The sequence below is a fragment of the Delftia sp. WY8 genome, assembly GCF_018437695.1.
Classification (GTDB): domain Bacteria; phylum Pseudomonadota; class Gammaproteobacteria; order Burkholderiales; family Burkholderiaceae_C; genus Comamonas; species Comamonas tsuruhatensis.
Window position 1 is genome coordinate 2,609,514 of the sequence record NZ_CP049795.1, and the last position, 56,577, is coordinate 2,666,090.

The window sequence follows — 56,577 nt, forward strand, 5'->3', positions numbered from 1 at the left end:
TATGGCGGTAATCGATGTCGATGGTGGAGTAGCGCAGGTTCTGCGTGAGCTGCCAGCCGCTGTCGGTCTGGTGCGAGAACTCGTAGCCCAGCGATCGCGTGTCGCGGTCGAAGCGGTCGAAGGACGGGTCGCCGGCCGTCAGGTGCGCAGGCAGGTCCTTGATCTGCGGGTAGGTGAACAGGCTGGGCCACCAGGACTTGGGCGTGCCGCGCTCGCGCGAGTAGCTGCCCAGCACGGTCAGGTGGGTGCGGCCGGAGAGGTTCCAGCGCAGCGAGGGCGCGATGGAGATGCGGTCATCGCGCGAGCCCACGGTGCGTCCGTCGCTGTCACGCGCCTTGAGGTTGAGCCGGTACAGCAGGTCGCCCGAGGCATCCAGCGCGCCGCCCAGATCGGCCGTGGCCTGGGCGCGCTGGTAGCGGCCATAGGACAGGCCCACGCTGTTCACATGGTCGGCCTCGGGTTTCTTGGAGACCACGTTGATCACGCCGCCCGGCCGCCCCTGGCCAAAGAGCACGGAGGCCGGGCCCTTGATGACCTCGATGCTGTCCAGCTCGTCGATCTCGTCGTTCCACGAACCATAGGTGCCGGCCGAGAACTGCCGCAGGCCGTCCTTGTAGTAGGAGCTGCCATCGCTGAAACCCCGGATGATGGCGCCCGTCATGCGCAGGTCCGCGCCCGTGACTTCGGTGGACACGCCGGCCGTGTACGACAGGGCCTGCTCGATGCTCTTGGGCGCCTGGTTCTGCAGCTGTTCCTGGGTGACGATGGAGATGGAGCGCGGCGTCTCGATCAGCGGCGTGTCCAGCTTGGTGCTGGCGCTCCTGCCGCTGCCCACGTAGCTGCCCGGCGCGGCCATGCGCTGCGATGTCACGTTGACCGTGGACAGCGTGGTGCTCGCCGACGCCTGCGGCGCAGGCTCAGGCGCAGGCGCCTTTCGCAGCGTGAACGTGCCCTGCTCGGTGCTGTGCGCGGTCACGCCGGTGCCGGCCAACAGCCGGTCCATGGCCTCCTGCGGCGTGAAGCTGCCCCGGAGGGCCGGCGCCTGGCGGCCGCCCAGCACGGCTTCGTCGTACAGCACCTGGAACTGGGTCTGGCGGCCAAAGGCGCGCAGCGCGTTGATCAGCGGCTGGGCCGGCTGGTCAAAGGCCAGCCGCTGTCCGGATGACGGCATCGGTGAAGAGGCGGCCGGCTGCTGAAGCTGTTGCGCACGGGCGGACGGCGCGGCGCCCATGCCGGCCACGGCACCGGCCACCAGCCACGCCAGCAGGCGCGGACTGGCCTGCGGGCCGGCGCCCTGCTCCTTCATGTTCCTGCGTCGGGCATGTGTGCCCCTGCCTGCGAATTCCCTGCCTGCTGCTTCTTGCGCTCTCATTGCCACTCCGTTGCTGTGCCGTTGCACGGGCACGCGACGGGCAGGCCGCAGGCAGCCGTCGCGGGCGATCAGGAACCGCGCCGGACAAGCCATGCCAGCCCACCCGCGCATGCGCGTCAGGTGTTGCGGCCGTTGGCTGGGGCGTGAGGGACGAGCGCCCTCGGTGGTCCTTGGCTGGCAGCCGTGCGGGCCTGGAAAATCCACGCCCCTGCCCCTATAGAAGCCAAAACCGGTGCAAAGCTGGAACCTGGGGTTGTCCACCAATTTGAAACAAATTGTTTCCCATCCTTCGATTCATCCCCGCACGATCAGCCAACCTCCGCCGCTGCGCGGCTGCACGCGCACCGCAATCAAGGCCGGCAGCGCGCGCACAAAGCGCTCGGGCGCGGCCGTGGCCAGCAGGCCCGAGACACGCAGGCGGCCCAGCGACTCGTCGCCCAGCTCCACGGGCGCACCCAGATAGCGCGACAGCTCCTGCGCCACCTCCGCCAGCGGCGTGCCGCTAAAGCGCACCTGGCCCGTGCGCCAGTCGCCCACGCTGTCCGCATCGGCCACCACGGTGCTGTGCCGGCCGGCGCCGTCCACAGCCACGCCCGCGCCTGCCGCCAGCAGCAGGACATCGCCCCCGGCCCGGTCACGCTCGGGCCGCAGCTGCACCTTGCCCTCCAGCACCTTCACCACCAGCCGGGGCGGCCCGGCGCGCACATTGAACGCGGTGCCCACCACCCGGACGCGGCTGGCGCCGGAGTCCACGGTGAAGGGCCTGTCCGGGCCGGGCGTGACCTCGAAGAAGGCCTCGCCCCGATCCAGCACCACCTCGCGGCGGCGCGGGTAGTAGCGCACCTGGAGTTCGCTGTCCACGTTGAGGGCCACGCGCGAGCCATCGGGCAGCTCGATGCTCTGCGTCTGCCCGGGCGCCGTGCGGGCCTGCAGCGTATAGCCTGGCGTGTGGTCCCAACGGTACCAGCCACCCCAGGCCAGCAGCGAGACCACCGCCAGCACGGACAGGGCCGCCGCAGGGCGGCCGGGCCAGCGGGCAAGAACGCGCTGGCGCGGCGGCGCGGCCGCTGGTGCAGCGCAGACGGCAGGCGCGGCGGGCGGCACCGCTGCGCCGAACTCATCGGGAAACAATTCCCTGAGCTGTGGCGCGCCATGCCAGTGGCGCGACATGCCTTCGAAGATGCTGCGGTGCAGCGGGTGGGCGCCCAGCCACGCATCCAGCGCGCGCTCATCGGCGCCCGTCCAGTCCGGCTGCTGGCGGCGCACGAACCAGTCGGCCGCCCTGTCATGCAGCCCCACCAGCTCCTGCGGCGAAACGCCCGGGGGAAGTTCGTTGCTCATCGTGTGTTCTCTGCGGCGCCCGGCCGCTGCTCGTCTGCGCGCAGCAGGGCACGCATTTGCTCGGCGCTGGCGTAGCGTACGCGGATCTCGCAATAGGACAGTGCCCGGCTCAGGTGGCGCGAGACCATGCGCACGGTGATGTCCATGCGCTCGGCCGTCTGCTCCAGCGTCAGTTCCTGCACGCGGTGCAGCACGAAGGCCTGGCGCTGGCGCTCGGGCAGCTCGTTCAGGGCATCGCGCAGCCGGGCCAGGCGCTGGCGGCGCTCATCGTCCAGCGCATGGTCGGCTCCGTCGCGGGCCGGCAGGGCCTCGACCTCGTCGCGGCAATCCTCCACGGACACCAGCCGCACACCGGCCTGCTGCGGCGCCGTGCGGTGCGCGAAGGCCGCCACGCTGCGCACGACCTGATGCAGATAGGGCCGCTCTTCGTCCACGGGCAGGCGCTTGTCGGCCGACAGCATGCGCACGAAGACTTCCTGGGAGGCATCCTCGATATCGGCCGGGCTCTTGAAGTACCGCGCCAGCATGCGCTGCAGCGGCTTGCGCCAGCGGGTGTAGAGACTGCGGGAATGGCCACCGGGCTCTCCCGGGGCGTCGTCGCGCTTCATGGCAGGCATGGCACGGCGGACGTGGAAGTTGTCCGGTGGCGGGGAAATGGGGGCGGGATCTGGAGCACGGTGCAAACAGCTGAGCCGGCGATTGTATCGAGAACGATTCTCATCATCGTCTCGCCGCGGCCACAAAAAAAGGGGCGCCGAAGCGCCCCTTGATTGCCGTGCCCGCAAGGGCCGTACCGGTTCAGTGCTGCAGGATCTTGTTGAGGAATTCCTTGGTCCGGGGCTGGCGCGCTTCCGGGTTGCCGAAGAATTCGTCCTTGGAGCAGTCCTCCAGGATCTTGCCGCCCACGTCCATGAAGATCACGCGGCTGGCCACCTTGCGCGCAAAGCCCATTTCGTGGGTCACGCACATCATGGTCATGCCTTCGTTGGCCAGGCCGATCATCACGTCCAGCACTTCGCCGACCATTTCGGGGTCCAGCGCGGAGGTGGGTTCGTCGAACAGCATCACGATGGGGTCCATGGACAGCGCGCGCGCAATGGCCACGCGCTGCTGCTGGCCGCCCGACAGCTGGCCCGGGAACTTGTCCTTGTGCGCCGTCAGGCCCACGCGGTCCAGCATCTTGAGGCCGCGCTTCCTGGCGTCGTCCGCGCTGCGGCCCAGCACCTTGACCTGGGCAATGGTCAGGTTCTCGGTCACCGACAGGTGCGGGAACAGCTCGAAGTGCTGGAACACCATGCCCACGCGGCTGCGCAGCTTGGGCAGGTTGGTCTTGGGATCGTGCACGGCCACGCCGTCCACGAAGATCTCGCCCTTCTGGAAGGGCTCCAGCGCGTTGATGGTCTTGATCAGCGTGGACTTGCCCGAGCCCGACGGGCCGCAGACCACCACGACCTCACCCTTCTGGATGTTGGTGGAGCAGTCGGTCAGCACTTGAAAGCTGCCGTACCACTTGGAAACGTTCTTGAGTTCAATCATTGCAATTCCTCAATGGGGTGCTGGCTCATCGAATGATGGCAATCTTTTTGTGCAGGCGCTTCACTGCCCAGGACAGCGAATAGCACAGCACGAAGTAGGTCACGCCAGCGGCCAGATAGGATTCGATGGGACGGCCGTAGTTCTTGCCGGCCACTTCGAAGCCCTTGAGCATGTCGTAGGCACCGATGGCATAGACCAGCGAGGTGTCCTGGAACAGGATGATGGTCTGCGTCAGCAGCACGGGCAGCATGTTGCGGAAGGCCTGGGGCAGCACCACGAGGCGCATGTTCTGCCCATAGGTCATGCCCATGGCCTGGCCCGCGAAGACCTGGCCGCGCGGAATGGACTGGATGCCCGCGCGCATGATCTCGCTGAAGTAGGCCGCCTCGAAGGCGATGAAGGTGATGATGGCCGAGACCTCGGCGCCGATGGGCCGACCGATGATCAGCGGCATCAGCAGGAAGAACCACAGGATCACCATCACCAGCGGCACGGAGCGCATGCCGTTGACGTAGAGCGTGGCGGGCACATCGAGCCATTTCTTGCCCGACAGGCGCATCAGCGCCAGCAGCGTGCCGAAGAGCACACCGCCGATGGTGGCGATGACGGTCAGCGTCAGGCTGAAGTACAGGCCCTTCAGCACGAAGTTGCTGAACAGGTCCCAGGTGAAGAACGACCAGTCGATTTGCAGGTTCATGTCAGTGTCCTCCGCCGCTGGCAGCGATCAGGCCCGGGACGCGCGAGCGCTTCTCGATGAAGGCCATGATGCGGTTGATGGCAAAGGCGGAGACCACGTACAGGCCGGTGACGGCCAGGTAGATCTCGATGCCGCGCGAAGTCTCTTCCTGCGCCTGCATGGCGAACATGGTCAGTTCGGCCACGGACACGGCAAACGCCACGGACGAGTTCTTGAACACGTTCATGGTCTCGCTGGTCAGCGGCGGAATGATGATGCGAAACGCCATGGGCAGCAGCACGTAGCGGTAGTACTGGAACGTGGTGAAACCCAGCGCCATGCCCGCATAGCGCTGGCCGCGCGGCAGCGCCTGGATGCCGGAGCGCACCTGCTCGGCGATACGCGCCGAGGTGAAGAAGCCCAGCGCCAGCACCACGAGCACGAAGCCCGGCAGGGACTTCAGCGCGGGGAAGATGGACGGCACCACGTGGTACCACATGAAGATGTGGACCAGCAGCGGAATATTGCGGAACAGTTCGACCCAGGCATTGCCCAGCCGCACGATCCACGGCCGGTCGGGCAGCGTGCGCAGCGTGCCGATCAGCGAGCCGACGATCAATGCGATCAACAGCGACAGCAGCGACACGGAAATGGTCCAGCCCCAGGCCGACAGCATCCAGTCGAGGTAGGTGATGTCGCCGTTCTTGCCGAAGCAGCTTTGACCGACCTCTTGGGTAATGGTGTCCTGGCAGAACACCTGCCAATCCCAACTCATAGGAGCACCTCTTTATTCAGATTCTTGATAAATGCACTACCGGCAAAAACGGCGCCGCAACAAAAAACGCCCCTTCCAACCGCATGGCAGAAGGGGCGGCATTCAGCTGGTGCTTACTTGACTTCGTACGACTCCATGGGCTTGTCGTTGGGGTTGGCCCATGCGTCCTTGGTGGCGTCGGACAGCGGCAGGCCGACCTTCACGTTGGCCGGGGGAATCGGCTGCATGAACCACTTGTCATAGAGCTTGGCCAGCGAGCCGTCGGCGATCTGGCGCTTGATGGAGTCGTCCACGGCCTTCTTGAAGGCGGGGTCGTCCTTGCGCAGCATGCAGGCGATGGGCTCGACCGACAGGGTTTCGCCGACGATCTTGTAGTCGGCAGGTGCCTTGGACTTGGAGATGTTGGCGGCCAGGATGGAGCCGTCCATGATGAAGGCGTCGGCACGGCCGGTTTCCAGCATCAGGAAGCTGTCGGCGTGGTCCTTGCCCATGACTTCCTTGAAGGTCAGGCCGTCGGCGCGCTTGTTCTTGCGCAGGGTCTGCACCGAGGTGGTGCCCGTCGTCGTGACGATGGTCTTGCCGTTCAGGTCCTTGATGCCGGTGATGCCGGAGTTGCCCTTGACGGCGATGCGCACTTCTTCCACATAGGTGGTCACGGCGAAGGCCACATCCTTTTGGCGGGCCTGGCTGTTGGTGGTGGAGCCGCACTCGATGTCCACGGTGCCATTGGTCACCAGGGGGATGCGGTTCTGCGAGGTGACGGGCTGGTACTTGATGTCCAGCTTGGCCAGGCCCAGCTGCTTCTGGATGTCGGCCAGCACGCGCTCGCCCATCTCGGTGTGGAAGCCCACGTACTTGCCATTGCCCAGCGTGTAGCCCAGGCCGGAGGATTCACGCACGCCCAGCGTCACGGCGCCGGAGGACTTGATCTTGGCCAGGGTGTCGCCAGCCTGCGCAAAAGCGCTGCCTGCAGCCAGGGCGGTCACGGCGATGGCCAACAAATGCTTCTTCATACGGGTCTCCTGAGATGAGAACGAAAACGGTCTTGATGAGAACGGTCGAGTCGCCTTGTGGGCTGGCTCGAACTATCAACGATGTGACACATATTGTGCAATCACGCACGGTGCTGGAGCACCGACACGTGCTAGGGCTTTCCAGCACGTCAGCCAGATTCAGGTAAGCAACTGCCGTGCCATGGCACGCGTTTTTTGCCCGATCCAGCGCGCCTGCGGGCCTGCACACGGCGTGGCTGCTGTGCGCGCACTCTAATGCCATGCGTGGCAGCACAGCCAATGCCGTTTGCAGAAACCCTTATGCATGCCATGCATAATAGGTGTTTACCCTAGGCATAACCCATGCACCAAGTCGGTCTCTTGACGGGCTTTGCTATGCACCAGCGTGCAGCAAAAAGGGGCTCGAGAGCCCCTTTGTCTTCATGTGTGCCGCCTGGCGTGTCAGCCGATGGTCTCGCCCTGCTCCAGCAGGAAGTTCCACAGCGCGCCGGCCACGCCCTGGGGCGCATCCTTGCTGGTGGGTTTTTCGCGGTAGGCACGCACTTCCATGTCCATGCGGAAACCGTCGTCACCGGCAGGTGCGGCGCTGACCAGGCGGCCGGCCTCCAACTCGTTGCGCACGGCGCTGAATGGCAAAAAGGCCACGCCATGGCCTTCCAGCGCCATGGCCTTGAGGCCTTCGGCCATGTCGGTCTCGTAGACGCGCTCCAGGTGCACGGCCTCGGCCGCTTCCTTGAGGATGAGCTCCGTCACGCGGCCCAGGTAGGCGCCGGGCGCATAGCCCAGGTAGGGCAGTGGCTGGCCCTGGCGGCCCGGCAGCTGGTGCAGCGGCAGGCCGTCGGCGTCGGGCTTGGCGTAGGGGGCGAGCACCTCATGGCCCAGGCTGACCATCTCGTAGCGCGCCGGGTCAAGCTGGAAGGGCTGGGACGGATGGAAGTAGGCGATCAGCAGGTCGCAGCCGCCTTCGACCAGGCGCATCACGGCGTCGTGCACGTTGAGCGCGAATAGCCGGCTGCGGAACGGCCCGAACTTGGCCTGCACGCTGGAGACCCAGTTAGGGAAGAAGGTGAAGGCCAGCGTGTGCGGCACGGCAAACCCCACCATGCCCTTGCCCGCGCTGACATGGGCCCGCAGCATGGTGCGCGTGCTCTGCAGCGACTGCAGCATCTCCAGCGCCTGGTCATACATGGTCTTGCCGGCCGGCGTGAGCCGGGTCGGGTAGGAGCTGCGGTCCACAAGGTCGGTGCCGGCCCAGGCCTCCAGTGCCTGGATGCGGCGCGAGAACGCAGGTTGCGTCACATGCCGCAGTTGGGCGGAGCGGCTGAAACTGCGTGTTTCAGCCAGGCTGACGAAATCTTCTAGCCATTTGGTTTCCATGCCCGCCATTATCCGCTGTGATGGAAGGCACCCCCTGAGCGGCTACGCCGCTTCCCCCTCTCTCTCCGGGAGGGGGACGGCACCCTCGGTGCGGGGCGACCCTTCCTCGGTGCCTCCACGCCGGGGCATGCCCGTATCAACGTCCCGCATGGGCCGCCACACTGAGGAAACCGCCATCTGATGCGGCGCTCGTATGCGCACATAATGGCGCTGCGCCGCATTTACCCAATGTGACATTTTTTCCTCACGGCCCCCGGCACACGACGCCGAGGAAGCTCAGTGACTGCATCTGCCCCGCCATGTGTAATTTTCTGACTCCCCGCGTCCATGTCATCCCCTCCCACCGAAAACGGCGCCGCTGAGACGCCTTCCCAGCCGGACGAGCCGCGTTCGCTGCGCATCGAGGACTGGCTCACCGTGGTCATCATGGCCCTGCTGGCCCTGATCACCTTCGCCAATGTGCTGGTGCGCTACTTCACCTCCTCTTCCTTCGCGTGGACCGAGGAAATCTCGGTCTTCCTGATGATCCTGCTGGCCATGGTCGCGGGCTCGGCGGCCGTGGCGCGCAACGCCCACATCCGCATCGAATACTTCGCCGAAGGCGGCAGCGCCCTGCGCAGGAAGCGCCTGGCGCGCTTCGGCACGCTGATGGTGGCACTGCTGTTCGCGGTGATCGCCGCACTGAGCGTGCGCGTGGTCTGGGACGACTACCGTTTCGAGGAAACCTCGCCCGGCATTGGCGTGCCGCAGTGGTGGTATTCGATGTGGCTGCCCATCTGCTCGGCGCTGATCACGCTGCGCGCGCTGCAACTGTTCCTGCGCCAGGGGCGCCCCGGCGCCTTCGTGGACGAGGAGAAGGCGCCATGATCGCGACCCTGCTCTTCATCGCCTTCCTGGGCCTGATGCTCCTGGGCGTGCCCATCGGCGCGGCCCTGGGCCTGGCAGGTGCGGCCGCCATCGCGCTGGCCAGCCCCGACACGCAGTGGTTCGGCCTGCTGGCCGTGCCGCAGAACTTCTATGCGGGCCTGGGCAAGTACCCGCTGCTGGCGATTCCGATGTTCGTGCTCGTGGGCTCGATCTTCGACCGCTCGGGCGTGGCGCTGCGCCTGGTGAACTTCGCCGTGGCCATCGTGGGCCGCGGCCCCGGCATGCTGCCCCTGGTGGCGATTGCCGTGGCCATGTTCCTGGGCGGCATCTCGGGCTCGGGCCCGGCCAATGCCGCTGCCGTGGGCGGCGTGATGATCGCGGCCATGAGCCGCGCCGGCTATCCGGGCAGCTTCTCGGCCAGCGTGGTGGGCGCGGCTGCGGCCACCGACATCCTGATCCCGCCGTCCGTGGCCTTCATCATCTACTCGGTGCTGGTGCCCGGCGCCTCGGTGCCGGCGCTGTTTGCGGCCGGCATGATCCCCGGCATCCTGGCCGGCGTGGCGCTGATCGTTCCGGCCGTGTGGATGTCGCGCAGGCACAGGATGGGTGCGCTGGAATCGTCCATGCCGCGCCCGCCGTTCTGGCGCAGCCTGCGCGAGGCCTCCTGGGGCCTGGCCGCCCCGGTGCTGATCCTGGGCGGCATGCGCGCCGGCTGGTTCACCCCTACCGAGGCCGCCGTGGTGGCCGTGTTCTACGGCCTGTTCGTGGGCATGGTGATCCACCGCACCATCACGCTGCGCGACCTGTATCCCATCCTGCGCGAGGCCGGCGAGCTGTCGGCCGTGATCCTGCTGGTGGTGTCGCTGGCCGGCATCTTCGCGTTCTCGCTGTCCACGCTGGGCGTGATCGATCCGGTGGCCAAGGCCATCGTGGAATCGGGCCTGGGCGAGTACGGCGTGATGGCGCTGCTGATCCTGCTGCTGATCACCGTGGGCATGTTCCTGGACGGCATCTCCATCTTCCTGATCTTCGTGCCGCTGCTGCTGCCGATCATGCAGCACTACCACTGGGACCCGGTGTGGTTCGGCGTCATCCTCACGCTCAAGGTGGCGCTCGGCCAGTTCACGCCGCCGCTGGCCGTGAACCTGATGGTGTCCTGCCGCATCGCGGGCGTGCGCATGGAGTCCACCGTGCGCTGGGTCGGCCCCATGCTGCTGGCCATGTTCCTGGTGATGATCGCCGTGATCGCCTTCCCGCAGCTGGCTCTCTGGCTCCCAGCACGCCTGGGCTACTGATTTCCCAAAAATTCAACAAGGAGACCTTCGCAATGAAACTTCGCACTTTCCTCGCCAGCGGCCTGGCCGCAGCGGCGGCCCTGGCCCTTTCGTCCGCTCCCGCAATGGCGCAGACACCGGCCAAGTACAAGAGCGAGTACCGCATGTCGCTGGTGCTGGGCACGGCCTTTCCCTGGGGCAAGGGCGGCGAGATCTGGGCCAACAAGGTGCGCGAGCGCACCAACGGCCGCATCAACATCAAGCTCTACCCGGGCGTGTCCCTGATCCAGGGCGACCAGACGCGCGAATTCAGCGCGCTGCGCCAGGGCGTGATCGACATGGCCGTGGGCTCCACGCTGAACTGGTCGCCCCAGATCAAGGAGCTGAACCTGTTCGCCCTGCCCTTCCTGATGCCCGACTACGCGGCCGCCGACGCGCTCACGCATGGCGAGCCCGGCAAGCGCCTGTTCCAGCGCCTGGACAAGGCCGGCGTGGTGCCGCTGGCCTGGGGCGAGAACGGCTACCGCGAGATCAGCAACTCCAAGCACGCCATCAAGACCCCTGCCGACCTCAAGGGCCTGAAGATCCGCGTCGTGGGCTCGCCGCTGTTCCTGGACACCTTCACCGCGCTGGGCGCCAACCCCACGCAGATGAGCTGGGCCGATGCCCAGCCCGCCATGGCCAGCGGCGCCGTGGACGGCCAGGAGAACCCCGTCTCGGTCTACATGGCCGCCAAGCTGCAGTCCGTGGGCCAGAAGCATCTGACGCTGTGGGGCTACATCAACGATCCGCTGATCTTCGTGGTCAACAAGGACATCTGGGCCACCTGGACCAAGGAAGACCAGGACATCGTGCGCCAGGCCGCCGTGGACGCCGCCAAGGAGCAGGTCGTGATCGCGCGCAAGGGCATGATCGAGGCCGACAAGCCCCTGCTCAAGGACCTGGCCGCCAACGGCGTGACCGTGACCCAGCTCACGCCGGCCGAGCGCGAAGCCTTCGTCAAGGCCACGCGCCCCGTCTACGACAAGTGGAAGCAGCAGGTCGGCGCCGACCTGGTGGATGTGGCGGAGAAAGCCATTGCCGCGCGAACTCGTTAGAATGCTATCGGTTGATCGCACACTCCGGTAGAAGCAAAAGGCCCCGCTCTGCGGGGCCTTTTTTTCGCCATCCTGCTTCGCAAGGACGACCAGGACTTCAGCCCGCCCATCAAGGCATGCCTTGCTGCGAAGCCGGTCCAGCGAAATGGCACAGGCACAGCCCCTGCTGCCTATGGGGCAGGGGCACGGGCAGCGGCTCCCGCGTCCGTCGCGCCACCCAGCAACATATCTGCCCCCATCTCGCACAGCAGCTCCTCCAGTGCGCCCGAGGCGATCAGCGGCGAAGCCTCCAGCGAGGCAAAGCGCACCGTGCCCAGCACGGCCCGCGTGGCCACGTAAAGGCGCGCATAGGACAGCGAGGGGCCGCCCCAGCGCTGCAGGTGGGCGGCCATGCGCTCGGCGGTCTCGCGCATGGACAGGGCAATGCGCTCGTCACCATCCTGGCGCCAGGCAAAGCGCGCCAGCTTGCGCTGCGCGGGCGTGCGGCCCGCAAAGCCCTCGACGATGCAGGCGACCACGCCGCGCGCCACGGCCTCGCGCGGCAGGCCCTGCTCCGACGCCTGCTCCAGCCAGGCCTCGATGGCAGCGACGGCCGCAAGGCGCTGGCCATCGACCATGGCGCGCAAGACGGCCTGCTTGTCGGGGAAGTACTGGTAGAGCGTGCCGATGGAGACGCCTGCGCGCTCGGCAATGCGATTGGTGGTGAGTGCGGCTTCGCCCTCCTTGACCAGAATCTGAGCTGCTGCCTGAACAATGGCCTGCAGCGTGCGCTGCGCACGGGCCTGCAAGGGCTGTCTTCTTCTCTGGGATTCAGTGGTAGCGGAGGTATGGGAGGGCATGCGGCAAAACCTGAGCACAAGGCGAGTTTTCTGCCCGGAGTTTAAGCACTACAGTGGCCGACCATTGCAGCAAATCCCAAGGAATACACCATGAAGAAGCATCAGCACACCGGCGTGTGGGAAGCCCTGCCGTGAAGGGCGTGCAACTGCTGGCCCTGGCCGCCGCCCTGTTCGACACGGCGGCCGCGCTGGCCCACTTCGCCTGCATCGTCTGGGGGGGACGTGGGCTGCGGCTCATGGGTGCCGGCGAGCGCATGGCGCGCATGGCCGAGGCCGGGCACTGGTATCCGCCGCTGGTGTCGGCGGCCATCGGCGTGGTGCTGTCGCTGCTGGCAGGGTATGCGCTGGCAGGCGCGGGCCTGCTGGGCCCCCTGCCCTTCATGCGTCCGGTGCTGGTCGGGGCCGGCCTGGTGCTGGTGGCGCGGGCCGTGGCCTATCCGTGGTTGAAACCACGCTTTCCGGACAACAGCGACCGCTTCTGGCATGTGTCCTCGGCCATCTGCCTGGTCATGGGGCTGCTGCACTTGGCAGCAGCTGCCGGGATGGCACAGGGCTGAATCCGGCCTCAGGCCGTGACCGGCGAGACCAGCGGGCGGCCTTCCAGGTGGCAGCGCATGTTGGCGATGAAGCGGTCCACCGAGGCCTGCACGGCTTCGGGCGACCAGCCGCCCACATGGGGCGTGAGCACCACGGCGTCCAGGTCCAGCAGTTCGGCCGGTGGCGCGGGTTCGCTTTCGTAGACATCCAGGCCCGCGCCGGCGAGGCGGCCTTCGCGCAGGGCGGCGGCCAGGGCGGCGGTATCGACCACGCTGCCGCGCGCGATATTGACCAGGTGGCCCTGCGGGCCCAGTGCGTCCAGCACCTGGGCGTTGACGAGATGGCGCGTACCCGGGCCGCCCGGCGTGGCGACCACCAGCACATCGGCCCACAGCGCCAGGGACAGCAGGTCGCCGAAGTAGCGGTGGGGCAGCCCGCTGCGCGGGCTGCGGTTGTGGTAGCCGATTTCCATCTCGAAGCCCAGCGCGCGCTGGGCGATCTTGGCGCCGATGGCGCCCATGCCCAGGATGCCCAGGCGCTTGTGCGAGACATTGGGCGGCAGCGGCATGGCGGTGCGCCAGACGCCGTCGCGCGTGGCGCGGTCCAGGCGCACCAGGCCGCGCACGGAGGCGATCAGCAGGCCCATGGCATGGTCGGCCACGCAGTCGTCATTGGTGCCTGCGCCGTTGCCCACGGCAATGCCGTGGGCCTGCGCATGGGCGACATCGATGTTCTCGTAGCCCGCGCCCAGCGCGCAGACCAGCCTGAGGGCGGGCATGCGCTGCATCTGCGCGGCCGACAGGCCGATGGAGCCTATGGTCAGCACGGCCTGTATGCGCGTGCCGTGCTCGGCGATGGCGGCCTCGCACTGGGCGGCGTCGGGCGCGTAGAGCAGGTCGAAGGAGGGAAAGGCCTGGGCCATCTGGCGCAGATGGGCCTCGGTATTGAAGTTGAGGACGAGCAGGGCAGGTTGCATGGCAGGAAGGCGGCGCCCGCCGCCACAGGGCGGGCCTTGGGGGAAAACCTCATTGTGCGCCGGCCGGCCGGGTCCAGCGCTACAGGTCCAGCACCAGCCGGGCGGATTTCGCGCGCGAGCAGCAGGGCAGGAACTGGTCGCAGGCGGCCTGCTCGTCCTCGGTCAGGTACATGTCGCGGTGCTCGGGCTCGCCCGAGAGCACACGCGTGAGGCAGGTGCCGCACACGCCCTGCTCGCACGAGGTCTGCACCTCCACGCCGATGCCGGCCAGCGCCTGGACCACGGTCTGCTCGGGCGCCACGCGCACCACCTGGCCGGTGCTGGCGATCTCGATCTCGAACCCGGCATCGCCCTCGCGCTGCACGGCCTCGCCTGCAAAGAATTCGTAGTGCAGGCGGTCCTCGCTCCAGCCCGATGCGCGAGCCATGCCCAGGGCCGCGTCCATGAAGCCGCGTGGGCCACAGACATACAGGTGCAGGCCCGCCTGCGGGGCGCCCAGCAGCTGCGCCATGTCGAGCGCGCCCTCGCCATCCACATGCAGGTGCACGCGGTCGGCCCAGGGCATGGACTGCAGCAGGGCCGTGAAGGCCATGCGCTCGCGCGAACGCGCGCAGTAGTGCAGTTCGAAGTCGGCACCCTCGCGCGCCAGCTGGCGCGCCATGGCCAGCACGGGCGTGATGCCTATGCCGCCGGCCAGCAGCAGATGCCGCGCAGGGCCACCCGCATGCAGCGCGAAGTGGTTGCGCGGTGCGCCGATGGCGATCTGCTGGCCTTCCTGCACCTGTTCGTGCACGGCGGCCGAGCCGCCGCGCGAGGCGGCCTCGCGCAGCACGCCGACCACGTAGCGGCCCGTGTCCTGCGGGTCGTTGCACAGCGAGTACTGGCGCACCAGGCCGCCGGGCAGGTGCAGGTCGATGTGCGAGCCGGCCGTGAAGGCGGGCAGGCTTTCGCCGTCCAGCGGCACGAGTTCAAGGCTGCAGATGTCCTGCGCCTCGGCGCATTTGCGCGCGACGCGCACCTGGAGGATGGGGTTGGCTTGCATGGGAAGAAATCGCGGAAAGGGATGGGTTCGGAAAAATCAGGCCGCCGCCAGCGCCCGGGCGCTGGCCTCGCGCAGCCGGCTGATCACGCGGCGCGCGCGGTTGGGGCCGGCGTCCACGTGGATATCGATGACGGGGCGCGCGCCAAAGCGCTGCTGGTTGCGGAACTGGGCCTCGATGACGACCTTGTCCTCCTCGAAGGTGGCAGCCGTCTGGTCGATCACCAGGCGCGTGGTGTCCTGCATGTCGGGATGCGGGTTGGTGGCAATGGTCCAGAAGTAGTGGGCCGAATGCTCGGTCTCCGGCGTCACGCCGTGAAATCCCCGCATGTGAAAGCCCTCGCGCTGCGGATCGTCGAGCCGGCCGCTGCCTGCGTCCATGGCGCCGGTCCAGATGCGCACATGCGAGGGGTGGAACTCCACCTCCTGCCAGCGGTCGATGCGGCCCGCGAACGGCCAGGCCGCCGCATAGGTGGGCGGCGGGTCGGAGTCGGGCATCCAGCGCAGCACGGTGACGCTGTCCCCGTCCTGGCGGACCTGCAGCTCCGCATTCATGTGGATGCCGGCATTGCCACCAATGGTCTTGAGGTGCACATAGCCCAGGTGGCTGAGGTCCAGCAGGTTGTCGTGGATGAGCTGGTAGGGCGCGTCGTAGTGGTAGACATCGCCGCCGAAGCGGTAGCGCGCATCGCCGTGCACGGGATAGGCGGGCGGCTCCTGCGCGGGCACGGAATCGGGTGTGGCGCCCATCCAGATCCAGAGGATCTGGTCACGCTCGCGCAGGTCGAAGGACTTGACGCAGGCCTTGGGCGGTATGCGCTGCTGGCCCGGAATCTCCAGGCACTGGCCGGCGCGGTCGAACAGCAGGCCGTGGTAGCCGCAGCGCAGGCCGCGCGCCTCCACCGTGCCGCAGGACAGCGGCAGTTCGCGGTGGCAGCAGCGGTCCTCCAGCGCGGCGACGCTGCCATCGGGCGTGCGAAACAGCACGACGGGCCGGCCCAGCAGGGTGCGTGCCAGTGGCGCGTCCTGCAGCTCCCAGGCAAAGCCGGCGACATACCACTGGTCCAGCGGGAAGGCAGGCGTGGAGGCGGGTGCAATGGTGGTGCATTCGGTCATGGGGTTCTCCTTCTTGTCGGCAAGTCGCGCTCAATGCGCCGACAGCGTGCGGCCCGTGGCTGCGGGCCTGCCGGCTTCGGGCCCCTGCAGCCGGTGCAGCGACACGATGCAGGCCGCGAACACGAAGGCCAGGCCATAGCCCACATAGAGCTGGCTGGGCGACCACGCGGCGTCCAGCAGCGAGCCCGCGACCATGGGCGAGACGATGGCGCCGATGCGCCCTATGCCTATGCCCCAGCCCACGCCGGTCACGCGCACCTCGCCGCCATAGACCATGGGCGCGATGGCATAGAGCCCGGCCACGCAGCCGTTGACGAAGACGCCGATCAGAAAAGCCAGCGCATACGACAGCAGCAGCGAGCCCGGATTGCTCACGATGAAGCACAGCAGCACGGCCGTGGCCAGCATGAAGCCGGCCAGCGCGCGGTGCACGGGATAGCGCGCCGCCAGCAGGCCCAGCAAGGTGGCGCCCAGGATGCCGCCCAGGCTCAGCAGCACACCGCCGGTCACGCCCTGCTCGGGCGTGAGGCCCGAGGCGGCCAGCAGCTTGGGCGTCCAGCTCATGACGAAGTAAAAGCCGAACATCACCGCGAAGAACGACAGCCAGACCAGCAGCGTGGGCCGGCGCAGGCCCGGCGCGAACAGCTGCAGCGGGCCCCGCCTTGAGCGCTCCGCCGCCGATGGCGCGGCAGGCGGCAGCGCAGCCAATGCGGGCAGGCCCAGCCGCCCGACCAGGGCATTGAGCCGCTGCAGCGCGCCGGCCGGGCGCCGCGCCAGCAGGAAGTCCATGGATTCCGGCAGTCGCCACCAGGCCAGGACCAGCACGCCCAGCGTCACGCAGCCGCCGAACAGGAAGACCGCGCGCCAGTCATGGCGCCCCAGCAGCCACACCGCGATGGAGCCGCCAATGCTGGCGCCCAGCGCGTAGCCCGTGGACTGCAGGGTGACGGCCAGGCTGCGCCAGCGCTGCGAGGCGTATTCGCTGGCGATCACGTTGCTGCAGGCCAGGATGCCGCCCACGCCCAGGCCCGTGAGCACGCGCAGCGCCGCCAGCTGCGTGGCGCTCTGGCTGAAGGCCGAGCCCAGCATGCCCACGCCCGAGAGGGCCAGGCAGGCCAGGATCAGCGGCCGGCGGCCCAGCCGGTCGGCCCAGGGCGCGATCAACAGCGATCCGCCCGCCATGCCGAACAGGCCTGCACTGAGCAGAAAGCCCAGCTGGGCGCCGCTGAGCTGCCAGTGCGCCGACACGGCAGAGGCCGTGAACGCCATGACCAGGACGTCGAAGCCGTCGATCATGTTGAGCACCATGCACAGGGCTATGACCGACCACTGGAAGCGCGTCATGGGCCGCTGGTCGACGCTTGCACGCAGGTCGGCGCTCATGGCCGCAGCTCCCGCAACGGGCAGTTGGACGATGCGGCGGCGCAAGGCCGCTGCAGCCATGGAACAGGGGTAGAGGCAGTCATCGTGGGTCTCCTTGGGTTGAAGCTCTGTGGGAGCTTTCTTGTGTTCTCAACACATCATTACGTATGCTGAATGTGATTCAGTTTACTGAATGAAAATCGGCGCCAGATACCGGGATTTCCCCGATCAGGCGGGGCCGCGCAGTCTCGGACGCGGAGGCGGCCGGGCCGCTGTCAGTCGGATGAGGAAGCGTCGAGGGCGTCGCGTGCGTCGTGCAACTGCACGAACTTGCGCAGCAGGCGCTTGAACTCGGCCTGCTCCTCGGGCTCCAGCGCGGCCAGCATGCGGTTGTGCAGTTCGTGCACATTCGGCACGAAGCCGCCCAGCATGGCCTCGCCCTCGGCCGTGAGCGTCAGGCGCCGCTGGCGCCGGGGCAGGATCTCGCGCAGCACCCAGCCCTTGGCCTCCAGTCGCGCCGCGATGTCGGCCGTGGTGGAGTTGTCCAGCGCCACCAGCCGCGCCAGCGTTACCTGGTCGATGCCCGGTTTTTCCTGCAGCATGCGCAGGATGGCGTACTGCACGGGCGTCACGTCCGGCCCCAGCACGTCGCGGAACAGCTGCGCCGCGATCTGCTGCGCGCGCCGGATCAGGTGGCCCGGCTGGTCGTAGAGGTCGATGGAAAGCGGATCGGAGGCGGAGTGGACCATCGGTGGCGGCAGGCCTTGCGGCCCTGGGGTTGAAGCCCGCCGAGATTACCCCATCCCCGGCGCCGATCCTGGATGCGCGCCGGGCCATGGCCGGCCTCAGGCCACCGCGGCGGCAGGCTGGGCCGCTGCTGCGGCCACCGCCGCCGCCTGCTGTTCCTGCGCAATCCATTTGTCGATGACCTTGCGCGACTGCACGCCGCCCGCATCGATGTTGAGCTTGAGCAGCTTGCGGTCGGGGTGGGCACTGAGGTTGCGCTGCTGCAGCTCCAGCATCTGCAGGTCTTCGCTGAAGATCTTGTGCTGGCCCTCGCGTATGCGGTCGGTGACTTCGGCATCGCCCGGATTGAAGCGGCGCGCCATTCCCCAGAAGTACCACATGGATTCCTCGGTCTCCGGCGTGATGAAGTCCACCACCATGCTGTAGACCTTGTGCTCGTCGGGCGCGTCGTAGCCGCCGTGGCCTGCGTGGGCCACGCCGACCTCGATCAGCACATGGCTGGGCGGGGTGAAGCGGCAGACCTGCCAGCGGTCCACGGGCACATCGTCGGCCAGGCCGTTGCTGCGCAGCGCCATCTTCCAGAACGGGGGCGCGGGAATGTCGTTCATGAAGCGGCTGGTGACCACCTCGACATCGGCGCCCTCGCCGCGCGTCTCGGTCTTGCAGGGCGTCTCGTCGATCTCGGCCTGGCCGATGGAGCTGGCGTGCACATAGGTCTCGTGCGTCAGGTCCATGAGGTTGTCGATCATCAGCCGGTAGTCGGCCTGGATGTGGAACATGCCGCCGCCATAGGCCCATTCGGGGTTGTCGTGCCAGGGCAGCTTCGGGATGAGCGCGGCATCGGCCAGCGCCTTGTCGCCGGGCCAGACCCAGATGAAGCCATGGCGCTCCTCGACGGGATAGCTGCGGATCTCGGGGAAGCCGCGCACGCGCTGGCCCGGCATGGCAATGGTCTTGCCGTCGCAGCCCATCTCCAGCCCGTGGTAGCCGCAGACCAGCTTGCCTTCGCAGACAAAGCCCAGCGACAGGGGCGCGCCGCGGTGCGGGCAGAAATCCTCCACGGCGGCAACGCCGTGCTGCGCGCGGTAGAAGGCGATGCGCTCGCCGCAGATGCGACGGCCCAGCGGCTTGTCCTGGATCTCATCGGACGTGGCGGCCACGTACCAGGTGTTCTTGGGGAATGTGCTCATGGGGGTCTCCTTTATGGGTGGGGTCCGCAGTCCTTGGCGCTGCGGTGGCTGGGGCGCAGGCGGCCGAGGCCGCCGGCGCACATCAAGGGCAGATCAAGCGCAGATCAAGCGCAGATCAAGCGCGGGTCAGGCTCGGATCAACTGCACGCCAGGAACCGCATGGCTGCCGGGCTCGCTCACGGCTTCGCGCAGGTTGCGGCGCGCAATGCGCGAGTGCTCTTTCATCAGCGCCTCGGCCCGGGCGCCCTCGCGCGCGGCAATGGCGTCCAGCACCTGGCGGTGCTGGTCCTGGGCCACCATCAGGCTGTGGCGCGCACGCGGGGATTCGGCCCGCGCCAGCACAAAGCCCGAGGGCGAGGCGAAGGGCATGCGCACCACGCGCTCCAGCTCGCGCTGCATGACGCTGCTGCCGGCCATGGAACGCAGCAGGTCGTGGAATTCGGAGTTCAGCGCCACATAGCGCGAGAAGGCCTCATCGCCCCAGTCGGGCGTCTCCAGCACGCGGTCGATGGCATCCAGGCAGCGGCCGGCCTGCGCCAGCAGCGGCTCGGCCACGCCGCGCTCGGCCGCCCAGCGCGCGGCCAGGCCTTCCAGCGTGCCGCGCAGTTCGATGGCATCGGCCACATCGGCCTCGGAGAACAGCCGCACGCGGTAGCCGCGCCCGCCGGCCATGGCTTCGAGCAGGCCTTCCTGCTCCAGCCGCATCAGCGCGGCGCGCACCGGCGTGCGCGAGATGCCCAGGCGCTGCACCACGGTGAGCTCGGCGATGCGCTCGCCTGCGGGCAACTCGCCCGCAAGAATCATCTCGCGCAGTTGCAGCTGGGCCTTGATGACCTGGGAATGGCTTTCCGCTTCGGAGGCGGCGGGGGCAAGCTGGGGGCTCATGGGGCTTTGTCTGGATGGAATGGCGTGAATGTATACATCCAAGGCGATCCATGGTGCACTTTTCCGCAAAAACACGGGAAAACACCAATCAAATGTATACAACCAATCCCAGCAAAGACAGTGGCCCGCCTGTTTGTATACAGCACCATGGCATCATGGCCGGCTCCCTTTTTCCCCTGCCGCTGCAACCCAGGAGGTCACCCTTGCCGACGTTTTCCCGACACCCCGCCATGGCCGCCCACATCCTCAACCTGGCACGGGATGCCAGCGCCGATGCGCAGGCTCCGCAGGCCTATCCGATCAAGGACTTCTTCCGCAATCCGGAACGCGGCTTCTTCCGCCTGGCCGATGACGGAAGCATGCTGGGCTTCATGCAGCCCGTCAGCGTGGACGGCCATCCGGCGCGCATGAATATCCATGTGCAGGCGCTGGAGGGCAGCACCCCTGTGGGCGAGCCGCGCCGCATCACGGCCGAGACCGAGCGCGACATCAGCAACTTCTTCTGGAAGGGCCCGGATGTAGTGCTCTACCAGAAGGACTTCGGCGGCGACGAGAACTTCCACGTGCTGGCGGTCAACGCGCGCAGCGGCGAAGCCACCGACCTGACGCCCTGGGAAGGCGTGCGCGCCAGCATCGAGGACGACCTGGAAGACGACCCCGACCATGTGCTGATCAGCCACAACCGGCGCGATGCCGAGGTCTTCGACGTATACCGCGTGAACGTGCATACGGGCGCGGCGCAACTGGTGGCGCAGAACCCCGGCAACATCGTCGGCTGGCAGACCGACCACGCAGGCCGCGTGCGGGCCGCCGTGGCCAGCGACGGCCTGAACAGCGCCCTGCTCTACCGCGACGACGAGGCCGGCGAGTTCCAGCCCCTGATCACCACCGACTACCGCACCAGCGTCAGCCCGGCCTTCTTCACCTTCGACGACCAAAAGCTCTACGCCCTGTCCAACCGGGGCCGCGACAAGCTGGCCCTGGTGGTCATCGACCCGGCCCGGCCCGACGAGGAAGAAGAAATCTTCGTGCCCGAAGAAGTCGATCTGGGCGCGGCGGCCTATTCGCGCAAGCGCCGCGTGCTCACCCTGGCCGCCTACCAGACCGACAAGCCGCAGTACCGCTTCTTCGATGCCGAGACCGAAGCCCTCTACGGCCGGCTGGCTGCGCAGTTGCCGGGCTACGACTTCGCCATCCAGGGCGCCAACCGCGCCGAGGACAAGTTCATCGTCGCCGCCTTCAACGACCGCACGCCGGGCGCGCGCTACATCTACGACGCGGCCGCCGACGCGCTGACCAAGCTGGCCGACATCAACCCGGCCATCCCCGAGTCCGCCATGTCGCGCGTGCAGCCCGTCAGCTACACCAGCCGCGACGGCCTGACCATCCACGGCTACCTGACCCTGCCGGCCGGCCGCGAGCCCAGGAACCTGGCCTGCATCATCAACCCGCACGGCGGCCCCTGGGCTCGCGACGGCTGGGGCTACAACCCCGAGGTGCAGTTCCTGGCCAACCGGGGCTTTTGCGTGCTGCAGGTGAATTTCCGCGGCTCCACGGGCTATGGCCGCGCGTTCTGGGAAGCGGGATTCGGCCAGTGGGGCCTGAAGATGCAGGACGACATCACCGACGGCGTGCACTGGCTGATCGACCAGGGCATTGCCGACCCTGCGCGCATCGGCATCTACGGCGGCAGCTATGGCGGCTATGCCACGCTGGCCGGCGTGGCCTTCACGCCCGACCTGTATGCGGCGGCCGTGGACTATGTGGGCGTGTCCAACCTGTTCACCTTCATGAAGACCATTCCGCCCTACTGGAAGCCGCTGCTGGACCAGATGCACGCCATGGTGGGTGATCCCGAGCGCGACAGGGAGCGCCTGGCCGCCACCTCGCCGGCCCTGCATGTGGACCGCATCAAGGCGCCGCTGTTCATCGCCCAGGGCGCGCGCGATCCGCGCGTGAACAAGGACGAGAGCGACCAGGTGGTGAAGGCGCTGCGCGAGCGCGGCGTCGAGGTGCAGTACATGGTCAAGGACAACGAGGGCCACGGCTTTCACAACGACGAGAACAAGTTCGAGTTCTACGAGGCCATGGAGCAGTTCCTGGTCACGCACCTCAAGCCCTGAAGCCGTCCAGGCACCCGGCCTCCCGGTCCCTCGGCCGCCCCGCGCTACAGCACGGCGGGCTCCCCGCTTTGCTGCAGCGCCCACATGTCCGCATAGCGCCCGCCCGCCGCGACCAGCTGGCCGTGGGTGCCGCGCTCGACGATGCGGCCCGCGTCCATGACCAGGATCTCGTGCGCATCGACCACGGTGGACAGGCGGTGGGCAATCACCAGCGCCGTCTTGTTGCGCGCGGCGCTTTGCAGCTCGGCCTGGATGGCGCGTTCATTGGCCGAGTCCAGCGCCGACGTCGCCTCGTCGAAGATCAGGATGGGCGGGTCCTTGAGCAGGGTGCGCGCAATCGCCACCCGCTGCTTTTCGCCGCCCGACAGCTTCAGGCCGCGCTCGCCCACGCGCGTGGCATAGCCCTGGGGCGTGGCCTCGATGAAGTCGTGGATGCGCGCGGCGCGCGCGGCCGCCACCACCTGCTCGCGGCTGGCGCCAGGGCGGCCGTAGGCGATGTTGTATTCCACCGTGTCGTTGAACAGCACCGTGTCCTGCGGCACGATGCCCACGGCGCCGCGCACGCTGTCCTGGGTCAGCTCGCGCAGGTCGTGCCCGGCGATGCGCACATGGCCGGACTGCACGTCGTAGAAGCGGAAGATCAGCCGCGCCAGCGTGCTCTTGCCCGAGCCCGAAGGGCCGACCACGGCCACGGTCTTGCCGGCGGGAATGGTGAAGCTCACGTCCTTGAGGATGGGCCGCTCGGGGTCATAGGCAAAGTCCACATGCTCGAAGCGCAGCTCGGGCGGTGCGCCATGGGTCTGCAGCGGCTGGGCGCCGGGCGCGTCGGCCACCTCGCGTTCCTTGTCCATGAGGGTGAACATGCGCTCCAGGTCGGTCAGGCTCTGCTTGATCTCGCGGTAGATCACGCCCAGAAAGCCCAGCGGGATGTAGAGCTGGATCATGAAGGCGTTGACCATGACCAGGTCGCCCAGCGACAGGCGGCCATCCACCACGCCCTGCGTGGCCCGCCAGAGGATGGCGACCAGGGCCGTGGCGATGATCAGCTGCTGCCCGCAGTTGAGCAGGCTCAGCGTGCTCTGGCTCTTGAGGCGAACGCGGCGCAGCGCCTCCAGGTTCTCGTCGTAGCGCCGCGCCTCGAAGCCCTCGTTGCCGAAGTACTTGACGGTCTCGTAGTTCAGCAGCGAGTCGATGGCCTTGGTGTGGGCCGCCGACTCCTGGGCATTGGCCTCGCGCCGAAAGCGCGTGCGCCACTCGGTCACCGTGACCGTGAACGTGATGTAGAACACCAGCGCCGCCAGCGTGATGGCCGCGAACCAGATGTCGAAGCGCAGCGCCAGGATGCCCAGCACCAGCGCCATCTCGATGAAGGTGGGCAGGATGCTGTAGAGCGAATACGAGATCAGCGACTCGGTGCTGCGCACGCCGCGCTCGATGTCGCGCGTCATGCCGCCGGTCTGGCGCTCCAGGTGAAAGCGCAGGCTCAGCGCATGCAGGTGCTCGAAGGTGGACAGCGCAATCGCCCGCGAGGCGCCCTGCGTGGCCTTGGCAAAGACCAGGTCGCGCAGCTCGGTGAACAGCGAGCTGGAAAAGCGCAGCAGCCCGTAGGCCAGCAGCAGGGCCACGGGCACGACGAGCACCGCGCGGGCATCGCCGGCCTTCAGATCCAGCGCATCGACCAGGTGCTTGAGCAGCACCGGCACGCCCACGTTGGCGAGCTTGGCCCCGATCATGAAGCCCAGCGCCGCCAGCACGCGCCACTTGTATTGCCACAGGTAGGGCAGCAGGCGCCGCAGCGCGTTCCAGTCCCGCGACGGTGCCGGGGTTGGGACTAAGGGTAAATCCGTAGGGGAAGCGCTCTCGCGTCGCATGAAAGACAATTCTCGGTTGTTATATTGACCCGATTGTGCCCATGCCACCCCGCCCAGACCTCCCGCCCCATCCCTTGCCCGCAGACAAGGAGCTGGTTCTCAAGGTCATTCCCATGCCTGCCGATGTCAACGCCAATGGCGACATCTTCGGCGGCTGGGTGATGGCGCAGGTCGACCTGGCAGGTTCGGTGCTGCCCTCGCGCCTGGGCCAGAGCCGCATGGTCACCGTGGCCGTGAACGAGTTCATCTTCAAGCAGCCCGTGCGCGTGGGCGACATCCTGTCGTTCTACTCCAGCGTGCAGCGCGTGGGCCGCACCTCGGTCACGGTCGATGTCGAGGTCTATGCCGAGCGCTTTGCCGACCAGGGCCGCTTCGTCAAGGTGACCGAGGCCCTGCTGACCTACGTGGCCATCGACGGCCAGGGCAAGCCCCAATCGCTGCCGGACAACGACCAGGTGCGTTCCTGGCGCGCAGCGGCCGAGCGCAATGCAGAACGCAAGCAGCAGCAGGCCGGCTGAACCCGCCCATCTGCAGCCATGAAAAAAGCGACCTTTGCAGGTCGCTTTTTCATTTCCGGCGCAGGGGTGGCTCAGGCCAGCGAGGGCGTGACGCGCGGCTGCAGCGAGGCGGCCGCGCTGGCCGCGGCCAGCGCAGCGGAGCTGCTGGCGGCGCTGTCGCTGGAGGCGGCCGACGAGGAAGACAGGCTGGAGGCGCTGGATGCCACAGCCGAACCCGACGAGGACGAGCGCGGCGAGGAGCCGGCCTCGATCTGGCCCGTGAGCTCGCCGCCCTCTTCGATCACCACCTTGCCGTAGCGGATCTTGCCGCTGACCTTGCCCGTGCCGTAGATGACCAGCTTCTCGCGCACGGTCAGCGTGCCGTCGAACACGCCATGGATCTCGGCGATGTCGATTTCGGCCGTGCCGTGGAAGGCACCCTGCTCGGCGATCTGGATCACGCGCGAGTCCATGGTGGCTTCCACCGTGCCTTCGACGACCAGCGTGTCGCAGTCGGTGATCTCCACGCCCTTGAGCTTGATATTGGGGCCTACGGTGAGCTTGCTGCCCTGGGAGTCCTGCGCCACGGCCGATGCCTGGCGCTGGGCGGTCGACGGACTTGTCACGCTGGAGCTGGGCGTGACGGCACCGGAGGGGCTGCCGCCCGTACCGGTGGCGCCTATGCCGCTGCCCAGGGTGTTGCGGGAGGTGAAAGCATCGTTGTCGCGCTTGCCAAAGAACGGGTTCTGAACAGCCATGGGTGGGTCTCCTTCGGAAAAATCCGATGCTACGCACACGAACTGGCAACAAATGCCGGCATCTCGCAAGAAAAGTAACCAGATGGTTCTCCCGTTTCATGTGCTTGCAAGCCTTTCTCGATCACACACCGCGCATGTGCAGGTCGCGCAGCGGACATGCGCAAATCAATAGGTGCATCTACACTTATTTCCATTCCAGGCCACCTGCCCCACGCCCCATGACCTCCTCCACCTCAAGCGCCGCCAGTCCGGTCTGCACCTGCTTCATGGTGCGCAGCCTGTCGCGCAAGATCTCCCAGCTCTATGACGACACGCTCGCGCCCAGCGGCCTGCGCGGCACGCAGTTCAGCCTGCTGGTGCAGGCGCGCAATGCGCCCGACGGCCCGCCCACCGTCTCGGCCCTGGCCGAGCAGTTGCACACCGACCGCACGACGATGACGCGCAACCTGCGTACGCTGCAGCAGGCCGGCTTCATCGACCTGGTTCCTGGCGCGGATGCGCGCAGCCGCTGCGTGGTGGTCACGCCCGAAGGCCGCGCCCGCATCCGCGAGGCTGCCGCCCTGTGGCGCCAGGCCCAGCAGCGCGTGCGCGAGCTGTGCGGCAGCGAGCAGATCGGCGCGCTGGAAAGCCTGGTGCTGGGCATGCTGCCCGTGCTGGAAACCGCCACGCAGGAGAGCGCGGAATGAGCGCCGCCCTGTCCTCCGCAGCCCCTGGCGCTGCGGCCAGCGGGTCCGCGCATCCGTTGGTCAGTGGCCCCATCGCCTCCACCCTGATGCGCCTGGCCGTGCCCAACATGGTGGCGCTGAGCATGTCGGTGCTGGTCGCCGTGGCCGAGACCTACTACGTGGGGCAGCTGGGAACCGTATCGCTGGCGGCCATGGCCCTGGTGTTTCCGCTGGCCATGCTCACGCAGATGATGAGCAACGGTGCCATGGGCAGCGGCGTGTCCTCGGCCATCAGCCGCGCGCTGGGCGCGGGCGACGGCGCGCGTGCCTCGGCACTGGCCCTGCACTCCATCGTCATCGGCACCATCGCAGGCCTGCTGTACTCGCTCATCTTCGTGCTCTGCGGCGCCACCTTCTACAGCTGGCTGGGCGGGCGCGGCGAGGTGCTGGCAGCGGCCACAGGCTTTGGCGCCGTGCTGTTCAGCGGCGCCATCCTGGTGTGGCTGTGCAATACGCTGGCATCGGTGGTGCGGGGCACGGGCAATATGCGCATGCCGTCGGCCGTGATCTTTGCGGCCTCGCTGGTGCAGATCGCTGTCGGCGGCACGCTGGGGCTGGGCCTGGGACCCATGCCGCGCTGGGGCATGCCGGGCGTGGCCGTGGGCAACATCGTGGCCATGGCACTGGCCGTCGCAGTCTTCCTGGCCTATCTGCAATGGGGCCAGCAGCGCCTGCAACTGGACTGGCGCAGGCCCCGCCTGGCCTGGCCCATGTTCCGCGACATCCTGCGCGTGGGGGCCCTGGCCTGCCTGTCCCCCGTGCAAACGGCGCTGGCCGCGCTGCTGCTGACAGGCATGGTCGCCCGCCTGGGCCCGCTGGCACTGGCCGGCTACGGCATTGGCCAGCGGCTGGAGTTCCTGCTGATCCCCATGGCCTTCGGCGTGGGCATGGCCGCCGTGCCCATGGTGGGCATGGCCATGGGCGCCGGCCAGGTGGCCCGCGCGCGCCGCGTGGCCTGGTCGGGCGGCGCCATGGCCGCCGCCCTGCTGGGCGTGCTGGGCCTGGTGGTCATGGTCTGGCCGCAGCTGTGGTCAGGCATCTTCACCGGCGACCCGGCCGTGCGCGCCTATGCCGACCTCTACCTGCGCACCGTGGGCCCGGCCTTCGGGCTGTTCGGCCTGGGACTGGTGCTGTACTTCGCCTCCCTGGGCGCAGGCCGCGTCTGGGCTCCCGTGCTGGCCGGCACGGTGCGCCTGCTGATCGTGGTGGTGGGCGGCGGCTGGCTCATGTCCAGCGGCCTGGGCAGCGCCCAGTCGCTGTTCATCCTCGTGGCCGTGGCCATGGCCGCCTATGGCGCAGGCACGGCCTGGGCCGTGTGGCGCGCGCGCTGGGGGTGAAGACACGCAAAAAAGAAGGCCCGCAGTCAGCGGGCCATGCTTCAAGAAACGATGTACGCCGCCGTCCCCGTGGACAGCAAGCTGCCATCGGCCCCCAGGAATTCCATGCGCGTGTTGGCCACGCGCGAGCCCAGCCGCAGCACCTCGGCGCGCAGGATGAATTCGCTGCCGATGCCGGGGCGCAGGTAGTCCACGCGCAGGTCGATGGTGCCCAGGCGCGAGAAGCGGTGCAGGCGCTGCAGCGGTGCGTCGTCCATGTGCTTGGCGCCGATGGCCGCCATGACGGCCAGGCCCCCCATGGAGTCCAGGCCGGCGCTGATCACGCCGCCGTGGATGCGCTGGTAGGCCGCGTGGCCTATGAGCTCGGGCCGCATGGTGATGCGGCCTTCAACCCGCTCGGGCAGCACTTCGGTGATGCGCAGCCCCAGCACCTGGTTGAAGGCGATCTGGCGCTCGAACACCTCGCGCAGCCCGGCGATGAACTCGGGCTCGAACTGCACGGGCGCCTCGGAGGCCCCGGAGGCCTTCGTGGATTTCAGCACTGGCTGAAGTCCGGCTTGCGCTTCTCCATGAACGCGGTGAACGCCTCCTTGGCAGCAGGCCCGCCCATCAGCTTGCCGAAGCTCGTTCCCTCCTCGGCCATGCGCTCGCGCACCAGGCCGGACTGGCCGGCCTTCATGAGGCGCTTGGTCTCGATCAGGGCCGACAGCGGCTTGGCCGCCAGCTTCCTGGCCTGGGCCTGGGCCAGCGCATTGCATTCGCTGGGCGGCACGACGCGGTTGACCAGGCCCACTTCCAGGGCGGCTTCGGCCAGGAAGGGCTCGCCCAGCAGCAGGGCCTCGGCCGCGCGGTGGTAGCCGAGCATCTGGGGCAGCAGCAGGCTGGAGGCCGCTTCGGGGCACAGGCCCAGGTTCACGAAGGGCAGCGAGAAAGCCGCGTTGTCGCCCGCATAGACCAGGTCGCAGTGCAGCAGCAAGGTCGTGCCGATGCCTACGGCCGGGCCGCAGACGGCGGCGATCACGGGCTTGGGAAAGGCGGCAATGTAATGCAGGAAGCGCCAGACGGGGCGCTGCTCGCCCTCCGGCCTGGCGGCGCCGCCGGCCGACTGCTTGAGGAAGTCGGCAATGTCGTTGCCCGCGCTGAAGATGGCCATGTCGCCCTGGAAGACCACGCAGCGCACGGCGGCGTCTTCGCCGGCCTGGGCCAGCGCATCGGCCATGCTGGCGTACATGGCCTCGGTGATGGAGTTCTTCTTGTCTGCGCGGTTGAAGGTGATGGTGCAGACACCGGCTTCGGTGTGCACGAGGATGTCCTGGGTGGTTTCGCTCATGATGGTCTTGCCTTGCTTATTCCTTGAAATACACGATCTGGTGGCTGCTCGCCAGCATCACGCCGGCCTCGCTCCACAGCTGGGCGCTCTGGTCGAAGAAGCCGTTGCGAAATTCCTGGCCGCGCGCCTGGGCCAGCAGGTGGCCCGTGCCTGCGGCAGCCAGTTCCTCGCGCCCCGCATGGAAGTAGACGGTGATGGACACCGTGCCCGCCGGGGTGCGCTGTGCGCGGCGCAGCCACACGCGCGGGAAGAATACGTCAGCCAGGCCGGCCAGCGCGCAAAAATCCAGTGCGCGCGGCGGCTCGTCGCGCACCCACAGGCGCGTGAGGCTGTCGGTCTCGCGGCCATCCCAGGTCTGGGGAATGATGCCGTCGAGAAAGCGCATGTCGTAGCGGTTGAGCCATTCCACGCCGCCCAGCGGCGGCACGCGCTGCACGGCGGCGGGCGACGGCACCTCGGGCATGGCCAGGTCGGTGCCGCCCCAGGTGCTGCGCCGCACGGCCGTGACGGCCGTGGCCGTGGTGACGACCTGGGCATCGCCATCCTGGTCGGGCTGGGTGATGGTCAGCAGCCAGTGCTGGGTGGAGCGGTTGGTGCGAACGGGGCGGGCCTCGATGTCGAAGCGCCCCGCGCCCAGCGCGGCCGCGTAGTTGACGGTGATGGACAGCGGATCGCCCAGGCACAGCGGATGCTGCTGGATGGCCCGCACCAGCGCGGCGGCGGTGATGCCGCCGTATGGGCCCACCATGTTCCAGTAGTCCTGCGTGGTCTGGCCCTGGTAGTGGCCCACGGCGCCGGTGGGGGTGAGCGCCACGGCCTGGTCGAGAGGATGGATGTCTGTGCTCATGGCAAACGAGTGTGATGGCAAGCGGCGCCCGCGTCCGTCAAGCCGGCGACTCTGCGGGTGAGGGAAAGCGCGGGTGGGCCGCGGCGGCCGGCGCCTTGGTCCAGCCCGAGAACACGTCCACGGCCCGGCCCCAGAGCGCGTCGCGCATATCGGCGCGGAAGAAGCCGAAATGCCCTATGCGCCGCAACTGCAGGGCCTTGGGTTCGATGCGCTCGATGCGGCTGGGGGCATTGGCGTAGAGCGCGAACAGGTGCTCGGTGCCGCGCCAGGTCATGAGTTCGTCGTCGCTCATGGACAGCGCCATCACCGGAAAGCGCACGGCGGCGTAGCTGCGCGCGGCGGCCTCGCCCTCGGCACCCACGCTGTAGCGCGGATTCAGGCACCAGCGGCGCCACTGCAGCATGACGCCGGCCGGCAGGTCGCCCACCTTGCGCAGGCGCCTGCCCGGAAAGTAGCCGCACAGGCGCGTGGCCACGGGCACCAGCACATGCCAGAAATAGGGAACCAGGCGCTTGAGGCGGGGCGCATTGTCGCGCCAGTAGCCGCTGCCGGCCGCAATGCTCAAAAGGCCGTCCACCAGCTGCGGGGAGCGCAGCAGGCCCGGCAGCTGGGCGCCCAGGCTGTGGCCGATCAGGAACAGCGGCTGGTCCGGCAGCTGCGCCTTGGCATGGGCGATGACCGCCTCGTAGTCGCGCGCCCAGTCGCACAGGTCGGCACGCACCTGGCGCAAAGAGCCTTGCAGGGAATCGCCATGGCCCCGGTAGTCAAAGCTGGTCACCCGATAGCCCTGGCCCGCAAGCCAGGTGGCAAAGGCCTCGTAGAAGGCCTGGCGCACCCCCATGGCCCCGCCGATGACCACGCTGGCGCGCGGCGGGCCAGCGGGCGTGTAGACGCGCAGCGCCAGCGTGGCGCCATCGCTGCTGAGTTGGTGTTGTTCCATGGCTGTCTCCTGGTCGGTGCCGTTTCTGTGCCGGCTCGCATGGATGGGAAAAAATGGGATGAGCGAAAAAGACAAAGCCCCGCGAACGGGGCCTTGAGCAACGGTCAGACCCGCTCGAAGATGCCGGCGGCGCCCTGGCCCATTCCGACGCACATCGTCACCATGCCGTAGCGCAATTGCTTGCGGCGCAGCGCATGCACCACGGTGGCCGAGCGGATGGCGCCTGTGGCACCCAGCGGGTGGCCCAGGGCGATGGCGCCGCCCATGGGATTGACCTTGGCGGGGTCCAGCCCCAGCGTGTTGACCACGGCCAGCGACTGGGCGGCAAAGGCTTCGTTGAGCTCGAACCAGTCGATGTCGTCCTGCTTGAGGCCCGCATAGCGCAGCGCGGCCGGGATGGCTTCGATGGGGCCGATGCCCATGATGGCCGGCGGCACGCCCTTGCTGGCATAGCTCACGAAGCGCGCCAGCGGCGTGAGGCCGAAGCGCTGCACGGCGGCGCCGCTGGCCAGGATCAGCGCGCCTGCGCCATCGCTGGTCTGCGAGCTGTTGCCGGCCGTCACCGAGCCGCGCGCCGCGAACACGGTGCGCAGCTTGCCCAAGCCTTCCAGGCTGGTGTCGGGGCGTGCGCCCTCGTCCAGCTCCACGGTGCGCGTGCGCACCACGGGTTCGCCCTTGGCCAGGTCCAGGCTCCGGTCAGTGACCTCGATGGGCGTGATCTCGTCCTTGAACTCGCCGGCCTGCTGCGCGGCCAGGGCACGGCGGTGCGACTCCAGCGCAAAGGCGTCCTGCGCATCGCGCGAGACCTTCCACTGCTGGGCCACCTTCTCGGCCGTCAGGCCCATGCCATAGGCAATGCCCACGTCGCCATCGCGCTCGAAGATGGACGGCGACAGCGAGGGCGCGTTGCCCATCATGGGCACCATGCTCATGCTCTCGACGCCGGCCGCGATCATCACGTCGGCCTCGCCCACGCGGATGCGGTCCGCCGCCATGGCCACGGCCGACAGGCCCGAGGCGCAGAAGCGGTTCACGGTGATGCCACCCACGCTGGTGGGCAGCCCCGCCAGCACGGCGCTGATGCGCGCCACGTTCAGGCCCTGCTGGGCCTCGGGGATGGCGCAGCCGCAGATGATGTCCTCGATGGCAGCCGGGTCCAGCCCCGGCACCTGGGCCAGCGCGGCCTTCAGCGTGGTCGCCAGCAGGTCGTCGGGACGGTAGTTGCGGAAAAAGCCCTTGTGCGACTTGCCGATGGGCGTGCGCGTGGCGGCGACGATGTAGGCGTCTTGGATTTGTTTCATGTCTTGTCTCTCCTCGATCTGCCTCAATTGCGGACGGGCTTGCCGGTGTTCAGCATTCCGAGAATGCGTTCATGCGTCTTGGGATGGCCGATCAGGTGGCAGAACGCCTTGCGTTCGAGCTTCATCAGATAGGCCTCGTCCACCAGGGTGCCCGCATCCACGTCGCCGCCGCAGACCACGTTGGCGATCAGGCTGGCCACATGCTGGTCGAACTCGCTGATGAAGCCGCCGTCACGCATGTTGACCAGCGAGCCCTTGATGGTGGCCACGCCGCTGCGTCCCGCCACGGGGAAGCTGCGCGGCAGCGGCGCACGCCAGCCGCCTGCGGCCATGGACTTGGCCTCGTTGATGGCGACGAAGAGCAGCTCGTCCTTGTGCGGCACGATGAGGTCGCTGTCCAGCAGGTAGCCCAGCTTGCGCGACTCGATGGCACTGGTGCCCACCTTGGCCATGGCCGCGGCCGTGAAGCCTTCGGTCAGGAAGGGCAGCAGGTCCTTGCCCGTGCTGGTGGCGGCGTTCTCTGCCGCGCGGCGCGCGATGTAGGTCAGGCCGCCCGCGCCGGGCACCAGGCCCACGCCGACTTCCACTAGGCCGATGTAGCTTTCCATATGCGCCACGCGGCGCGCGCTGTAGACGGCCAGCTCGCAGCCGCCGCCCAGCGCCATGCCATGGATGGCCGCAACCACGGGCACCTGGGCGTAGCGGATGCGCAGCATCAGGTTTTGCAGCTCCTGCTCCACGCTTTCGATGGCGTCGGCGCCGCCGATCACGAAGGCCGGCATGGTGGCTTCCAGGTCGGCGCCCACGCTGAACGGCGCATCGCCCGACCAGATGACCATGCCCTGGAAGTCGGTCTCGGCCACGTCCACGGCCTCCATCAGCGCTTCCATGACTTCGGGGCTGATGGCGTGCATCTTGTTCTTGATGCTGGCGATCAGGATCTGGCCGTCCAGCGTCCAGGTGCGCAGCGCCTTGGATTCGGCGATCGTGGTGCCGGCCGTCTTCCAGTCGGGCAGGCTGTCTTCGCCCAGCAGCTTTTCGGGGAAGATCTGGCGCTCGTAGACGGGCAGCACGCGGCGGGGCACGAACTGGCCCTTGGCAGGGCTCCACGAGCCCTGCGCCGTGTGCACGCCGCCAGCCTCGGCCACCGGGCCTTCGAAGACCCACTTGGGCAGAGGTGCCTTGCTCAATGCCTTGCCGGCATCGATGTCCTCCTGGACCATCTTCGCCACTTCCAGCCAGCCGGCTTCCTGCCACAGCTCGAACGGGCCCTGCTTCATGCCGAAGCCCCAGCGCATGGCCTGGTCCACGTCGCGGGCGGACTCGGCAATGCTCTCCAGGTGGATGGCCGCGTAGTGGAAGCTGTTGCGCAGGATGGCCCACAGGAAGCGGCCCTGCGCCCCCTCGGCATTGCGCAGCAGCTTCAGGCGCTCGGCAGCGGGCTTCTTGAGCATGCGGCCATAGACCTCGTCGGCCTTGCCGCCTGCGGGCACGTAGTCCTCGCTGTCCAGCTCGAACTGCAGGATGTCGCGGCCGACCTTCTTGTAGAAGCCCTTCTTCGCCTTCTGGCCGAGGTTGCCCAGCTCGATCAGCTTGGCCAGCACGGGCGGCGTGCCGAAGCTGGCGTAGAAGGGATCGGTCTCGGCGCTGAGGTTGTCCTGCAGCGTCTTGATCACATGGGCCATGGTGTCCAGGCCCACCACGTCGGCCGTGCGGAAGGTGCCGCTGGATGCGCGGCCCAGCTTCTTGCCGGTGAGGTCATCGACCACGTCGAAGGTCAGTCCGAAGTTCTCGACCTCCTTCATGGTGGCCAGCATGCCGGCGATGCCGATGCGGTTGGCGATGAAGTTGGGCGTGTCCTTGGCGCGCACCACGCCCTTGCCCAGGCCGCTGGTGACGAAGGCTTCGAGCTGGTCCAGCACCACGGGCTGCGTGGTCGGCGTGGCGATCAGCTCCACCAGCGGCATGTAGCGCGGCGGGTTGAAGAAGTGGATGCCGCAAAAGCGCGGCTTGATCGCGTCGGGCAGCGCCTCGGACAGCTTGGTGATGGACAGGCCCGAGGTGTTGGACGCCACGATGGCGTGCTTGGCCACATGGGGCGCGATCTTGGTGTACAGATCGAGCTTCCAGTCCATGCGCTCGGCAATGGCCTCGATGATCAGGTCGCAGCCCTTGAGCAGCTTGAGGTGCTCCTCGTAGTTGGCGGGCTGGATCAGGTCCGCGTCCTCGGCCACGCCGATGGGCGAAGGCTTGAGCTTCTTGAGGTTGGCGATGGCGCGCTCGGCGATGCCGCTTTTCGGGCCTTCCTTGGCAGGCAGGTCGAACAGCACCACGGGCACCTTGACATTGACCAGATGGGCCGCGATCTGCGCACCCATCACGCCAGCGCCGAGCACGGCGACTTTCTTCACATTGAATCGGGACATGGATGTTCCACAAGTGGGAGGAAGGAGGCCGCTGCGGCCGCCTTCCGGAATGGTTTACTGCACGCGCACCCAGGTCTGGGTGCGGCCAAAGGGGCCGATGGAGCCGCGCACCTCGAGCTTGGCGCCGCCCTCGATGGGCGTCAGGCGCAGGGTGTAGGTCTTGCCGTTTTCGGGGTCGAGGATCTTGCCGCCTTCCCAGACGTCCTTGCCCTCGGCCTTCTTGGCGCCGCGGATGATCTCCAGCCCCTTGAGCGGCTGGCCCTTGCGGTCGTCAGAACACTCGGTGCAGGTGGCGGCCGGATCAGCGCCCTTGCGCAGGATCTGCTCGATGCGGCCCGTGACCACGCCGTCGTTCTCGGCCACGCGGATCTCGGACTTGGCTTCGCCGCTCTTGTCGTCCACGCTCTTCCACAGGCCCACGGGCGTCATCTGCGCCTGCGCCGCGACGGCCGTGAGGCCCAGCACCATTGCTGCCAGTGCTTGATATGCCTTCATTTCAAACCCCTTTCGCCTAGAAAGGCGCACAGACCACGCTGATGCGCACAGCCCGTGCTCCCATGTTGGAGTGAAGCCGTTCAGGCCAGCGCTGCGTCCGTGTCCATCAGGGACTTGCTGCCCGCGCGGGCCGTGCGCATCAGCGTCGCGGTCTCGGGGAACAGCTTGGCGAAGTAGAAACGCGCGGTCTGCAGCTTGGCCTGGTAGAACGGGTCGGTGTTGCCCTTGGCGATTGCACGCAGCGCCACCTGGGCCATGCGGGCGAAGAAGTAGCCGAACACCAGGTGGCCCGCCACACGCAGGTAGTCCACAGAGGCGGCACCCACCTCGTCGGGGTTTTGCATGCCCTTGAAGCCGATCTCGGTGGTGAACTTGGTCATCTGGTCGCCCAGGTAGGCGATGGGATTGATGAACTCGGCCATCTTCTCGTTGACGCCCTCTTCCTCCACCAGTTGCGCCACCAGCTTGCCGAACTTCTTGAGCGATGCGCCCTGGTTGCCCAGCACCTTGCGGCCCAGCAGGTCCAGCGCCTGGATGCCGTTCGTGCCTTCATAGATCATGTTGATGCGCGCATCGCGCACGAACTGCTCCATGCCCCATTCGGTGATGAAGCCATGGCCGCCATAGACCTGCTGGCTCATGGTGGTGGCCGTCCAGCCGTTGTCGGTGATGAAGGCCTTGACGATGGGGGTCAGCAGCGCCACCAGCTCGGCGCTGTCCTTGCGCACCTTTTCGTCTGGGTGGTTGAACTCCTTGTCGATCAGGAAGGCGCAGTAGGTCACCAGCGCGCGGCCGCCTTCGGCATAGGCCTTGGCCGTCAGCAGCATGCGGCGCACGTCGGGGTGGACGATGATGGGGTCGGCCGGCTTGTCCTTGGCCTTGGTGCCCGACAGGCTGCGCATCTGCAGGCGGTCCTTGGCATAGGCCAGGGCATTCTGGTAGGCCACCTCGGTCAGGCCCAGCGACTGGTTGCCCACGCCCAGGCGGGCGGCATTCATCATCACGAACATGGCCTGCAGACCCTTGTTCGGCTGGCCCACCAGGGTGCCGATGGCGCCGTCGATATTGATCTGAGCCGTGGCATTGCCATGGATGCCCATCTTGTGCTCCAGCGCACCGCAGAAGATGGGGTTGCGCTCGCCCAGCGAGCCATCGGCCTTGACCACGAACTTGGGCACCACGAACAGGCTGATGCCCTTGGAGCCCGGGGGCGCATCGGGCAGGCGGGCCAGCACCAGGTGGACGATGTTGTCGGTGAAGTCGTGCTCGCCAGCGCTGATGAAGATCTTGTTGCCGGTGATTTTGTAGGTGCCCTCGGGCGCGCCGGCCACGGGCTCGGCCTTGGTGCGCAGCAGTCCCAGGTCGGTGCCGCAATGGGGCTCGGTCAGGCACATGGTGCCGGTCCACTCGCCGCTGGTCAGCTTGGGCAGGTACAGCTTCTTTTGCTCTTCCGTGCCATGCACATGCAGGGCCTCGTAGGCGCCGTGCGACAGCCCGGGGTACATGGTCCAGGCCTGGTTGGCGCTGTTGAGCATCTCGTACAGCGCCGAGTTCACCGCAAAGGGCAGGCCCTGGCCGCCATAGGCCGTGTCGCAGGACAGCGAAGGCCAGCCGCCTTCCACGTACTTCTGGTAGGCCTCCTTGAAGCCCTTGGGCGTGGTGACCTCGTGGGTTTCCTTGTTCAGCACGCAGCCCTCGGCATCGCCGCTGATGTTCAGCGGAAACGTCACATTGGCCGCGAACTTGCCCGCCTCTTCCAGCACGGCGTTGATGGTGTCGGCATCGACCTCGGCATGCGCCGTCATCTGCCGGTAGTCATCCGTGACCTTGAACACCTCGTGCATGAGGAATTGCATGTCGCGCAGGGGCGGGTTGTAGCTGGGCATTTGTCTTCTCCTGTGTTGGCGGGGTTTGCAGTGGATGCGGTGAAAACGGTGAAACTGAAAAATCAGGTCGGGCTGGCGTAGCGCGCCAGAATGCTCTCGAAGCCGTCGATGGCGCGCTGCATGGAGCCTTCGTTGCGCAGGAAGCGCGCCTCGTAATGCAGGGCCAGGATCAGGCCGTGGATCTCGAACAGCAGCTGGTTCTCGTCCAGGTCGGCACGCAGGTCGCCGCATTCGCGGCACTGCACGATGGTGCGGCGCATGGCTGCGTGCCAGGTCTGGACCGAGGCCGTCAGCGCATCGCGCACCGGCCCCGTGCGGTCATCGAACTCCACGGCGCCGCTGATATAGATGCAGCCCGAGTCCAGCTCGATCGAAGTGCGCTTCATCCAGTTGTCGAACAGCGCGCGCAGACGCGCCACGCCGCGCGGCGCCTGAAGCGCCGGGAAGAACACTTCCTGCTCGAAACGGTCGTGGTATTCATGCACCACGGAAATCTGCAGCTCCTCGCGCGAGCCAAAATGCGCGAACACGCCCGACTTGCTCATGCCCGTCAGCTCGGCCAGAGCGCCGATAGACAGGCCCTCAAGGCCAATGTGCGTGGCCAGGTTGAGGGCAGCCTCCACAATGGTGGCCTTGGTCTGCTGACCCTTGTGCAGCGCGCGGCGCGGCGCCGGTGCGGCAGCTTCGTGCACGGAAGAGCCGGCCTTGGGATCGGCATTGGAGTTGGCCGGAGAGCGGGCGGTGCGGCGTGGGGCGGAAACGCTGGACATGCGAAATTCTTGTTAAAACGAACGTTCGTGCTATTTTGCATGGAAAGCTTGTCGCGGCGAAGACATGCGGGGGAAAACACCTAGCAACCCGAAGCCCCCTCCACCGCGTGCCCATGAAAAAAGCCACCGGCACAAGCGGGTGGCTTTGCTGCAGAGCGGACCCTGGGGTCCGCTGGGCCATGTTCAGACCATCAAGGCCAGGCTGGCTTCCAGATGCTCGGTCGGCAGGCGGCGGAAACCCGAGCGCGCGTAGCGCTGCAGGCGGCCCAGCGCGAACGATGTCAGCACGCTGGCGGCCACCTGTGCATCGACCGTCGGGGCGGAGGAGCCCAGCGCACCGGCGGCGGGGCGCAGGCACTGGCGCAACGTGGATTCGATGCGGTCGAAGAACTGGTTCATGCGGGCCTGCAGACGCTCGTGCTCGAAGACGATGGCATCGCCCACCATGACGCGCACCATGCCGGGGTTGCGCTCGCCGAACTGCAGCACCAGCGAGATCACGCGGCTGGCCTGGCGCATGCCATCCACTGCGGGCCGCTCTTCCTCCGGCACATCCCGCCCGACGATCTGCTGCACCAGCGTGAAGACGGATTGCTCGATGAACTCGATCAGTCCTTCGAACATCTGGGCCTTGCTGGCGAAGTGGCGGTACAGGGCCGCCTCGCTGACGCCCAGGTGAGCGGCCAGCGCTGCCGTGGTGATGCGTTCTGCGCCGGGCTTTTCCAGCATGGCCGCAAGCGCCTGCAGGATCTGCTCGCGCCGCTCCCCGGGTTTGGGGCGTTTGCGCGCAGGCGTGGGGGCGGAAGCGGAGGCGGCTTCGTCGGAAACGACATCAGCGCCAGGAGCGGATAAAGGCGACAGGACTTCAGACTCGGACATAAGCAGATCAACTATTTGTAAGTAATTCTCTCACAGCCCTCGGCGGCAACTCCGCACAAAGCTGTCCCCATGAGCGCAACCGTCAGGATCGCGTCCCTGTTGGCTGCGCTGCTACTGTTTCCGAGAGCACGGCCGGCATTTGCAATGGAAGCTCCAAGCGTACCAGCAGGCCCTTGCCCTGCGCGCCGGCGCCAAAGGCCAGAGTGCCCTGGTGCAACAGGGCGATTTCATCGGCAATCGCCAATCCCAGCCCCGTTCCATCGCCGGACGCACCCTGGGCGCGGTAAAAGCGCTGCGTGATCTGCGAGCGCTCGGCCTCGGGCACGCCGGGGCCATCGTCCTCGATCTCCAGGAAGGCCCACCCTGGCGGCTCATCCGCAGACTGCCCCGCGCCATGGTACATGCCGCAGCGCAGCGTGACGCTGCCGCCGGGCGGCGTGTACTTGATGGCGTTGTCCACGAGATTGGATACCAGTTCGCGCAGCAGCCAGCTGTGGCCCCAGACACTGGCCAGAGCAACGTCAAGGCCGAAGTCCAGCCCCTTGGCGCTGGCCTGGTCGAAGAACATTTCCAGCATGCTTTCGCACAGGTCCTTGAGGTCCACCTGCTGCAGCGGCTGGACTTCGGCATTGCGGGCGTCGGCACGTGACAGCGCCAGCAGCTGGCGTGCCAGCTGCGAGGTGCGCCGCGTGGCGTCGCGCAATTGCTCGATCTGCGTCACGCTGAGCACCACCTGGGCCTCGGTGCCCTTGCGCCTCGCCTCGGCCTGGGCAGCCTGCGCGCTCAGCGCCCAGGCCTCGACCTGGGCCTGCAAGGCCGCCAGAGGCGTGCGCAATTGATGGGCGGCATCGGCCACAAAGCGCCGCTGGCCTTCGGCCTGGGCGTTGACCAGTGCAAACAATCGGTTGAGCGAGCGCACCAGCGGGCGGACCTCGGCGGGCGAGCTGTGCTCAGAGATGGGACTGAGGTCGCGCGGCGAGCGCCGCTCCACAGCCTGGGTCAGGGTCAGCAGCGGCCGGAAGGCCCGGCTGACCGACCAGTAGATGGCAATGCCAGCGCCCGCGATCAGCAGCACGCTGGGCAGCAGCACATGCAGCAGCAACTGGCGCACCCATTGCTGGCGTACGTCGCCACCGTCGGCCAGCACGAGCACCATTTCACCGGCGCCATAGGTTTCGGCGCGCATGACGGCCACGCGGTAGGTCAGGCCGTCATGCTCCTGGCTGTGGAACTCGGCCAGCGGCGTGGAAGGCACATCGAAGCGGATCCAGGTGTCGCCGGCAACGACATGGCCCTGCAGGTCGCCCACGGCATATCCGACGTCGTTGCCGCGCTGGCGCAAGACTTCCTCGATGGCGGGCGTCAGCGCGACCAGCGGCGGCGTTCCCTCGGCAATCGACGGTGCCAGCACGGAGTCGGCCAGCGCGGGCAGCAGGCGCAAAAGGCGCTGGTCATGCTGGGTGGAGGCCTCGTCTGCCGAGCGGTAGCCGAACCAGCCGCCCATCAGCGCCAGCAGCGTCAGCGGCACCACCAGCAGCACCAGCAGGCGAAGTCGCAGATTGGCTGTCATGGGCGGTCAGCGCCTGGGGCCATGCGCCATGTCCGCATCAGGCAACGGTATGCGAGAGTTCCAGCCGATAGCCGAAGCCCCGGATGGAGCGTAGGGCCACGCCGTGCGGCTCCAGCTTGCTGCGCAGGCGAGAGACATAGACCTCGACCGCATTGGGCGTGATCTCTCGGTCCCAGCCCGTGAGCGCCTGCAGCAGCTTGTCCTTGCTGGCCGGCTTGGGCGCGTGGATCAGCAGGTATTCCAGCACGGTCCATTCGCGCGGGCCCAGGTCGATGGGCAGCAGCTTTCCCTCGCTCTCATCGTCTTGCGCAGGCTGGCGCGCGCCGGCGCGGCGGCCTGCCGTGTCCAGCTCGATGGGACCGAAGCTGAGGACGGCCGATGTGGCTGCCTGTGATCGGCGCAGCAGCGCGCGCAGCCGGGCCAGCAGTTCAGGAAGCTCGAAGGGCTTGACCATGTAGTCGTCGGCGCCCTGGTCCAGGCCCTGCACGCGGTCCTGCAGCGCATCGCGCGCCGTCAGAATCAGCACGGGCATGGCCGAGCTCTCCACCGCGCTGCTGCGCAGGCGGCGCGTGAGCTCCAGCCCGTCGATACCGGGCAGGCCGATGTCGATCACGGCCAGGTCGAAGGCTTCCTGGGCCAGCACCTCCAGGGCGCGCTCGGCACTGCCGACCCAGTCCACGGCATACCCCGCATCGGACAGCCCCAGCTTGATGCCACTGGCCACCATCACATCGTCTTCCACAAGAAGCAAACGCATATCAAACCTAAAAAACAAAAGCCGCCCAAAGGCGGCTTGCAGCAGACCGGCCCAGGCCGTCAGACCACGCCCGGGCCATGCGCGATGGTAACGCGAACCGCAAAGTCCGCGCCATCGGGCCTCAATGGCTGCGGATCATGGTGCCGTAGGCCTGGTCGGTCAGGATTTCCAGCAGCATGGCATGCGGCACGCGGCCATCGATGATGTGCACGGCGTTGACGCCGGCCTTGGCGGCATCCAGGGCGCCGCTGATCTTGGGCAGCATGCCGCCCGAGATGGTGCCGTCAGCGAACAGGGCGTCGATCTCGCGCGCCGTGAGGTCGGTCAGCAGGCTGCCGGCCTTGTCCAGCACGCCGGGGGTGTTGGTCAGCAGCACCAGCTTTTCGGCCTGCAGCACCGTGGCCAGCTTGCTGGCGACCACGTCGGCGTTGATGTTGTAGCTCTCGTTTTCCTCGCCAAAGCCGATGGGGCTGATCACGGGGATGAAGGCGTCATCCTGCAGCGCGCGCACCACGCTGGGGTCGATGGAGACGATGTCGCCCACCTGGCCCACGTCGTACTCGATGTTCGGATCCTTGTTGTCGACCATCTTGAGCTTGCGTGCGCGGATCAGGCCGCCATCGCGCCCTGTCAGGCCCACGGCCTTGCCACCGGCCTGGTGGATCAGGCCCACGATGTCCTGCTGCACCTCGCCGGCCAGCACCCATTCCACGACTTCCATGGTCTCCGCGTCGGTCACGCGCATGCCCTGGATGAACTCGCCCTTCTTGCCCAGGCGGTTCAGGGCCGTCTCGATCTGCGGCCCGCCGCCATGCACCACCACCGGATTCATGCCCACCAACTTCAGCAGCACCACGTCTTCCGCGAAGTCGGCCTGCAGGGCCGGATCGGTCATGGCGTTGCCGCCATACTTGATGACCATGGTCTTGCCATGGAACTTGCGGATGTAGGGCAGGGCCTGGGCGAGGATTTCGGCCTTGTCGCGGGGGGCAATCGAGAGGATATCGTTCATGGTGCTAGCCCGGGGGCGTGGAAGTAGTCAACAACAAGGCGGGCATTGTGCCGCAACTGCGCGGCAGTGTTGCATGCCCGGATGACGGAACGCCCATGGCGCCCGGTCATCATCCATTGTTCTGCATCCAGCCCGGCAGCTTGAAGCGCACGATGGCCAGATAGGCCACCACGTAGCTGACCACGAACAGCAGGCAGAACCCCACCAGGACCGGTGTATTGCTCCAGAACAGCAGCGCAGGCACCACGGTCAGCAGCGTGAAGGCCCACAGATAGGGGGAGGTCCGGTTATTGCGGCGAAGCATGCGCCGGGCCAGATCATCGTCGAACACGCCGCGCACGATGCGCCGGTAGATCAACTGGTGGAAATGCAGGGCATCCGCCATGCCCGGCGACATGCCGCGCATCAGCTTGCGGTAGATGGAGAACACCGTCTCCCAGACCGGATAGATCAGCAGCAGCATGGGAAACCATGGAGAGACTGCGGAATTGCGCTGCACCAGGGCGATGCTGGCCAGGGCAATCGCCAGGCCCCAGACATAGGCTCCGCCATCGCCGGCAAACATCATGCCGCGCGGGTAGTTCCAGACCAGGAAGCCGCAGGTGGCGGCGGCCAGAGTCACCAGCATAGCGGCCAGCGTGCGGTCGCCCACCTGCAAGGCCACATGGGCCAGCGCCAGGCAGATGATGGTGGCCACCATGCCAGCCAGCCCGTTGTATCCGTCGATGATATTGAAGGCGTGGGGCAGGCCTGTCAGCGCCAGCACCGCCAGGCCCATGCCCAGCCAGGGCATGGCAGGACCCAGCGCCTGTTCCAGCCAGGGCCAGCCGAGCCGGGGCACAGTGAGGCCGCACAGCAAAACAGCCAGCACGGCGCTCAGCAGGGTCAGCAGCAGCCGGTAGCGCACGCTCAGGCGCTGCGAGACATCCTCGATGACGCCGCCGGCCACGGCCGGCAGCATGGCAGCCAGGCATACGACGACCCACAGCTGCATGCGCAGCGACGAAGGATCTCCGCGCATGCTCAGCCAGGTGCCGACTCCCCAGGAGACAGCCAGCCCGAGGTACATGGGCACACCCCCCAGCCGGGGCACCTCGCCCATGTGGAAACGCTGAGGCTTGTCGTATCCGTAGGAGGACGTTGCGGACCGCCGGGCCCAGCGCAGCAGCAGCGCACAGCCGATGAAGGAGACCATGAAGGCCAGTACCGACATCCAGATCACGATGGTTCTCCACGCAGGCTGCGCAGCGAGGGCGCTGCCTGCGGCAGGGCCCTGGCCTTGCGGTAGGCCGGGCGGCTCCACAGCCGCAGCAGGCTGGCCACGTGCCATGCGCCGTGGCGCAGGCTGCGCCGGCTCGCCCTCTGGCCCGCATGGACCACAGGCAAACCGCCGCGCCTGAGCTCTCCGCCCAGCACCCGCAGGCGAAGGCACAGATCCACATCCTCACAATACATATAGAAACCTTCGTCAAACCCACGCAGCCGCAGCCAGCTGTCCCTGCCCAGCACCAGACAGGCCGCATTCACCCATTCCACACGCCGCTCCACGCGCCCGCGCAGCTTGCGCCGCAGCAAATTCCACAGCGATGGCAGCTCCCGTTCGAAATCCTGCAGGGCTCCGTCTTCACCGATCTGCGGGGGATAGGCCAGGGCCAGTCCCGGACGGGCCACCAGCGCCAGAAGGTCTTGCAACGGCTCCTCCTGCTCGCTCCAGAACACATCGGGATTGATCACGCAGACAAACGGCTCCCGTGCGCTCGCCAGCGCCCGGTTGTGGTTGCAGCCGAACCCCAGAGGCTGCGCATTGCGCCGGATCTCCAGAGCAAAGGGCCAGCCGGCCACGGGCGCCTGGGGCTCCGCCTCGGGAATGTTGAGCGTCAACACCACACGGGACACCGGCGCAAGGCGCGCCGAGGCCAGGCACTCAAGCAGCCTCTGGATATGAGCGCCATGTCCGTGGCTCACCACCGACACGACCAACGATGAACCCATCAATGCCGCCCTTCAGATCTTCAAATTCCCGCACGGGAATCACGCGCCGCAGAAACGGCGGCACAGAGTATTCCGCCGACGGCCTTCGTCAAGCGTCAGCGGCCATGCCGTAGTGCAAAAAAATGCAACAGCCGCGCAATATGTCATTACCCGGCCATGCCATGCCGTCACTGCAGTGGCCGGGATTATGATGCGCGACAATCTGCCGCCCGGACTTCCGGGATTTTTTGCGCCCTGACGTGGGCGCAGCTTGCTGCCCGCTGCGGACTGGCCAAGGCCGTCTGGCGTGAATGAATACGGCCGCGGCACCTGCTCCCAGCGGAGAGATTGCCCGGCGCCCCATTTCCTATGACCACACCCATTCCCGATCCCCACGTCTACCTGCGCACCGTCGATCTGAACGAGCGCACGTCGCTGTCCGTGCTGGCCGGCCATGTCCGGGCCCAGGCGCACATACTGGATCTGGGTTGCGGCAGCGGTGCACTTGGAGCCTTTCTCGCCGAGCACAAGCAATGCGTCTGCGACGGCGTCACGCTGAGCCAGGAAGAGGCCCGCCATGCCGCGCCCTTCTACCGCCATGTCCATGTGGCCGACCTGGAGGATTGCGATCTGGACCAGCTCTTCGGCGATGCGCGCTATGACTACATCGTCTGCGCCGACGTGCTGGAGCACCTTCGCCAGCCCGAGCGCATCCTGGCTGCATGCCGCAAGCGGCTGACACCTGAAGGCCGTCTGCTGATCTCCGTACCCAATGCAGGCTACAGCGGCCTGGTGGCAGAACTGCTGCATGGCGAATTCCGCTACCGCGAGGAAGGCCTGCTGGACCGCACCCACCTGCGTTTTTTCACGCGGCGCTCGCTGTCGCGCTTTATGGCCGAGCAAGGCTGGCAGGTGGACGACATCGACACCATCGAACGGGCGCTCCCCGAATCCGAATTCCGCGTCGCCTACGACAGCCTGCCCCCTGCCGTTGCCCGCCACCTGCTGGCCACGCCCGATGCACTGGCCTATCAGTTCATCGCCAGTGCCGCCCCGGTGGCCCAGGCACAGGCCATCGAGCCGCCGGTGAACTATCCACAGGCACATGCCCTATTCACGGCACAGCTCTACATGGCACGCGCTGGCCGCTATGACGAAGAAAGCAAGCTCTCCACCACGGGCATCATTGGCCAGGCACGCCAGACACTGCGCTTTGCGCTGCCCGACCACAACACTTCACTGAGCCATCTGCGTCTGGACCTGGCCGACCGGCCGGGCTTCATACACCTGCATCGGCTGGCCTTGCTCAATGCGCAAGGCGCCGTCGTCTGGCAATGGCTGCCCGAGGATTCGGACGCTGCCCTGCTGGGGCAACGCCCGCATCATCAGCTCGTGTGGAATGGACTTCATCCGGCAGGCGCCTTCTCGCTGATGCTGCTTCTGACCGGCGATGACCCCTGGTTCGAACTGCCCATTCCCGCAGAAACCCTGGCTGCACTGCGTGGCGCCTCGCTGGAGATCGAGATGGGATGGCCCATGTCGGCCGACTATCTGGCGCTGGCGGGCGCCGTGCAACCGCTTGAACGGCAGATCGCGCAGGAGCGCAGCCGGGCCAATGATCTGCAGGATCAGTGGCACACACAGCGCATGCGGCTTGAGCAGCAGCACGCGCAGGATGTCCAGCAATTGGAAGAGCGAAGCGCTGCGATCCATAGGCTGCAGCACCGCAACGCCCTCCTGGAAGACAGCCACCAGTCGCAGAGCAAGGAGCGCGCCATCTGGCAGCAAGAGGCCACCCGCGTGCAGCGGGACTTCGCGCGCCTGGAGCAGCACCTGCGCGATATCGAGAACTCCACCGTCTTCCGGGCCACGCGCCCTCTCGTCCACGCCAAGATGCGCATTGACCGCCTGCTGGGCCGCACGCCCGTGCCTGCCCCTGTCCTCCACACACCCGTGCCCCAGCCGATGCCGCAGCAACCCGTCGATGTGATCGTGCCCGTGTACCGCGGCCTGGACGACACGCGCAACTGCATCGAATCCGTTCTGGCCAGCCCCTGCCGCACGCACTGGCAACTCGTGGTCATCAACGATGCCAGCCCGGAGCCCGAAGTCACGGCCTGGCTGCGCGAGAAGGCTGCGCAGGAGCCCCGCATCACTTTGCTGGAGAACGAGGAGAACCTCGGCTTCGTCGGCACCGTCAACCGCGGCATGGCGCTGAACACCGCCCATGACGTGCTGCTGCTCAACAGCGACACCGTGGTTGCCAATGACTGGCTGGACCGCATCCGCCAGGCTGCCTACGGCGATGCACGCATCGCCTCCGTCACGCCGTTTTCCAACAACGCCACCATCTGCAGCTACCCGCGCTTTTGCGAGGGCAACGACCTGCCGCCCGGCATGGACACGGCCGCCATCGACGCACTGTGCGCGCGCACCAACCCCGGCCAGGTGGTGGAGGTGCCGACCGGCGTGGGCTTTTGCATGTACATCCGCCGCGACAGCCTGAACGCCGTCGGCCTGTTCGACACCGAGCACTTCGGCAAGGGCTATGGCGAGGAAAACGACTTCTGCCAGCGTGCCGCAGCCGCTGGCTGGCGCAACCTGCATCTGCTGGACACCTTCGTGCTGCACACAGGCGGCGTGAGCTTCGGAGAAAGCAAGAGCCCTCGTGAACGTGCCGCCATGGAAACCCTGCGCAGGCTGCATCCGCGCTACGAAGCCGATGTCATGGCCTTCGTCCAGGCCGACCCTGCGCGCACGGCACGCCTGGCGCTGGATGTGGCACGCCTGCAGGCCGAGGCAGCGCAGCAGCCCGTGGTGCTGGCCGTGCTCCACGATCGGGCGGGCGGCACCGTGCGCCATGTCCGCGAACTGGCGCAGTTCCTGCAAGGCAAGGCACTGTTCCTCATGCTGTCCCCAGCCGCAGGTGGCGTCGTGGTCCTGCGCCGTGCCGAGGAGAAGGAAGCCTTCGAGCTCGCCTTTCGCATCAACGACCAGATGGAGGAGCTGGTGCAGGCCCTGCGCCAGCTGGGCGTGGTGCACGTGCACTACCAGCATCTCCTGGGCCACAGCGAAGCCATCCTGGACCTGCCCGCACGCCTGGGAACGGCCCATGACTTCACGGCCCATGATTTCTACACCTACTGCAAGAATATCTCGCTGACCGGCATCGACAACCGCTACATCGAGCCGCCCCGCGCGGGCGAATGCGGCTGCTGCGAACCAACGGACACATCCCCCTATGCCGGCACCGTGGCCCAGTGGCGCCACCGCAATGCGCTGCTGCTGAACAACGCGCGCCATGTGCTGGCCCCCAGCCAGGACACAGCCAGCCGGATCGCCGGCTTCGTGCCCGGGGCACGCGTCCAGGCCGTTGCCCACACCGACATGCCGGCACAGTTGCCAACCCCAACGGCACGCACATTGGCCGCCACGGCCCCACTCAAGATTGTCGTGCTGGGAGCCATGAGTGCCATCAAGGGGGCCGACGTGCTTGAAGCCGTGGCCATCGAAGCCGCCAAACGCGGAGCTCCTGTGGAATTCCATCTGCTCGGCTATGGCTACCGCAGCCTGCAGACCCAGCCACGCGCACGCCTGACGGTGCATGGTGGCTACAAGGAAGATGAACTGCCTGCGCTGCTGGATTGGCTGCAGCCCGACCTGGCCTGGTTCCCCGCCCAATGGCCGGAGACCTACAGCTACACCCTGAGCGCCTGCCTGGCCGCCGGGCTGCCGATCGTCGCGCCCGACATAGGGGCCTTCCCCGAAAGGCTGGCAGGCCGCGACTGGTCCTGGGTCATGCCCTGGGACGCCAGCAACGCCCAATGGCTGGACTTCTTCGCGCAAATACGCGAACGCCACTTCATTGAAGGACAGCTGCCGCAGCAACCGGCCGCAACAGGGAGTGCCGCCGCCCAGCCGGGAGCGGCTTTCTATGGCGACGGTTATCTCCAGGGGCTGCAGCCGCGCGATCAGGCCCTGCTCCAGCCACTGGATGCGGCCTTCCTGGCCACACATCGCCTGCAACGCCAGGACCATGCTGCAAGATCGGGGGCCTTGATCCTGCTGGCCCACCTGCGCTCGCTACCCATCCTGCGCGGCGTGGCCAGGCGCATTCCCGCGCACTGGCAACGACGGGTCAAGAATTGGCTGCAGGCCTAGGCGCCGCCCCTCCAATGGCAGGCCAGCGTTTCAACCAACGCTTGGCCGCCTGAATGCAGGGGCGTTCCACACAATGCCAGGACAGCAGGGCCAACGCCAGAATCAGCCCCAGAGACAACAGCAAGCTGACCCACAGCGGCCACACCCTGCGCAGACACAGTTCAACGACGGCTTGCTGCACAGGGAAAGCGTAGATGTATACGCCATAGGACAAATCTGCACGCCAACGGCTGCCAGCCTTCGGATTGCCCACGAAGGCCACATAGAACGTCCCGCAGGCAATCAGGGCCCAGACGGCAACCTGCCGCCAAAGCGCAGCGTCAGTCAGCAATGCGCATACGATGGCGCCCAATGCAATGGCAGCCATCCATGCACGGGGACGGACGCGGTAGGCTGCCATCGTGCTGCCCAGAAAAAACGGCACGCCAAAGCCACAGAAATCCCGCCATCTGAACAACTCGGCCACCGTACCACCTGTGGCTGCCAAGGCTTCATCCCACCCTCCGCTGCGGGCAAGCTGCCAAGCAATCGCCAGCAGGAAAGCCGACAGGGGGTAAATCCAGCGGCGTCCTCTGGCAAACCATGCCAGCGACGCCAGCAGCAGGTACATGAAAAGCTCGTAGCGTATGGTCCACAGTGAGCCATTGACCGCGCGCGCGAACGGGTTTGACTCGAACACACCTGGAAGGGTCTGGACGGTCGCCAAGCCCATCACATTGTTCAGGAAGTTGATCCAGGTTCCTCGCGCAGCCCAGTATTCAGTGGACGGCATCGTGGTGACGGCCCAGCCCAGCACAAAAACCGAAAACGCGACAGCTACCGCCAGACCTGGGAAGATGCGCATCAAGCGCTTCAGCCAAAAGGCGCGCCACATGGGTGCCCGCATCCAACTCTCGCAAACCAGATAGCCGCTGATAAAGAAGAACACATAAACCGCCAACGACCCCAGGCTATGGCCCGGAAATGGCACGGGCAGATGGAGTCGATACAGGAAATCTCCGTGCGCCGCGAAGACGGCCAGAGCCGCCGCAAGGCGCAGTAGATCAAAGCGGTTGCCGATGCTTTGGGAATTCTCCATGCAACACTAACCCCCTGCCAAACTCAAAAACGATGCGCCAGACGTTTGAAACGCAAGGCGGGAGCCTCTACCAGATGCCAGGAGGCATAACCGGCAACCAACGCCAGCATGAGCGCGGCCAGAAGGCTCCAGGCAAACGGCAAGTGTGGCCACATCGCCTGCACTGCCTGCTGTATCGGGCATCCCAATACATAGATGCCATATGAAGGGTCTCCTGCCCGGTGCAGCCAGGAAAAGACAGGGGCGCGCAAAGATCCAAGATAGACCAGAAGCGGGGGAAGCAGCAGCAGCCCCGCCGTATGCTGAAGCTTCAACCCGAAGAACAGCACGGCAGACAACGGCAGCAGTACCAGCACCATCACACCGCCGTGCTCAGCAAACCGCTGTTGCCACAAGGCAAGCAGGCTGCCGAAGGCAAAGTAGGCAGGATACTCAAACCAATGCCGCATTGACCCTGTCAGGTCCGCATTTCTCATTGCCAAAAAGAAGGCCAGATAGGCCAGAAGCACGGTACATGCCAATGGCCTCCAGCGGAAAACCCCCAGGGCGCCAGCACCCACAAGGACGGCGTAGCACAACAGCTCCAAGGGAATCGTCCATAAGGGGCCATTCATCAGTCCTGCCAGTGGATTTGCAGGGAACACGCCAGGCATCACGACATAGGCTTTGACCAGCAAGAGATTGCGCCAATGCGCCAGCGTTTCCGGATGAATCAGGAATTCGCCCAGTGGCAACGACGTGAAGATGGGACCGAACAGAAATACGCTCAACAAGACGGCGACAAGCATGCCTGGCCAAAGTCGCAGCAGCCTTTTGAAAACGAATGCCAGAACCCGGGGATCGCGCAACCAGCTCAATGTGACAAGAAAGCCGCTGATGCTGAAAAAGGTCATCACGGCCACTCCGCCCACCATGTCTGCGTGCAGCCACCCGGGAGGCTTGGTGCCCGTGATGTGGAAGTGATGGCTGAATACCACGGCAGACGCTGCAGCCATGCGCAACACATCGAAGCCATTGTGATGCGCAGGCCGCGCCGTGAGGCCAGGAGCACTCATAGCGAGCTCAGCTCTTGCCCAACAAAAGCAAAATCTCGTTGTTGCGCAGCCACTCCTCAGGGTAGCGCCCCGCAAGCGCCTCGGGAATGGCCATGTCCACCTGGCGCCGCTCCTCACGCAACACCTCAAAGCCGGCCTGACGAGCGATATCGACCAGTTCGTCTGCCGTCAACCGGTTCAGCGCCTGGTACTCCTTGAAGACAAAGCGCTTGTAGCCATCGACACCGAAATCGGCAAAGCCGAAGTCCACCTCGGCGGCGTCCAGCGGACCTTCATGCTTTTCGATGATGCTCCACAACTCCTCCTCCGACGCCAGCAAGTGGTGCCAGGGCACATCGTCGTAGCGGCGCAGGTGCGAGCCCCAGGGAGAATGAAACAAGGGCTCGATCTGCAGGAAGAACACGCCTCCCGGGCGCAGGCAAGCATGCAGGTCGGACAGGATCGGCAGCACCTTGTCGCGCTGCACATGCTCGAAGGTGGACCAGCTGAGCAATCCGTCATAGTTCGCATGACGGCCGGCCAATGGCGAATTCGGCACGATGGTCTCGAAGCTCAGCGCAGCGGGAATGCGCGACATGCCCAACTGCTCGCGTGCAATGCGGGGCAGCTTGGCGTATTCCTGACGGATATCGATGCCATGGATGGAGGTTGCGCCATGGCGCAGCACCAAAGCCAGATCGGTGATGCCATCGCCGCAACCGAAATTCAGCAACCTGGCCTTGGACAAATCCAATGACTGTCCGAGCCAGTCATGGGCCAGATCCGCTGCATAGTTGAAATGCGCACGAAACCACTCATCGGTGATCTTGCCGGCGTCCCATGGCGCCAGGCCCAACAGTCGTTCCTGCAAACGCAGCATCCAACTCATGCAATCGTCCTCTCTATTCTGTCTACAACCCTGTCAACACGCTCACAGCCGCTGAAGCACATAGGCATCCTGGTGGTTCCAGAAATGCACAAGTGATCGATGGCGCAGCGCATCGGTGCCCCAGGTCTCGGCAATACGGTCCAGGACGAATTGCTCGGAAGTGAACGCCGTTCCATACTCATTGGCATCGATGGCATGCGACTCGCTGGACGGGGCAAAGAAAAATCCCTCGTCATCCAGCTTCACGCTGTCGAAATCTGCGGCCTTCATGCCGTGCGTGCTGAAAACCAGCAACCCGCCAGGAGCCACCGCATCGCGCAACACCTGCAGCCAGCGCGTCCAGGTCGAGCGCGGCAGATGGCTGAACAGCGAGAGCACGAACACCAGTTCGTACTGCTGCGGCCAGCGTACCTGCTCCGGCACGCTGGCCGACGCAAAGCCCTTCACGCCGAAGGTCTGCTGCGAAAAATCCACAGCATCGACCACGATGTCCGAGACCGTGACCCGTTCCGCCCCCAGCGCCTTGACCAGGTGCCGCGTAAAGCGGCCGTGACCACTCGCGAACTCCAGGACGCTGGCCGTGCGCAGCAAAGGCTTGTCCACGGCTTCCAGCAGCAGCATCAGCTCCGACAGCGTGCGCCAACCGTCGGCGAAGTAGTCGCGCAGGGGATTCAGGCTGGAAGGGTGGCCGCAGAAAAATCCGAAGATATCGTCCTGGGGCGAAATCCGGCACTCCAGCCCCATGATGTTGGAGAACGAGCCCACAAGGCCATGGGCCTCAATCAGTTCATGCGCCTGAAGCAGCGTATCGCGCTCGCTGCGGGCCCGCACCAGGACCTGGGCTGCTCCAGCCAAGTCTCCTTGAACCAAAAGCTGCTGCGCCTCAAGCAACAGTCGCTGTCCTTCACTGGTTATCGCGGGGGAAGAATTCGTTGTATTCATCGGTATATCAAAAATTGCGAGAGATCGGCTTTGCCGCCGACCTCAGCTCACCAGGCGCCTCAACCCGGGAATCGAAAAAAGAGTCAGCGAGGTCAGGGCAGACAAGGCAAACACCACCAGCGTCAGTACTGGCCAGTATCCGCCTGCCTGCGGCAGGCCATAGCCCCAGCGCGCCAGCATGTCGATCCAGAATGGGTGGATGGCATAGATGCCCAGGGTCGCCTTGCCCAAGTGGTTGACCCAGGCGGGCACGGCTTGGGGCGGCAGGCGCAATGCCAGCAAAAACACCGAGAAAGTCAGCAACATCGCAAAGGGGCTGCGGTTGCTGTAGAAAAGCACGAAGGCCCAATCCTTGAGCGCCGGATAGGCCACCGCCACGCCAACCGCCATGCCAGCAACGGCCAGCAAGACACCGGACACAAGCTGCCAGGTGGCAACGCGCACCGGACGCCGCAGCAGATAGTAGCCGCCCAGAAAATAGACCACAAACAAGGGTGCCAGACCGATGAAACTGGCATGTGATGTCTTTTGCAGCGTCTGAGCGATGGAGGCAAACCAGGTCATTCCTGCCGCCACCATCAAAAGGTGGCGCCAGCCTGGCCCCTCCCCCACACCCAGGACTGCGTAACGCATGGCCGGCATCATCAGATATAGGCCCAGCATCATGTACATGAACCACAGGTGGTACCAGGGGCTACCCAGCACGACATCCTGCACGATACCGGGCCAAGTGATGCCGCCCCACATCCATTCACGCCAAGTGAAATAGAACACCGACCAGAACAGCAGTGCAGGCAGCAGGCGGGACAATCGCTGGCCGACAAAACCCCAGGGATCACGCTCGGCGGGACGCGCAAGCAATACGGCGCCTCCGACCATCACGAACATCGAGCTGCCGAAACGCCCTGCCGCATCGCCGATATTGGCCACCCACCAGCCCAGGCTGTGCATGTCTACCTGAGAGACCCGCAGAACCGCCGTGTGCACCATGATCACGGCGAAGGATGCCAGCACCTTGAGCAGATTCAGGCGCGGATCGACACCTCTGCTCGCCTCGCCGGTGGATGAAGCGTGGTGCTGCAATTGTGTCGACTCCTGCGCCATCATTCAGCTCCAGTGGTGAGGAAGGCGTACCAGCCCAGGCAGCGGCTTTGGAAAGATGAAGCGCAAATGCAGGAACTGGAACCACTCGTCATAGACGGCCAAGCCTGTCTCGTCGAACAGGAAGGCACTGATCACATAATCACCGCTGTGCAGCGGCAGATCAGGAAAGGTCAGCACCGTCTGCCAGGTTCCATCCGCCAACTTGCGCGGGAACACACCATCTTCATGGGTTGCCAGCGAGGTGATTCCCACCCCCTTGGACTGTTCGATCATGAAGCCTATGTGCGGGCGTTCGTTGCCGCGCCCACGCGCCGTGATGGTCACGACCAGGTCCTGGCTCTGCAGCAGACCAGGCTGATCACCCACGGGCTCGGCCAGATCCTTTACATCCACAGAGAGGATGCAGGCCGTGCCGCTGTCGACGGCAGCTACAGGCCCAGATGACGGAGCCTCTGCTTCACACACCTTGGCATCCTCTCTACCTCCCAAGGTTTCGGATACAGCTGCACCGTTCAATGCCTGCTGCTCGCGCTCCTGGCGCTCCCGGGTGTGCATATCGTAGGCAGCAAGCACCTGCTCTGTATCACCGAACTGCGCCACCTGCCCTCCGCGCAGCCACAGCGCAGCATCGCAGAGATGGCGAATGTGATATGGACTGTGGGAGCAGAACAGGATGGTGCAGCCGCTGTTGCGGAACGCCATGATGCGCTCTATGCATTTCTTCTGGAAATGCTGGTCGCCCACAGCCAATGCCTCATCGATGATCAGCACATCCGGCTGCACCGCCGTCACCAGCGCAAATGCCAACCGAACGGTCATGCCTGACGAATAGGTCTTGACCGGTCGCTCCATCGCCTCACCCAGCTCGGCAAATGTAGCAATCTCAGGCTCCAGCTCGCGCATGCGTTCGGGACTGATACCAATCAGGCTGCCGCCGAAATACAGATTGTCCCGGCCGCTGAAATCAGGGTGGAAGCCCGCACCCAACTCAAGGATGGCCGTCACCCGGCCCACCCGCTCTATCGTCCCGCAACTCGGCTGCAAGGTGCCCGCCAGCAGCTTGAGTAGCGAACTCTTGCCTGCGCCGTTGTCGCCAATCACGCCAATGCACTGGCCGCGGCGCAGCTCGAACGATACATCGCGCAGCGCCCAATGGCTGCGGTGCGTGGCAGCGCCCGTCAGCAGCGCCTTGAAACGTGCACGCGGTGACGGATAGAGCTTGTATTCCTTGCCCAGGTCACGCACGCGCAGGACCAGATCTTCGGGCAGCTCGACATGCTTGGCGTTCATAGCCAGTCCACCAATTGATCGCGGCTACGCCGCACCAGGCCGTTGAGCAGTATGGCCAGCACCAACAGCCATGCGGCAATCGCCACCCACACGGAGATCTGAGGCCACAGCCCCTGAAGCAATACGTTCTGGTAACCCAGCACCAGCGCCGTCATGGGGTTGGCCCAGAGCACCCAGCGCCACCGCTCGGGGAACAAGGCCAAGGGAAACAGAATGGGCGACAGATAAATCCCCACCGACAAAAGGAAAGTCACCAGCTGGCCTACGTCACGCAGCGCCGCCGTCAAGATGGCCAGTGCATAGGCCAGCAGTGCGCACAGCAGCAATTGACCCAGCAACAGTGGTGCCAAGGCCAGCATTGATGCGTTCAATCCATGCTGCGGCAGATAGGCCAGAGCCACCAGCACGAGCAACGGCCCGAAGATCACGCTGCTGGCCAAGACGGCCCGCAGGGGGAACAGCACAGGCGGCAAAGGGTTCTTCTGCAGGATGCCGCCCGCCTCAATGAGACTGTTCATGCCGCGCGACGTGGCATCGCAGAACGCCATCCAGGGCAAGGCGCCCACGACCAGGAACGCACCTACGGCATGCGTGGGCGCGTTATCCCCCAGGCGCATGGAGAACACCACGTCAAAGACAAGATAGTAGGCTGCCACCGTGAGCAGCGGCTGCAGATAGGGCCAGAGCACGCCAGCGGCCGTGCCTGCATGGCGAGCCGCCACCTCGCGCCGGGTCATCACCCACAGCAGGCTGCGGGCCTGCCACAGCGCGCGGCATTCGCCGAGTAGAGAGTACATGCGTTGTAAAGCAAAAGCGCCGCGCCCCAGAAACGGTGGCGCAGCACTTCATTCATGCCAAACTTGCGATTTTCGCGCATTACACACGTGATGTGTCACTGCTACATGGGTAGCTTGCGCAAAGATTGTCAGTTTTTGCAGCCACGAACCAGTGCCCGCGGCTCCTTTGGCGCTTAGCGCTTGCTAACACCCGCGCTGTAGGCGCGGATTGCCTCGGCGTCGATCTTGCCCTTGCCCTGCAGCTTCTCGACTTCCGCATCGATCGCGGTTTGCACAGCCTTGTTGCGCACTTCGGTCAGCAGCTGCTCCCTCACTTCGGAATAGGGTTGCACGCCGGCCGGGCGACGAGCCTCGAGACGCAGGATATGGTAGCCGAACTGGGTCTTCACAGGTTCGCTGAGCGAGCCTGGAGTCTTGAGCGCAAAAGCCGCCTGATCGAATTCGGGCACCATCCGTCCACCCTCGAAGTAACCCAGATCACCACCCTTTGCAGCGCTACCCTTGTCAGCCGAATTCTCCTTGGCCAATTCAGCAAAGTCTGCACCCTTCTTGAGTCGGTCCAGCAGTTCCTCAGCCTTGCTCTTGGACTCAGGTGTGTCGCCCGCAATCAGGATGTGACGCACTTGGATCTGCTCCAGATGCTCGAAGCGCGTGCGATTGGCGTTGTACACATTGCGGGCCTGAGCCTCGGCCAGTTGGTCGGACAGCTTGTGCTTGGTCTGCATTTGCAGCAGCCAAGCATCTGACAGGACCTTGTCACGGGCCAACTGCAGCGCAGCGGATACATCCGCCTGTTTTTCCAGGCCTTGCCTTTGCGCCTCATCGGCCAAAGCACGGCGGATGTAAAGATTGGAAACAACTTGCTCGACCTTCTTGGGATCGGCCAGAAATTGGCTGCGCAGCGGCTCTGGCATGCGCTGGGCATCTGTATTTACATCGGCTGCCGTGATCTTGGACGGACCATCCATCAGGACCTTGGCATCGTCGGCCCAGGCCGAGGTGCACAACAGGCAACCAGTCACAAGGGCCAGACTCACCGAGGTGTGCGACAGGGAGGGAAAAACAGACTTGATCACTTGCATGGTTGGTGTGTTCTCTCAATACAAATAAAAAAAGCGGGACTTGCGTCCCGCTTTTTTGAGTGCTATTTAGGCTTTAAGTTGCTTGCTCACGCAAACAAATTATTGAGCCACAGGACGCACGTGGCGGTGAGGCCAGGTGATACCGTAGGTGCCAGAGAAGCCAGTGCTTGCGCTGGGGTTGGTCAGCTTCTGGAAGGAAGCGCCCACGATAGGCAGACCAGCACCACCGTTGTTCACGTTGGCGTTAGCCCAGCCGCGAGTGTAGGCAGAGTTGCCAGTGTCTTGGCGAGCAACCGTGGCACCCAGCACCGAGGTACCGGAGTCAGCGAAGCTCAGCACGCTGGTTTCGCCGCAGAAGCGAACTTGCTGCACTTGACCAGGCGACAGGATGGCGCCGCTTTCCTTGAACTCTTCTTCACGACCGTAGAAGGTCTGGCCATCAGCGTTCACGCAGATCTTGGCATCGCCAGTCGAGCCGGTGACCGCAGTGTTGCCGCCGTGGAAGAAGGCCGTGCCATTGACGCCCAGGATGTCCGAAGAGAACACGCGGAACGCTGCGTCAGCTGCTGCAGTGCCCGAACCATTGTAGTTCAGAGCGACGCTGTAGCGACGGGTGGGCATGGAGAACACCCAGTCAGTCTTGCCGGACACAACAGCGTCGTTGGCATACTGGTTCAGCACGTTGC

At 66.2% G+C, this 56,577-nt stretch carries 51 protein-coding genes (2 of these 51 running past the window's edge); 9 read left to right on the forward strand and 42 right to left on the reverse strand.

What is annotated here, in order from left to right:
• The 8 genes from G4D77_RS12070 to G4D77_RS12105 all read right to left on the reverse strand — a co-directional run.
• A protein-coding gene (locus G4D77_RS12070) for a TonB-dependent siderophore receptor (RefSeq protein ID WP_154835753.1) crosses the window boundary here: on the reverse strand, window positions 1-1,306 show its 5' portion. 1,109 nt of this gene lie to the left of the window's left edge; only the first 1,306 of its 2,415 coding nucleotides appear in the window; it begins with the start codon at window positions 1,304-1,306; its stop codon lies beyond the left edge, outside the window.
• A 360-nt stretch (window positions 1,307-1,666) separates the two neighbouring features.
• Window positions 1,667-2,713, reverse strand: coding sequence for a FecR family protein (locus G4D77_RS12075; protein WP_046987577.1), 1,047 nt, complete (start codon window positions 2,711-2,713; stop codon window positions 1,667-1,669).
• Window positions 2,710-3,321, reverse strand: a complete 612-nt coding sequence (locus G4D77_RS12080; RefSeq protein ID WP_224986090.1) for an RNA polymerase sigma factor — start codon at window positions 3,319-3,321, stop codon at window positions 2,710-2,712. The genes G4D77_RS12075 and G4D77_RS12080 overlap by 4 nt, the downstream gene beginning before the upstream one ends.
• 190 nt (window positions 3,322-3,511) lie before the next feature.
• Entirely contained in the window at window positions 3,512-4,249 is a 738-nt protein-coding gene (locus G4D77_RS12085) for an amino acid ABC transporter ATP-binding protein (RefSeq protein ID WP_016450275.1), read from the reverse strand.
• 25 nt (window positions 4,250-4,274) lie between these two features.
• Complete coding sequence (locus G4D77_RS12090) at window positions 4,275-4,946, reverse strand: amino acid ABC transporter permease (protein ID WP_016450274.1); 672 nt, start codon at window positions 4,944-4,946, stop codon at window positions 4,275-4,277.
• A gap of 1 nt (window position 4,947) precedes the next feature.
• Window positions 4,948-5,700 carry an amino acid ABC transporter permease gene (locus G4D77_RS12095; RefSeq protein ID WP_016450273.1) on the reverse strand — a complete coding sequence of 251 codons (753 nt, stop codon included), beginning with the start codon at window positions 5,698-5,700 and terminating at the stop codon, window positions 4,948-4,950.
• A gap of 113 nt (window positions 5,701-5,813) precedes the next feature.
• Window positions 5,814-6,713: a transporter substrate-binding domain-containing protein gene (locus G4D77_RS12100; RefSeq protein WP_016450272.1), complete on the reverse strand. Its 900-nt coding sequence runs from the start codon at window positions 6,711-6,713 to the stop codon at window positions 5,814-5,816.
• Window positions 6,714-7,154: 441 nt separating this feature from the next.
• Entirely contained in the window at window positions 7,155-8,090 is a 936-nt protein-coding gene (locus G4D77_RS12105) for a LysR substrate-binding domain-containing protein (protein WP_193615942.1), read from the reverse strand.
• A 327-nt stretch (window positions 8,091-8,417) separates the two neighbouring features.
• Here G4D77_RS12105 and G4D77_RS12110 point away from each other — a divergent pair, with 327 nt between their 5' ends.
• The 3 genes from G4D77_RS12110 to G4D77_RS12120 are packed head-to-tail and all read left to right on the forward strand — an operon-like array spanning window position 8,418 to window position 11,328.
• On the forward strand, window positions 8,418-8,957 hold the full coding sequence (locus tag G4D77_RS12110; protein WP_016450270.1) for a TRAP transporter small permease: 540 nt from the start codon (window positions 8,418-8,420) through the stop codon (window positions 8,955-8,957).
• Window positions 8,954-10,252, forward strand: coding sequence for a TRAP transporter large permease (locus G4D77_RS12115; protein WP_016451794.1), 1,299 nt, complete (start codon window positions 8,954-8,956; stop codon window positions 10,250-10,252). The genes G4D77_RS12110 and G4D77_RS12115 overlap by 4 nt, the downstream gene beginning before the upstream one ends.
• 32 nt (window positions 10,253-10,284) lie before the next feature.
• Window positions 10,285-11,328 (forward strand): DctP family TRAP transporter solute-binding subunit, encoded by a 1,044-nt coding sequence (locus tag G4D77_RS12120; protein ID WP_046240113.1) that lies wholly within the window; start codon window positions 10,285-10,287, stop codon window positions 11,326-11,328.
• Window positions 11,329-11,498: 170 nt separating this feature from the next.
• Here G4D77_RS12120 and G4D77_RS12125 read toward each other — a convergent pair whose 3' ends face one another.
• On the reverse strand, window positions 11,499-12,116 hold the full coding sequence (locus G4D77_RS12125; protein WP_227740845.1) for a TetR/AcrR family transcriptional regulator: 618 nt from the start codon (window positions 12,114-12,116) through the stop codon (window positions 11,499-11,501).
• Between the two features lie 167 nt (window positions 12,117-12,283).
• On the opposite strand from G4D77_RS12125, the gene G4D77_RS12130 reads away from it, so the two are divergent.
• A complete protein-coding gene (locus G4D77_RS12130; protein WP_227740846.1) occupies window positions 12,284-12,724 on the forward strand; it encodes a hypothetical protein in 441 nt (146 codons plus the stop codon).
• Between the two features lie 8 nt (window positions 12,725-12,732).
• Here G4D77_RS12130 and G4D77_RS12135 read toward each other — a convergent pair whose 3' ends face one another.
• The 7 genes from G4D77_RS12135 to G4D77_RS12165 form a co-directional block, all read right to left on the reverse strand.
• Window positions 12,733-13,680, reverse strand: a complete 948-nt coding sequence (locus G4D77_RS12135) for a 2-hydroxyacid dehydrogenase (RefSeq protein WP_074920480.1) — start codon at window positions 13,678-13,680, stop codon at window positions 12,733-12,735.
• Window positions 13,681-13,759: 79 nt separating this feature from the next.
• Complete coding sequence (locus tag G4D77_RS12140; protein WP_016451799.1) at window positions 13,760-14,722, reverse strand: PDR/VanB family oxidoreductase; 963 nt, start codon at window positions 14,720-14,722, stop codon at window positions 13,760-13,762.
• A 36-nt stretch (window positions 14,723-14,758) separates the two neighbouring features.
• Window positions 14,759-15,835, reverse strand: coding sequence for a Rieske 2Fe-2S domain-containing protein (locus G4D77_RS12145; protein WP_154835759.1), 1,077 nt, complete (start codon window positions 15,833-15,835; stop codon window positions 14,759-14,761).
• A gap of 30 nt (window positions 15,836-15,865) precedes the next feature.
• Complete coding sequence (locus G4D77_RS12150; RefSeq protein WP_154835761.1) at window positions 15,866-17,218, reverse strand: MFS transporter; 1,353 nt, start codon at window positions 17,216-17,218, stop codon at window positions 15,866-15,868.
• Between the two features lie 254 nt (window positions 17,219-17,472).
• Window positions 17,473-17,946 (reverse strand): MarR family winged helix-turn-helix transcriptional regulator, encoded by a 474-nt coding sequence (locus tag G4D77_RS12155; protein ID WP_016446419.1) that lies wholly within the window; start codon window positions 17,944-17,946, stop codon window positions 17,473-17,475.
• Window positions 17,947-18,042: 96 nt separating this feature from the next.
• Window positions 18,043-19,134, reverse strand: a complete 1,092-nt coding sequence (locus G4D77_RS12160; RefSeq protein ID WP_047472851.1) for a Rieske 2Fe-2S domain-containing protein — start codon at window positions 19,132-19,134, stop codon at window positions 18,043-18,045.
• Window positions 19,135-19,260: 126 nt separating this feature from the next.
• Entirely contained in the window at window positions 19,261-20,019 is a 759-nt protein-coding gene (locus tag G4D77_RS12165) for a GntR family transcriptional regulator (protein ID WP_154835763.1), read from the reverse strand.
• A 230-nt stretch (window positions 20,020-20,249) separates the two neighbouring features.
• Here G4D77_RS12165 and G4D77_RS12170 point away from each other — a divergent pair, with 230 nt between their 5' ends.
• Entirely contained in the window at window positions 20,250-22,142 is a 1,893-nt protein-coding gene (locus G4D77_RS12170) for a S9 family peptidase (RefSeq protein ID WP_126311349.1), read from the forward strand.
• Window positions 22,143-22,186: 44 nt separating this feature from the next.
• On the opposite strand, the gene G4D77_RS12175 is transcribed toward G4D77_RS12170, so the two are convergent.
• Window positions 22,187-24,013 (reverse strand): ABCB family ABC transporter ATP-binding protein/permease, encoded by a 1,827-nt coding sequence (locus G4D77_RS12175; RefSeq protein ID WP_154835765.1) that lies wholly within the window; start codon window positions 24,011-24,013, stop codon window positions 22,187-22,189.
• A 41-nt stretch (window positions 24,014-24,054) separates the two neighbouring features.
• Here G4D77_RS12175 and G4D77_RS12180 point away from each other — a divergent pair, with 41 nt between their 5' ends.
• Window positions 24,055-24,531 (forward strand): acyl-CoA thioesterase, encoded by a 477-nt coding sequence (locus tag G4D77_RS12180; protein WP_012203278.1) that lies wholly within the window; start codon window positions 24,055-24,057, stop codon window positions 24,529-24,531.
• A gap of 71 nt (window positions 24,532-24,602) precedes the next feature.
• On the opposite strand, the gene G4D77_RS12185 is transcribed toward G4D77_RS12180, so the two are convergent.
• Window positions 24,603-25,268, reverse strand: coding sequence for a bactofilin family protein (locus tag G4D77_RS12185; protein WP_016446423.1), 666 nt, complete (start codon window positions 25,266-25,268; stop codon window positions 24,603-24,605).
• Between the two features lie 218 nt (window positions 25,269-25,486).
• Between G4D77_RS12185 and G4D77_RS12190 the strand changes: the two genes are divergently transcribed.
• Both G4D77_RS12190 and G4D77_RS12195 read left to right on the forward strand, forming a co-directional pair.
• A complete protein-coding gene (locus G4D77_RS12190; RefSeq protein ID WP_013804191.1) occupies window positions 25,487-25,954 on the forward strand; it encodes a MarR family winged helix-turn-helix transcriptional regulator in 468 nt (155 codons plus the stop codon).
• Entirely contained in the window at window positions 25,951-27,330 is a 1,380-nt protein-coding gene (locus G4D77_RS12195) for an MATE family efflux transporter (protein ID WP_061287123.1), read from the forward strand. Before G4D77_RS12190 ends, G4D77_RS12195 begins: the two co-directional genes overlap by 4 nt.
• Before the next feature lie 41 nt (window positions 27,331-27,371).
• On the opposite strand, the gene G4D77_RS12200 is transcribed toward G4D77_RS12195, so the two are convergent.
• From G4D77_RS12200 to G4D77_RS12270, 15 genes are all read right to left on the reverse strand, one after another.
• Window positions 27,372-27,872 carry a thioesterase family protein gene (locus tag G4D77_RS12200; RefSeq protein ID WP_016446425.1) on the reverse strand — a complete coding sequence of 167 codons (501 nt, stop codon included), beginning with the start codon at window positions 27,870-27,872 and terminating at the stop codon, window positions 27,372-27,374.
• On the reverse strand, window positions 27,866-28,660 hold the full coding sequence (locus tag G4D77_RS12205; protein WP_154835767.1) for an enoyl-CoA hydratase: 795 nt from the start codon (window positions 28,658-28,660) through the stop codon (window positions 27,866-27,868). The genes G4D77_RS12200 and G4D77_RS12205 overlap by 7 nt, the downstream gene beginning before the upstream one ends.
• Window positions 28,661-28,676: 16 nt before the next feature.
• On the reverse strand, window positions 28,677-29,507 hold the full coding sequence (locus G4D77_RS12210; RefSeq protein WP_154835769.1) for an acyl-CoA thioesterase: 831 nt from the start codon (window positions 29,505-29,507) through the stop codon (window positions 28,677-28,679).
• A gap of 37 nt (window positions 29,508-29,544) precedes the next feature.
• Window positions 29,545-30,447: an alpha/beta hydrolase family protein gene (locus tag G4D77_RS12215; RefSeq protein WP_047474638.1), complete on the reverse strand. Its 903-nt coding sequence runs from the start codon at window positions 30,445-30,447 to the stop codon at window positions 29,545-29,547.
• A 104-nt stretch (window positions 30,448-30,551) separates the two neighbouring features.
• Entirely contained in the window at window positions 30,552-31,748 is a 1,197-nt protein-coding gene (locus tag G4D77_RS12220; protein WP_017405913.1) for an acetyl-CoA C-acyltransferase, read from the reverse strand.
• Between the two features lie 23 nt (window positions 31,749-31,771).
• On the reverse strand, window positions 31,772-34,174 hold the full coding sequence (locus G4D77_RS12225) for a 3-hydroxyacyl-CoA dehydrogenase/enoyl-CoA hydratase family protein (protein WP_017405914.1): 2,403 nt from the start codon (window positions 34,172-34,174) through the stop codon (window positions 31,772-31,774).
• Window positions 34,175-34,228: 54 nt separating this feature from the next.
• Complete coding sequence (locus G4D77_RS12230; protein ID WP_016446431.1) at window positions 34,229-34,669, reverse strand: DUF2147 domain-containing protein; 441 nt, start codon at window positions 34,667-34,669, stop codon at window positions 34,229-34,231.
• 80 nt (window positions 34,670-34,749) lie between these two features.
• Complete coding sequence (locus tag G4D77_RS12235) at window positions 34,750-36,555, reverse strand: acyl-CoA dehydrogenase C-terminal domain-containing protein (protein ID WP_154835771.1); 1,806 nt, start codon at window positions 36,553-36,555, stop codon at window positions 34,750-34,752.
• 62 nt (window positions 36,556-36,617) lie between these two features.
• Window positions 36,618-37,325, reverse strand: a complete 708-nt coding sequence (locus G4D77_RS12240; protein ID WP_047217715.1) for a TetR/AcrR family transcriptional regulator — start codon at window positions 37,323-37,325, stop codon at window positions 36,618-36,620.
• A gap of 183 nt (window positions 37,326-37,508) precedes the next feature.
• Window positions 37,509-38,204, reverse strand: a complete 696-nt coding sequence (gene slmA / locus G4D77_RS12245; protein WP_012203254.1) for a nucleoid occlusion factor SlmA — start codon at window positions 38,202-38,204, stop codon at window positions 37,509-37,511.
• An 82-nt stretch (window positions 38,205-38,286) separates the two neighbouring features.
• The gene (locus tag G4D77_RS12250; protein ID WP_046987370.1) at window positions 38,287-39,774 is read right to left on the reverse strand and encodes a sensor histidine kinase; all 1,488 of its coding nucleotides are present in this window, start codon (window positions 39,772-39,774) and stop codon (window positions 38,287-38,289) included.
• Between the two features lie 37 nt (window positions 39,775-39,811).
• A complete protein-coding gene (locus G4D77_RS12255) occupies window positions 39,812-40,531 on the reverse strand; it encodes a response regulator transcription factor (protein WP_016446445.1) in 720 nt (239 codons plus the stop codon).
• Between the two features lie 121 nt (window positions 40,532-40,652).
• The gene (gene argB, locus G4D77_RS12260; protein WP_012203251.1) at window positions 40,653-41,543 is read right to left on the reverse strand and encodes an acetylglutamate kinase; all 891 of its coding nucleotides are present in this window, start codon (window positions 41,541-41,543) and stop codon (window positions 40,653-40,655) included.
• Between the two features lie 109 nt (window positions 41,544-41,652).
• Window positions 41,653-42,756, reverse strand: coding sequence for a glycosyltransferase family 4 protein (locus tag G4D77_RS12265; RefSeq protein ID WP_154836428.1), 1,104 nt, complete (start codon window positions 42,754-42,756; stop codon window positions 41,653-41,655).
• Between the two features lie 5 nt (window positions 42,757-42,761).
• Complete coding sequence (locus G4D77_RS12270) at window positions 42,762-43,535, reverse strand: glycosyltransferase family 2 protein (RefSeq protein ID WP_016451815.1); 774 nt, start codon at window positions 43,533-43,535, stop codon at window positions 42,762-42,764.
• A 348-nt stretch (window positions 43,536-43,883) separates the two neighbouring features.
• Between G4D77_RS12270 and G4D77_RS12275 the strand changes: the two genes are divergently transcribed.
• On the forward strand, window positions 43,884-47,675 hold the full coding sequence (locus tag G4D77_RS12275) for a methyltransferase domain-containing protein (protein WP_154835775.1): 3,792 nt from the start codon (window positions 43,884-43,886) through the stop codon (window positions 47,673-47,675).
• Here the strand turns inward: G4D77_RS12275 and G4D77_RS12280 are convergent.
• The 9 genes from G4D77_RS12280 to G4D77_RS12320 all read right to left on the reverse strand — a co-directional run.
• Window positions 47,653-48,753 carry an acyltransferase family protein gene (locus G4D77_RS12280; protein WP_154835777.1) on the reverse strand — a complete coding sequence of 367 codons (1,101 nt, stop codon included), beginning with the start codon at window positions 48,751-48,753 and terminating at the stop codon, window positions 47,653-47,655. The two genes, G4D77_RS12275 and G4D77_RS12280, sit on opposite strands and share 23 nt — an antisense overlap.
• Window positions 48,754-48,776: 23 nt before the next feature.
• A complete protein-coding gene (locus G4D77_RS12285; protein WP_154835779.1) occupies window positions 48,777-49,808 on the reverse strand; it encodes an acyltransferase family protein in 1,032 nt (343 codons plus the stop codon).
• Window positions 49,809-49,815: 7 nt separating this feature from the next.
• Entirely contained in the window at window positions 49,816-50,676 is an 861-nt protein-coding gene (locus G4D77_RS12290) for a class I SAM-dependent methyltransferase (RefSeq protein ID WP_043789924.1), read from the reverse strand.
• 42 nt (window positions 50,677-50,718) lie between these two features.
• Complete coding sequence (locus G4D77_RS12295) at window positions 50,719-51,531, reverse strand: class I SAM-dependent methyltransferase (protein WP_227740847.1); 813 nt, start codon at window positions 51,529-51,531, stop codon at window positions 50,719-50,721.
• Window positions 51,532-51,660: 129 nt separating this feature from the next.
• The gene (locus tag G4D77_RS12300; RefSeq protein ID WP_154835783.1) at window positions 51,661-52,725 is read right to left on the reverse strand and encodes an acyltransferase; all 1,065 of its coding nucleotides are present in this window, start codon (window positions 52,723-52,725) and stop codon (window positions 51,661-51,663) included.
• On the reverse strand, window positions 52,726-54,012 hold the full coding sequence (locus G4D77_RS12305; protein ID WP_154835785.1) for an ABC transporter ATP-binding protein: 1,287 nt from the start codon (window positions 54,010-54,012) through the stop codon (window positions 52,726-52,728).
• Window positions 54,009-54,809 (reverse strand): ABC transporter permease, encoded by an 801-nt coding sequence (locus tag G4D77_RS12310; protein WP_154835787.1) that lies wholly within the window; start codon window positions 54,807-54,809, stop codon window positions 54,009-54,011. Before G4D77_RS12310 ends, G4D77_RS12305 begins: the two co-directional genes overlap by 4 nt.
• A 173-nt stretch (window positions 54,810-54,982) precedes the next feature.
• Window positions 54,983-55,891 carry a peptidylprolyl isomerase gene (locus tag G4D77_RS12315; protein ID WP_154835789.1) on the reverse strand — a complete coding sequence of 303 codons (909 nt, stop codon included), beginning with the start codon at window positions 55,889-55,891 and terminating at the stop codon, window positions 54,983-54,985.
• Between the two features lie 99 nt (window positions 55,892-55,990).
• Window positions 55,991-56,577: the 3' end of a cell surface protein gene (locus G4D77_RS12320; protein WP_154835791.1), read on the reverse strand. It continues 1,123 nt past the right edge of the window; 587 of the gene's 1,710 nt are visible here — the last part of the coding sequence; the start codon falls outside the window, past its right edge; the stop codon is at window positions 55,991-55,993.

What these genes read in the sequence shown, in the direction of transcription:
- G4D77_RS12075 (WP_046987577.1), bottom strand. Translation starts at nt 2,713, where the DNA reads ATGAGCAACGAACTTCCCCCGGGCGTTTCGCCGCAGGAGCTGGTGGGG.
- G4D77_RS12080 (WP_224986090.1), bottom strand. Translation starts at nt 3,321, where the DNA reads ATGAAGCGCGACGACGCCCCGGGAGAGCCCGGTGGCCATTCCCGCAGT.
- G4D77_RS12085 (WP_016450275.1), bottom strand. Translation starts at nt 4,249, where the DNA reads ATGATTGAACTCAAGAACGTTTCCAAGTGGTACGGCAGCTTTCAAGTG.
- G4D77_RS12090 (WP_016450274.1), bottom strand. Translation starts at nt 4,946, where the DNA reads ATGAACCTGCAAATCGACTGGTCGTTCTTCACCTGGGACCTGTTCAGC.
- G4D77_RS12095 (WP_016450273.1), bottom strand. Translation starts at nt 5,700, where the DNA reads ATGAGTTGGGATTGGCAGGTGTTCTGCCAGGACACCATTACCCAAGAG.
- G4D77_RS12100 (WP_016450272.1), bottom strand. Translation starts at nt 6,713, where the DNA reads ATGAAGAAGCATTTGTTGGCCATCGCCGTGACCGCCCTGGCTGCAGGC.
- G4D77_RS12105 (WP_193615942.1), bottom strand. Translation starts at nt 8,090, where the DNA reads ATGGAAACCAAATGGCTAGAAGATTTCGTCAGCCTGGCTGAAACACGC.
- G4D77_RS12110 (WP_016450270.1), top strand. Translation starts at nt 8,418, where the DNA reads ATGTCATCCCCTCCCACCGAAAACGGCGCCGCTGAGACGCCTTCCCAG.
- G4D77_RS12115 (WP_016451794.1), top strand. Translation starts at nt 8,954, where the DNA reads ATGATCGCGACCCTGCTCTTCATCGCCTTCCTGGGCCTGATGCTCCTG.
- G4D77_RS12120 (WP_046240113.1), top strand. Translation starts at nt 10,285, where the DNA reads ATGAAACTTCGCACTTTCCTCGCCAGCGGCCTGGCCGCAGCGGCGGCC.
- G4D77_RS12135 (WP_074920480.1), bottom strand. Translation starts at nt 13,680, where the DNA reads ATGCAACCTGCCCTGCTCGTCCTCAACTTCAATACCGAGGCCCATCTG.
- G4D77_RS12140 (WP_016451799.1), bottom strand. Translation starts at nt 14,722, where the DNA reads ATGCAAGCCAACCCCATCCTCCAGGTGCGCGTCGCGCGCAAATGCGCC.
- G4D77_RS12145 (WP_154835759.1), bottom strand. Translation starts at nt 15,835, where the DNA reads ATGACCGAATGCACCACCATTGCACCCGCCTCCACGCCTGCCTTCCCG.
- G4D77_RS12150 (WP_154835761.1), bottom strand. Translation starts at nt 17,218, where the DNA reads ATGAGCGCCGACCTGCGTGCAAGCGTCGACCAGCGGCCCATGACGCGC.
- G4D77_RS12155 (WP_016446419.1), bottom strand. Translation starts at nt 17,946, where the DNA reads ATGGTCCACTCCGCCTCCGATCCGCTTTCCATCGACCTCTACGACCAG.
- G4D77_RS12160 (WP_047472851.1), bottom strand. Translation starts at nt 19,134, where the DNA reads ATGAGCACATTCCCCAAGAACACCTGGTACGTGGCCGCCACGTCCGAT.
- G4D77_RS12165 (WP_154835763.1), bottom strand. Translation starts at nt 20,019, where the DNA reads ATGAGCCCCCAGCTTGCCCCCGCCGCCTCCGAAGCGGAAAGCCATTCC.
- G4D77_RS12170 (WP_126311349.1), top strand. Translation starts at nt 20,250, where the DNA reads ATGGCCGCCCACATCCTCAACCTGGCACGGGATGCCAGCGCCGATGCG.
- G4D77_RS12175 (WP_154835765.1), bottom strand. Translation starts at nt 24,013, where the DNA reads ATGCGACGCGAGAGCGCTTCCCCTACGGATTTACCCTTAGTCCCAACC.
- G4D77_RS12180 (WP_012203278.1), top strand. Translation starts at nt 24,055, where the DNA reads ATGCCACCCCGCCCAGACCTCCCGCCCCATCCCTTGCCCGCAGACAAG.
- G4D77_RS12185 (WP_016446423.1), bottom strand. Translation starts at nt 25,268, where the DNA reads ATGGCTGTTCAGAACCCGTTCTTTGGCAAGCGCGACAACGATGCTTTC.
- G4D77_RS12190 (WP_013804191.1), top strand. Translation starts at nt 25,487, where the DNA reads ATGACCTCCTCCACCTCAAGCGCCGCCAGTCCGGTCTGCACCTGCTTC.
- G4D77_RS12195 (WP_061287123.1), top strand. Translation starts at nt 25,951, where the DNA reads ATGAGCGCCGCCCTGTCCTCCGCAGCCCCTGGCGCTGCGGCCAGCGGG.
- G4D77_RS12205 (WP_154835767.1), bottom strand. Translation starts at nt 28,660, where the DNA reads ATGAGCGAAACCACCCAGGACATCCTCGTGCACACCGAAGCCGGTGTC.
- G4D77_RS12210 (WP_154835769.1), bottom strand. Translation starts at nt 29,507, where the DNA reads ATGAGCACAGACATCCATCCTCTCGACCAGGCCGTGGCGCTCACCCCC.
- G4D77_RS12215 (WP_047474638.1), bottom strand. Translation starts at nt 30,447, where the DNA reads ATGGAACAACACCAACTCAGCAGCGATGGCGCCACGCTGGCGCTGCGC.
- G4D77_RS12220 (WP_017405913.1), bottom strand. Translation starts at nt 31,748, where the DNA reads ATGAAACAAATCCAAGACGCCTACATCGTCGCCGCCACGCGCACGCCC.
- G4D77_RS12225 (WP_017405914.1), bottom strand. Translation starts at nt 34,174, where the DNA reads ATGTCCCGATTCAATGTGAAGAAAGTCGCCGTGCTCGGCGCTGGCGTG.
- G4D77_RS12230 (WP_016446431.1), bottom strand. Translation starts at nt 34,669, where the DNA reads ATGAAGGCATATCAAGCACTGGCAGCAATGGTGCTGGGCCTCACGGCC.
- G4D77_RS12235 (WP_154835771.1), bottom strand. Translation starts at nt 36,555, where the DNA reads ATGCCCAGCTACAACCCGCCCCTGCGCGACATGCAATTCCTCATGCAC.
- G4D77_RS12240 (WP_047217715.1), bottom strand. Translation starts at nt 37,325, where the DNA reads ATGTCCAGCGTTTCCGCCCCACGCCGCACCGCCCGCTCTCCGGCCAAC.
- slmA (WP_012203254.1), bottom strand. Translation starts at nt 38,204, where the DNA reads ATGTCCGAGTCTGAAGTCCTGTCGCCTTTATCCGCTCCTGGCGCTGAT.
- G4D77_RS12250 (WP_046987370.1), bottom strand. Translation starts at nt 39,774, where the DNA reads ATGACAGCCAATCTGCGACTTCGCCTGCTGGTGCTGCTGGTGGTGCCG.
- G4D77_RS12255 (WP_016446445.1), bottom strand. Translation starts at nt 40,531, where the DNA reads ATGCGTTTGCTTCTTGTGGAAGACGATGTGATGGTGGCCAGTGGCATC.
- argB (WP_012203251.1), bottom strand. Translation starts at nt 41,543, where the DNA reads ATGAACGATATCCTCTCGATTGCCCCCCGCGACAAGGCCGAAATCCTC.
- G4D77_RS12265 (WP_154836428.1), bottom strand. Translation starts at nt 42,756, where the DNA reads ATGTCGGTACTGGCCTTCATGGTCTCCTTCATCGGCTGTGCGCTGCTG.
- G4D77_RS12270 (WP_016451815.1), bottom strand. Translation starts at nt 43,535, where the DNA reads ATGGGTTCATCGTTGGTCGTGTCGGTGGTGAGCCACGGACATGGCGCT.
- G4D77_RS12275 (WP_154835775.1), top strand. Translation starts at nt 43,884, where the DNA reads ATGACCACACCCATTCCCGATCCCCACGTCTACCTGCGCACCGTCGAT.
- G4D77_RS12280 (WP_154835777.1), bottom strand. Translation starts at nt 48,753, where the DNA reads ATGGAGAATTCCCAAAGCATCGGCAACCGCTTTGATCTACTGCGCCTT.
- G4D77_RS12285 (WP_154835779.1), bottom strand. Translation starts at nt 49,808, where the DNA reads ATGAGTGCTCCTGGCCTCACGGCGCGGCCTGCGCATCACAATGGCTTC.
- G4D77_RS12290 (WP_043789924.1), bottom strand. Translation starts at nt 50,676, where the DNA reads ATGAGTTGGATGCTGCGTTTGCAGGAACGACTGTTGGGCCTGGCGCCA.
- G4D77_RS12300 (WP_154835783.1), bottom strand. Translation starts at nt 52,725, where the DNA reads ATGATGGCGCAGGAGTCGACACAATTGCAGCACCACGCTTCATCCACC.
- G4D77_RS12305 (WP_154835785.1), bottom strand. Translation starts at nt 54,012, where the DNA reads ATGAACGCCAAGCATGTCGAGCTGCCCGAAGATCTGGTCCTGCGCGTG.
- G4D77_RS12310 (WP_154835787.1), bottom strand. Translation starts at nt 54,809, where the DNA reads ATGTACTCTCTACTCGGCGAATGCCGCGCGCTGTGGCAGGCCCGCAGC.
- G4D77_RS12315 (WP_154835789.1), bottom strand. Translation starts at nt 55,891, where the DNA reads ATGCAAGTGATCAAGTCTGTTTTTCCCTCCCTGTCGCACACCTCGGTG.